Source organism: Ferrigenium sp. UT5, assembly GCF_045866295.1.
Lineage (GTDB): Bacteria > Pseudomonadota > Gammaproteobacteria > Burkholderiales > Gallionellaceae > Sideroxyarcus.
The window spans coordinates 1-56920 of record NZ_BAAFRY010000014.1 but is presented as its reverse complement, the minus strand read 5'-3'; the positions used below and the strand labels follow the sequence as shown (position 1 = coordinate 56920).

51 protein-coding genes and 4 pseudogenes (1 of these 55 cut by a window edge) are annotated in these 56920 nt (G+C 59.3%); 17 read left to right on the top strand and 38 right to left on the bottom strand.

What is annotated here, in order from left to right; all coding sequences use genetic code 11:
* A pseudogene (gene merA, locus ACKTSJ_RS06920) lies at positions 1 to 1027 on the top strand (mercury(II) reductase) (its annotated part extends 383 nt beyond the left edge of the window); the annotation flags it as partial.
* 11 nt (positions 1028 to 1038) lie between these two features.
* On the opposite strand, the gene ACKTSJ_RS06915 reads toward merA (ACKTSJ_RS06920), so the two are convergent.
* From ACKTSJ_RS06915 to ACKTSJ_RS06860, 12 genes and pseudogenes are all read right to left on the bottom strand, one after another.
* Positions 1039 to 3261, bottom strand: coding sequence for a primosomal protein N' (locus tag ACKTSJ_RS06915; protein WP_407898702.1), 2223 nt, complete (start codon positions 3259 to 3261; stop codon positions 1039 to 1041).
* A 270-nt stretch (positions 3262 to 3531) separates the two neighbouring features.
* On the bottom strand, positions 3532 to 4596 hold the full coding sequence (gene hemE / locus ACKTSJ_RS06910; RefSeq protein WP_407898700.1) for a uroporphyrinogen decarboxylase: 1065 nt from the start codon (positions 4594 to 4596) through the stop codon (positions 3532 to 3534).
* 12 nt (positions 4597 to 4608) lie between these two features.
* A complete protein-coding gene (locus tag ACKTSJ_RS06905) occupies positions 4609 to 6072 on the bottom strand; it encodes a glutamate synthase subunit beta (protein WP_407898698.1) in 1464 nt (487 codons plus the stop codon).
* Complete coding sequence (gene gltB / locus ACKTSJ_RS06900; RefSeq protein ID WP_407898696.1) at positions 6072 to 10736, bottom strand: glutamate synthase large subunit; 4665 nt, start codon at positions 10734 to 10736, stop codon at positions 6072 to 6074. The genes ACKTSJ_RS06905 and gltB overlap by 1 nt, the downstream gene beginning before the upstream one ends.
* Before the next feature lie 121 nt (positions 10737 to 10857).
* The gene (locus ACKTSJ_RS06895) at positions 10858 to 11982 is read right to left on the bottom strand and encodes a deoxyguanosinetriphosphate triphosphohydrolase (RefSeq protein ID WP_407898695.1); all 1125 of its coding nucleotides are present in this window, start codon (positions 11980 to 11982) and stop codon (positions 10858 to 10860) included.
* Positions 11975 to 13060: a 3-dehydroquinate synthase gene (gene aroB / locus ACKTSJ_RS06890; protein WP_407898721.1), complete on the bottom strand. Its 1086-nt coding sequence runs from the start codon at positions 13058 to 13060 to the stop codon at positions 11975 to 11977. The genes ACKTSJ_RS06895 and aroB overlap by 8 nt, the downstream gene beginning before the upstream one ends.
* A gap of 54 nt (positions 13061 to 13114) precedes the next feature.
* Positions 13115 to 13576, bottom strand: a pseudogene (locus tag ACKTSJ_RS06885) (shikimate kinase); the annotation flags it as partial.
* Between the two features lie 137 nt (positions 13577 to 13713).
* Entirely contained in the window at positions 13714 to 15786 is a 2073-nt protein-coding gene (pilQ, locus tag ACKTSJ_RS06880) for a type IV pilus secretin PilQ (RefSeq protein WP_407898693.1), read from the bottom strand.
* Between the two features lie 14 nt (positions 15787 to 15800).
* Complete coding sequence (locus ACKTSJ_RS06875; RefSeq protein WP_407898691.1) at positions 15801 to 16313, bottom strand: pilus assembly protein PilP; 513 nt, start codon at positions 16311 to 16313, stop codon at positions 15801 to 15803.
* Entirely contained in the window at positions 16313 to 16942 is a 630-nt protein-coding gene (locus tag ACKTSJ_RS06870; protein WP_407898689.1) for a type 4a pilus biogenesis protein PilO, read from the bottom strand. The genes ACKTSJ_RS06875 and ACKTSJ_RS06870 overlap by 1 nt, the downstream gene beginning before the upstream one ends.
* Positions 16943 to 16951: 9 nt before the next feature.
* Positions 16952 to 17539 (bottom strand): PilN domain-containing protein, encoded by a 588-nt coding sequence (locus ACKTSJ_RS06865; RefSeq protein WP_407898687.1) that lies wholly within the window; start codon positions 17537 to 17539, stop codon positions 16952 to 16954.
* The gene (locus ACKTSJ_RS06860) at positions 17536 to 18636 is read right to left on the bottom strand and encodes a pilus assembly protein PilM (RefSeq protein WP_407898685.1); all 1101 of its coding nucleotides are present in this window, start codon (positions 18634 to 18636) and stop codon (positions 17536 to 17538) included. Before ACKTSJ_RS06860 ends, ACKTSJ_RS06865 begins: the two co-directional genes overlap by 4 nt.
* 140 nt (positions 18637 to 18776) lie before the next feature.
* Here ACKTSJ_RS06860 and ACKTSJ_RS06855 point away from each other — a divergent pair, with 140 nt between their 5' ends.
* Together ACKTSJ_RS06855 and ACKTSJ_RS06850 are read left to right on the top strand one after the other, a co-directional pair.
* Positions 18777 to 21083, top strand: coding sequence for a penicillin-binding protein 1A (locus ACKTSJ_RS06855; RefSeq protein WP_407898683.1), 2307 nt, complete (start codon positions 18777 to 18779; stop codon positions 21081 to 21083).
* Between the two features lie 32 nt (positions 21084 to 21115).
* Positions 21116 to 21673: a hypothetical protein gene (locus tag ACKTSJ_RS06850; protein WP_407898681.1), complete on the top strand. Its 558-nt coding sequence runs from the start codon at positions 21116 to 21118 to the stop codon at positions 21671 to 21673.
* A 131-nt stretch (positions 21674 to 21804) separates the two neighbouring features.
* Here the strand turns inward: ACKTSJ_RS06850 and hemB are convergent, their stop codons facing one another.
* The 9 genes from hemB to ACKTSJ_RS06805 all read right to left on the bottom strand — a co-directional run bounded on the left by hemB (position 21805) and on the right by ACKTSJ_RS06805 (position 31940).
* Entirely contained in the window at positions 21805 to 22812 is a 1008-nt protein-coding gene (hemB, locus tag ACKTSJ_RS06845) for a porphobilinogen synthase (protein WP_407898679.1), read from the bottom strand.
* A 151-nt stretch (positions 22813 to 22963) separates the two neighbouring features.
* A complete protein-coding gene (gene yihA, locus ACKTSJ_RS06840; RefSeq protein WP_407898677.1) occupies positions 22964 to 23632 on the bottom strand; it encodes a ribosome biogenesis GTP-binding protein YihA/YsxC in 669 nt (222 codons plus the stop codon).
* Positions 23632 to 24915 carry a glutamate-1-semialdehyde 2,1-aminomutase gene (gene hemL / locus ACKTSJ_RS06835; RefSeq protein WP_407898675.1) on the bottom strand — a complete coding sequence of 428 codons (1284 nt, stop codon included), beginning with the start codon at positions 24913 to 24915 and terminating at the stop codon, positions 23632 to 23634. The genes yihA and hemL overlap by 1 nt, the downstream gene beginning before the upstream one ends.
* Positions 24912 to 25550 carry a thiamine phosphate synthase gene (thiE, locus tag ACKTSJ_RS06830; RefSeq protein ID WP_407898673.1) on the bottom strand — a complete coding sequence of 213 codons (639 nt, stop codon included), beginning with the start codon at positions 25548 to 25550 and terminating at the stop codon, positions 24912 to 24914. Before thiE ends, hemL begins: the two co-directional genes overlap by 4 nt.
* 21 nt (positions 25551 to 25571) lie before the next feature.
* A complete protein-coding gene (gene thiD, locus ACKTSJ_RS06825; protein ID WP_407898671.1) occupies positions 25572 to 26411 on the bottom strand; it encodes a bifunctional hydroxymethylpyrimidine kinase/phosphomethylpyrimidine kinase in 840 nt (279 codons plus the stop codon).
* A gap of 48 nt (positions 26412 to 26459) precedes the next feature.
* The gene (gene rsmA, locus ACKTSJ_RS06820; RefSeq protein WP_407898669.1) at positions 26460 to 27239 is read right to left on the bottom strand and encodes a 16S rRNA (adenine(1518)-N(6)/adenine(1519)-N(6))-dimethyltransferase RsmA; all 780 of its coding nucleotides are present in this window, start codon (positions 27237 to 27239) and stop codon (positions 26460 to 26462) included.
* Between the two features lie 177 nt (positions 27240 to 27416).
* Positions 27417 to 28412 (bottom strand): 4-hydroxythreonine-4-phosphate dehydrogenase PdxA, encoded by a 996-nt coding sequence (gene pdxA / locus ACKTSJ_RS06815; RefSeq protein WP_407898667.1) that lies wholly within the window; start codon positions 28410 to 28412, stop codon positions 27417 to 27419.
* Entirely contained in the window at positions 28412 to 29707 is a 1296-nt protein-coding gene (locus ACKTSJ_RS06810; protein ID WP_407898665.1) for a peptidylprolyl isomerase, read from the bottom strand. The genes pdxA and ACKTSJ_RS06810 overlap by 1 nt, the downstream gene beginning before the upstream one ends.
* A gap of 22 nt (positions 29708 to 29729) precedes the next feature.
* Positions 29730 to 31940, bottom strand: a complete 2211-nt coding sequence (locus tag ACKTSJ_RS06805) for an LPS-assembly protein LptD (protein WP_407898663.1) — start codon at positions 31938 to 31940, stop codon at positions 29730 to 29732.
* Positions 31941 to 31999: 59 nt separating this feature from the next.
* Here ACKTSJ_RS06805 and ACKTSJ_RS06800 point away from each other — a divergent pair, with 59 nt between their 5' ends.
* The 5 genes from ACKTSJ_RS06800 (at position 32000) to ACKTSJ_RS06780 (ending at position 37512) form a co-directional block, all read left to right on the top strand.
* On the top strand, positions 32000 to 33055 hold the full coding sequence (locus ACKTSJ_RS06800) for an aminoglycoside phosphotransferase family protein (RefSeq protein WP_407898661.1): 1056 nt from the start codon (positions 32000 to 32002) through the stop codon (positions 33053 to 33055).
* A 130-nt stretch (positions 33056 to 33185) separates the two neighbouring features.
* Positions 33186 to 33884, top strand: coding sequence for an N-acetylmuramate alpha-1-phosphate uridylyltransferase MurU (gene murU, locus ACKTSJ_RS06795; RefSeq protein ID WP_407898659.1), 699 nt, complete (start codon positions 33186 to 33188; stop codon positions 33882 to 33884).
* The gene (gene pepP, locus ACKTSJ_RS06790) at positions 33877 to 35181 is read left to right on the top strand and encodes a Xaa-Pro aminopeptidase (RefSeq protein ID WP_407898658.1); all 1305 of its coding nucleotides are present in this window, start codon (positions 33877 to 33879) and stop codon (positions 35179 to 35181) included. Before murU ends, pepP begins: the two co-directional genes overlap by 8 nt.
* On the top strand, positions 35174 to 36331 hold the full coding sequence (locus tag ACKTSJ_RS06785) for an FAD-dependent monooxygenase (RefSeq protein ID WP_407898656.1): 1158 nt from the start codon (positions 35174 to 35176) through the stop codon (positions 36329 to 36331). The genes pepP and ACKTSJ_RS06785 overlap by 8 nt, the downstream gene beginning before the upstream one ends.
* A gap of 5 nt (positions 36332 to 36336) precedes the next feature.
* Entirely contained in the window at positions 36337 to 37512 is a 1176-nt protein-coding gene (locus ACKTSJ_RS06780; RefSeq protein ID WP_407898654.1) for a MalY/PatB family protein, read from the top strand.
* Position 37513: 1 nt separating this feature from the next.
* Here ACKTSJ_RS06780 and ACKTSJ_RS06775 read toward each other — a convergent pair whose 3' ends face one another.
* The 6 genes from ACKTSJ_RS06775 to ACKTSJ_RS06750 form a co-directional block, all read right to left on the bottom strand.
* Positions 37514 to 38353 (bottom strand): DMT family transporter, encoded by an 840-nt coding sequence (locus ACKTSJ_RS06775; protein WP_407898652.1) that lies wholly within the window; start codon positions 38351 to 38353, stop codon positions 37514 to 37516.
* Positions 38354 to 38363: 10 nt separating this feature from the next.
* Positions 38364 to 39353 carry an L-histidine N(alpha)-methyltransferase gene (gene egtD, locus ACKTSJ_RS06770; RefSeq protein ID WP_407898650.1) on the bottom strand — a complete coding sequence of 330 codons (990 nt, stop codon included), beginning with the start codon at positions 39351 to 39353 and terminating at the stop codon, positions 38364 to 38366.
* Positions 39350 to 40594, bottom strand: coding sequence for an ergothioneine biosynthesis protein EgtB (egtB, locus tag ACKTSJ_RS06765; protein ID WP_407898648.1), 1245 nt, complete (start codon positions 40592 to 40594; stop codon positions 39350 to 39352). Before egtB ends, egtD begins: the two co-directional genes overlap by 4 nt.
* Positions 40595 to 40601: 7 nt before the next feature.
* Positions 40602 to 40892: a DUF427 domain-containing protein gene (locus tag ACKTSJ_RS06760; RefSeq protein WP_407898646.1), complete on the bottom strand. Its 291-nt coding sequence runs from the start codon at positions 40890 to 40892 to the stop codon at positions 40602 to 40604.
* A gap of 336 nt (positions 40893 to 41228) precedes the next feature.
* The gene (locus tag ACKTSJ_RS06755) at positions 41229 to 41810 is read right to left on the bottom strand and encodes a carboxymuconolactone decarboxylase family protein (RefSeq protein ID WP_407898644.1); all 582 of its coding nucleotides are present in this window, start codon (positions 41808 to 41810) and stop codon (positions 41229 to 41231) included.
* Positions 41811 to 41949: 139 nt separating this feature from the next.
* Positions 41950 to 42288 carry a winged helix-turn-helix transcriptional regulator gene (locus ACKTSJ_RS06750; protein WP_407898642.1) on the bottom strand — a complete coding sequence of 113 codons (339 nt, stop codon included), beginning with the start codon at positions 42286 to 42288 and terminating at the stop codon, positions 41950 to 41952.
* 111 nt (positions 42289 to 42399) lie between these two features.
* Here ACKTSJ_RS06750 and ACKTSJ_RS06745 point away from each other — a divergent pair, with 111 nt between their 5' ends.
* Positions 42400 to 42879 (top strand): cytochrome P460 family protein, encoded by a 480-nt coding sequence (locus tag ACKTSJ_RS06745; RefSeq protein ID WP_407898640.1) that lies wholly within the window; start codon positions 42400 to 42402, stop codon positions 42877 to 42879.
* Positions 42880 to 42966: 87 nt separating this feature from the next.
* Complete coding sequence (locus tag ACKTSJ_RS06740) at positions 42967 to 43914, top strand: multicopper oxidase domain-containing protein (protein WP_407898638.1); 948 nt, start codon at positions 42967 to 42969, stop codon at positions 43912 to 43914.
* Between the two features lie 253 nt (positions 43915 to 44167).
* Here ACKTSJ_RS06740 and ACKTSJ_RS06735 read toward each other — a convergent pair whose 3' ends face one another.
* Positions 44168 to 45073, bottom strand: a complete 906-nt coding sequence (locus ACKTSJ_RS06735; protein ID WP_407898636.1) for an AraC family transcriptional regulator — start codon at positions 45071 to 45073, stop codon at positions 44168 to 44170.
* A gap of 203 nt (positions 45074 to 45276) precedes the next feature.
* On the opposite strand from ACKTSJ_RS06735, the gene ACKTSJ_RS06730 reads away from it, so the two are divergent.
* From ACKTSJ_RS06730 to ACKTSJ_RS06715, 4 genes are read left to right on the top strand one after another with little or no spacing between them, the layout of a single operon-like run.
* Positions 45277 to 46392, top strand: coding sequence for an FAD-dependent oxidoreductase (locus ACKTSJ_RS06730; protein ID WP_407898634.1), 1116 nt, complete (start codon positions 45277 to 45279; stop codon positions 46390 to 46392).
* Positions 46320 to 46655: a nitrate/nitrite transporter NrtS gene (gene nrtS / locus ACKTSJ_RS06725; RefSeq protein WP_407898632.1), complete on the top strand. Its 336-nt coding sequence runs from the start codon at positions 46320 to 46322 to the stop codon at positions 46653 to 46655. The genes ACKTSJ_RS06730 and nrtS overlap by 73 nt, the downstream gene beginning before the upstream one ends.
* Positions 46609 to 47229 carry an RNA polymerase factor sigma-70 gene (locus ACKTSJ_RS06720; protein WP_407898630.1) on the top strand — a complete coding sequence of 207 codons (621 nt, stop codon included), beginning with the start codon at positions 46609 to 46611 and terminating at the stop codon, positions 47227 to 47229. Before nrtS ends, ACKTSJ_RS06720 begins: the two co-directional genes overlap by 47 nt.
* The gene (locus ACKTSJ_RS06715; protein ID WP_407898629.1) at positions 47226 to 47435 is read left to right on the top strand and encodes a zf-HC2 domain-containing protein; all 210 of its coding nucleotides are present in this window, start codon (positions 47226 to 47228) and stop codon (positions 47433 to 47435) included. Before ACKTSJ_RS06720 ends, ACKTSJ_RS06715 begins: the two co-directional genes overlap by 4 nt.
* A gap of 29 nt (positions 47436 to 47464) precedes the next feature.
* Here the strand turns inward: ACKTSJ_RS06715 and ACKTSJ_RS06710 are convergent, their stop codons facing one another.
* Positions 47465 to 48250: a YiiX/YebB-like N1pC/P60 family cysteine hydrolase gene (locus tag ACKTSJ_RS06710; protein WP_407898628.1), complete on the bottom strand. Its 786-nt coding sequence runs from the start codon at positions 48248 to 48250 to the stop codon at positions 47465 to 47467.
* A gap of 162 nt (positions 48251 to 48412) precedes the next feature.
* Between ACKTSJ_RS06710 and msrB the strand changes: the two genes are divergently transcribed.
* Positions 48413 to 48913 carry a peptide-methionine (R)-S-oxide reductase MsrB gene (msrB, locus tag ACKTSJ_RS06705; protein WP_407898719.1) on the top strand — a complete coding sequence of 167 codons (501 nt, stop codon included), beginning with the start codon at positions 48413 to 48415 and terminating at the stop codon, positions 48911 to 48913.
* Positions 48910 to 49494 (top strand): peptide-methionine (S)-S-oxide reductase MsrA, encoded by a 585-nt coding sequence (gene msrA, locus ACKTSJ_RS06700; protein WP_407898626.1) that lies wholly within the window; start codon positions 48910 to 48912, stop codon positions 49492 to 49494. The genes msrB and msrA overlap by 4 nt, the downstream gene beginning before the upstream one ends.
* A 436-nt stretch (positions 49495 to 49930) precedes the next feature.
* Here the strand turns inward: msrA and ACKTSJ_RS06695 are convergent.
* From ACKTSJ_RS06695 to merT, 8 genes and pseudogenes are all read right to left on the bottom strand, one after another.
* Positions 49931 to 50168 (bottom strand): annotated as a pseudogene (locus ACKTSJ_RS06695) (mercuric reductase); the annotation flags it as partial.
* Between the two features lie 7 nt (positions 50169 to 50175).
* Positions 50176 to 51030, bottom strand: coding sequence for a formylglycine-generating enzyme family protein (locus tag ACKTSJ_RS06690; protein ID WP_407898624.1), 855 nt, complete (start codon positions 51028 to 51030; stop codon positions 50176 to 50178).
* Positions 51031 to 51033: 3 nt separating this feature from the next.
* The gene (locus ACKTSJ_RS06685) at positions 51034 to 51267 is read right to left on the bottom strand and encodes an SHOCT domain-containing protein (protein WP_407898622.1); all 234 of its coding nucleotides are present in this window, start codon (positions 51265 to 51267) and stop codon (positions 51034 to 51036) included.
* Between the two features lie 109 nt (positions 51268 to 51376).
* Positions 51377 to 52531, bottom strand: a complete 1155-nt coding sequence (locus tag ACKTSJ_RS06680; RefSeq protein ID WP_407898620.1) for a multiheme c-type cytochrome — start codon at positions 52529 to 52531, stop codon at positions 51377 to 51379.
* 137 nt (positions 52532 to 52668) lie between these two features.
* Positions 52669 to 54075: pseudogene (merA, locus tag ACKTSJ_RS06675) on the bottom strand (mercury(II) reductase); the annotation flags it as partial.
* 54 nt (positions 54076 to 54129) lie between these two features.
* Complete coding sequence (gene merF, locus ACKTSJ_RS06670; RefSeq protein WP_407898717.1) at positions 54130 to 54354, bottom strand: mercury resistance system transport protein MerF; 225 nt, start codon at positions 54352 to 54354, stop codon at positions 54130 to 54132.
* Positions 54355 to 54362: 8 nt separating this feature from the next.
* Positions 54363 to 54638, bottom strand: coding sequence for a mercury resistance system periplasmic binding protein MerP (merP, locus tag ACKTSJ_RS06665; RefSeq protein ID WP_407898618.1), 276 nt, complete (start codon positions 54636 to 54638; stop codon positions 54363 to 54365).
* Between the two features lie 13 nt (positions 54639 to 54651).
* Complete coding sequence (gene merT, locus ACKTSJ_RS06660) at positions 54652 to 55002, bottom strand: mercuric ion transporter MerT (RefSeq protein WP_407898616.1); 351 nt, start codon at positions 55000 to 55002, stop codon at positions 54652 to 54654.
* Positions 55003 to 55072: 70 nt separating this feature from the next.
* On the opposite strand from merT, the gene merR reads away from it, so the two are divergent.
* Positions 55073 to 55480: an Hg(II)-responsive transcriptional regulator gene (merR, locus tag ACKTSJ_RS06655; protein WP_407898614.1), complete on the top strand. Its 408-nt coding sequence runs from the start codon at positions 55073 to 55075 to the stop codon at positions 55478 to 55480.
* Between the two features lie 166 nt (positions 55481 to 55646).
* Here merR and ACKTSJ_RS06650 read toward each other — a convergent pair whose 3' ends face one another.
* Positions 55647 to 56687 (bottom strand): methyltransferase domain-containing protein, encoded by a 1041-nt coding sequence (locus ACKTSJ_RS06650; RefSeq protein ID WP_407898612.1) that lies wholly within the window; start codon positions 56685 to 56687, stop codon positions 55647 to 55649.
* Between the last annotated feature and the right edge of the window lie 233 nt (positions 56688 to 56920).

The following is a 56920-nucleotide window of genomic DNA, read 5'->3' as shown; positions in this document are numbered from 1 at the left end:
CGACGACAGCCGCAAAGTATCGTTTCGCAAAGTGCCGTTTGACCGTTGTCTGGTTGCCACCGGGGCAATGGCCGCACTGCCGCAGATAGCGGGGTTGGGCGACACCCCGTACTGGACTTCAACCGAGGCTCTTGCCTGCGGCAGCATCCCGCCACGGCTCATCGTGATCGGTTCTTCCATCATCGCGGTGGAGTTGGCGCAGGCATTCGCGCGCCTGGGCAGCAAGGTCACCCTCGTGGCGCGTCATTCCCTGATGTCCCGCGCAGATCCAGCAATAGGGGCAACCCTGTTTGAGGTATTTCACGCCGAGGGCATCAGCATCCTGTCCAACACGCTTGCCCATGAAGTCAGCCATGAAAATGGCGAGTTTGTATTACTCACGGATCAGGGCGAAGTGCGCGCCGAACGCTTGCTGATTGCCACAGGGCGCGTCCCCAATACCCATAGTTTATGTTTGGATGGCGTGGGCGTGGCACTGAATGAGCAGGGGCGCATCACCGTTGACGACCACCTGCGCACCAGCGCGCCCGACATCTACGCGGCGGGCGATTGCACCGACCAGCCGCAATATGTGTATGTGGCGGCCGCGGCGGGAAAGCACGCCGCCATCAACATGCTGGGCGGCGATGCCGCGCTGGATCTGTCGGCAATGCCCGCCGTGACATTCACCGATCCGCAGGTGGCAACCGTGGGCTTGAGCGAAGCAGAAGCCCAAGCACGCGGGATGGCGACGATCAGCCGCACCCTCCCGCTCGACAACGTACCGCGCGCACTGGTCAACTTCGACACACGCGGCTTCATCAAGATTGTGGCAGAGGCGGGTAGCCTACGCTTGCTGGGAGTGCAGGCAGTTACCGCAGAAGCGGGTGAACTCATCCAGACAGCAGCAATCGCCATCCATGCGCGCTTGACGGTCCACGATTTAGCCGACCAATTGTTTCCTTATCTGACGATGGTCGAAGGTCTGAAATTGTGCGCGCAGACTTTTAGCCGAGACGTCAAGCAGCTTTCCTGCTGCGCGGGCTGACAGGTCGGGCCTCAAAACTCAAGCGGATCGATGTCCAGCGCCCAACGCAGCTTTTGCGAAGGAAGTCCATCCAGCATGGGTTTCCAGACACGCAGGAATTCCTGCAATGATTTTCGTTGCGTACTCTGCACCAGCAGTTGCGCGCGGAAGTGGTTGGCGCGCTTCGGCATGGCGGCGGGCACGACACCGTAGATTTCGACGGGCAGGTTCAGCGCCAGCGCCCTGCCGCGCGCGCGTTGCAGAAAATCGTAGCTAACGCTTTCCTCTTTGGCTTCCGCACTCAACAGCGCCTGATGCACAAAAGGCGGGAAACCGGCCATCTTTCGTTCGTTCAACAGCGTCTGTGCCCAGCTTACAAAGTCGTGCGTGCGCAATGCCTGAAACAAGGGATGGTTGGGGAATGCCGTCTGCACGATCACCTCGCCCGCCTTGTCGGCACGCCCGGCGCGGCCGCCGACTTGCGCGAGTTGCGCGAACAGTTTTTCCGAAGCGCGGAAATCGGCGCTGTACAACGCGCTGTCGGGACTGACCACGCCGACCAGGGTCAGATTGGGAAAATCGTGTCCCTTTGCCAGCATCTGCGTGCCCACAAGAATGTCGGCCTCACCGTCGTGGATCTGTTTGCGCATGGCATTCCACGCGCCTTTGTTGCGCGTGCTGTCGCGGTCCACGCGCAGGATGCGCGCTGCCGGAAAGCGTGCCTGCAGCGCCTCTTCCATGCGCTGCGTGCCCAGGCCGACCGGTTTCAGGTCGGCATCGCCGCAGGTCGGACACGCAGCGGGGACGCGCTGTTGGAACCCGCAGTGGTGGCAGCGCAGGCTGCGGTCCCTGAGATGCAGCACCAGTTTCCCCGCGCAGTGCTTGCACTCGGACAGCCAGCCGCAGGCGGTGCACATCAGTACCGGGGCATAGCCGCGCCGATTGAGAAAAATCAGACTCTGTTCCTTGCGCTGCAGGCGCGTTTCGATCGCGGCAAGCAAGGGCTCGCTCAAGCCTTCCTGCAACGGCAATTGGGTGATATCGAGACAGCGCACGACGGGCAAGGTCGCCGGCTGCACCGCGCGCTGCGTCAGTTGCAGCAACCGATAACGCCCGCTCTGGGCGTTGTGCCAACTCTCCAGCGACGGCGTGGCCGAGCCGAGCACGATGGGCACACCGCGCTGGCTGGCACGGAAGATGGCCACGTCGCGTGCCGAGTAACGCAGGCCATCTTGCTGCTTGAACGAGGCATCGTGCTCCTCGTCCACCAGAATCAGGCTCAATTGCGGCAGCGGCGTGAACACGGCCAGGCGCGTCCCGAGCACGATGCGCGCCTGGCCGGATTGTGCCTTGAGCCAGTTTTGTGCGCGTTCGCCTTCTGCCAGTCCGCTGTGCAGGCTGACCAACTCCACGTTGGGGAAACGGCTGCGAAAGTAGTTTTCCAGTTGCGGTGTCAGATTGATTTCGGGTACCAGCAACAATACCTGGCCGCCGCCCATTCGACCTCGCTCAGGACAAGACTGCAACATTTCGTGCATCAGATGCACATAGACCTCTGTCTTGCCGCTGCCGGTGATGCCGTGCAGCAGGAAACAGCCGTAGCCCTGCTGCCGCGCGACGACATCCACGGCCTGCTGCTGCTCGTCCGTGAGCCGGTGCGCGTTCTCGAAATCATGCGTGGTGTGCGGCAGCGGCATCCCTGCCTCGACCCAGCCCGCCTCCAGCAATCCTTTCAATGCAGCGGGGGCACTGGCCGACAGTTCGCGCAATTGCGCCCCCTTCAGGGGGCCGCGTCGCAATGCCTGCAGGATGCGTTGTTGCACCACGCGGCGCTTGGGTAGCATCGACAACTCCAGCGCTGCGCCCGCTTCGCTCAGGCGGTAAGTCAGCGCCTGCTTCGGCGTGAACGGCGCGGCAGCGCGCAAACGCGCAGGCAATGCGGACAGAGCGACCATGCCCAGCGGATAGTGGTAATAGTCGCTGCAAAAACGCAGCAGGGCGAGCAACTCTTGCGGCAGCGGCGGCACATCATGCAGCACGCGCAGCACCGGCTTGATGCGTGCAGCGGCCAATTCGGACTGCGCCGTCCGCTCCATTACGATGCCGATCACTTCCTTGCGCCCGAAAGGCACGACGACGCGCGCGCCGATTTCGAGCTGCAAGCCCTCATTGGCGCTGTAGTCGAAAAGCGTTGACAACGGCACGTCCAGCGCGACGCGAACAAGCGACAGTTTAGTGAGAGTTTCTTCAGTCATTTCTGCAAAGTTTAGCCAATCACCTTGAACCCTATAGGCTTTTTTTCTTATGCACATTTGCTGTGGATAAAGTTGTGGAAAGATTGTCCAGATCGGCGCTAACTGCACACGAAATATAGGCTTTCATTTCCGCGCCCATTTATTGCCCATCCAATTCAATCATGAATAAACAATGAGTTACACAACAAAAAGCAAAAGCCACGGGGAAGTGGGCCCGTGGCTTCTGTGGTCGTGCCCGTCCTGTTCATAACCGACAGGACTTGCCTTGATTTAATGATACTTTTTGCTGAGCTCGTGGACTGCCTGGACCAGCGCGGCGACATTTTCCGGATCGGTGTGCTGGGAAATGCCGTGACCAAGATTAAACACGTGGCCACTCCCGTAGCCATAACTGCTCAACACCTTCTCGACTTCGTTGCGGATGACCTCCGGCGTGGCGAACAAAACGGCCGGATCGAGATTGCCCTGCAGCGCAACCTTGTGTCCCACCTTCTGCCGCGCCACCCCGATGTCCATGGTCCAGTCCAGACCGACCGCGTCGCAACCGCTGTCGGCGATGCTTTCGATCCACAGGCCGCCGCCCTTGGTGAACACGATGGACGGGATGCGCACCCCCTCTTTTTCCTTGATCAGCCCGGCGATGATGCGTTGGGTGTAGGCCAGCGAAAACTCGTGGAAAGCGGCATGCGACAGTGCGCCGCCCCAAGAATCAAAGATCATCACGGCCTGCGCGCCGGCTTCGATCTGTGCATTGAGGTAAGCGGTCACTGCCTGCGCCGTCACGTCAAGCACGTGGTGCATCAGCTTCGGCTCTTTGTACAGCAAGGTCTTTACCTTGGCGTAGTCGTCGCTGCTTCCGCCCTCCACCATGTAGCAGGACAGTGTCCACGGGCTGCCGGAGAAACCGATCAGGGGAATGCGCCCATCCAGCGTCTTGCGGATTTGCGCCACGGCATCGGTCACATATTTCAGATCCTTGCCGACGTCCGGCACGTGCAGCGCCTTGATGTCCGCTTCGGTTTGCAGCGGACGTTCGAACTTGGGACCTTCCCCGTCGGCAAAATACAAACCCAGCCCCATTGCATCCGGCACGGTCAGGATGTCGGAAAACAGAATCGCGGCATCCAGCGGAAAACGCTCGACCGGTTGCAGGGTGACTTCAGTCGCCAGATCGGTGTTCTTGCACAAGCCCATGAAGCTGCCCGCCTTGCGCCTGGTGGCGCGGTATTCCGGCAAAAAGCGGCCGGCCTGACGCATCATCCACAGCGGGGTGTAGTCGGTTGGCTGGCGCAACAGCGCGCGCAGGAAGGTGTCGTTCTTGACTTTGAAATTCATTTTTCTCTTTTCTTATCGGGGCAAAAGGCTGCTGCCCATCAGGAACTCGTCCACCGCACGCGCGCACTGCCGCCCTTCGCGGATCGCCCACACCACGAGCGACTGCCCGCGGCGCATGTCGCCCGCCGCAAAAACTTTTTTCACGCTGGTGTGATAGCCGTTGTCGCCGTCGGTGGTCGCCTTGGCGTTGCCGCGCGCATCCTTTTCCACGCCGAAGGCATCCAACACTTGCGCCAACGGGTTGGTGAAGCCCATCGCAAGGAAAACAAAATCCGCTTGCAGGGTAAATTCGCTGCCCGCGATCTCGACCATCTTGCCGTCCTTGAACTCGACGCGCACCGCGCTGATCGATTTGAGCACACCGTTCTCGCCGTTGAAGGCCTGGGTGGCAATCGCCCAGTCCCGCTCGCATCCTTCGTCGTGCGAACTCGAAGTGCGCAATTTCATCGGCCAGTAGGGCCAGGTCAACGGTTTGTTTTCCTGATCCGGAGCGCGCGGCATCACTTCGATCTGGGTAATCGAGGCAGCCCCCTGGCGGTTGGAAGTGCCGACGCAGTCGGAGCCGGTATCGCCCCCGCCGATGACCACCACATGCTTGCCCTGCACGTTGATCGGATTCTTCGCGTCGCCCGCGTTCTCCTTGTTCTGTGGAATCAGGAATTCAAGCGCGAAGTGCACCCCCTTGAGTTGCCGACCCAGCACCGGCAGGTCACGCGGCTGTTCGGATCCGCCGGAGAGGATCACCGCATCGAATTCCTTTTGCAGTTGGTTCGGGCTGATGGTTTTCTGCGCATCGTTGGCGATCGCTTTGCCCGGCGCCTCCTTGCCGATGAACGTATGGGTCTGGAACTGCACCCCTTCCGCGGCCAGTTGCGCCATGCGCCAGTCGAGCAGGCGCTTGTCCAGCTTGAAGTCCGGAATGCCGTAACGCATCAGGCCGCCGATGCGGCTGTTTTTCTCGAACACGGTGACCGCGTGACCGGCCCGCGCCAGTTGCTGCGCGGCGGCCAGACCGGCGGGGCCGGAGCCGACCACGGCGACTTTCTTGCCGGTTTTCTTTTGTGCCGGTTGCGGCACGACCCAGCCGTTCTCGCCGCCCTTGTCGATGATCGCGTGCTCGATGGATTTGATCCCGACCGCGTCGTTGTTGATATTCAGCGTGCAGGCCGCTTCGCACGGCGCGGGACAGATGCGGCCGGTCACTTCGGGGAAATTATTGGTGGAGTGCAAAACATCCAGTGCCTGCCGCCACTTGCCGCGGTACACCAGATCGTTCCAGTCTGGGATGATGTTGTTGACCGGGCAACCGTTGTTGCAGAACGGGATGCCGCAATCCATGCAACGTGCGCCTTGCTGCTGCGCCTCCGCATCGGTCAGGTGGGCGACGAACTCGCGGTAGTTTTTTACCCGCTGTTCGACCGGCGCGTAACTTTCGCTGACCCGCTTGAATTCCATGAATCCGGTTGGCTTGCCCATTATGCGGCCTCCTTTTGTTGCGCTTGTTGCGCCGCAATCTCCAGCAACGCGCGCCGGTATTCGGTCGGCATCACCTTCACGAACCTGGGCAGATAAGTTCCCCAGTTGTCCAAAATCAGCCGGGCGCGGGCGCTGCCGGTGTAGCGCAGATGTTTTTCGATCTTGCCGCGCAGCACGGCTTCATCGGCTTTGTTCAGATGATTGAAATGGACGCGGCCATGCCCTTCGACTTCTCCGGTCTCGCTCTGTGCCGCTTCTTCCGGAACGCCTTCGAGTTGCACCATGGCCAGGTTGCAGCGGCTCCTGAAACTGCCGTCTTCGTCCAGGACATATGCGACGCCGCCGGACATGCCGGCCGCGAAGTTGCGTCCGGTCTGCCCCAGCACCACCACCAGGCCGCCGGTCATATATTCACAGCCGTGGTCGCCAACCCCTTCCACGACCGCGATGGCGCCGGAGTTGCGCACGGCAAAACGCTCGCCGGCGACTCCGCGGAAGAACACCTCGCCGGCCGTTGCCCCGTACAACACGGTGTTGCCGACGATGATGTTGTCTTCGGCCACCAGCCTGCTTGCGTCCGCCGGTTTGACGATGATGCGCCCGCCGCACAGGCCCTTGCCCACGTAATCGTTGCCTTCGCCTTCCAGCTGGAAAGTGATGCCGTGCGCCAGGAAGGCGCCAAAACTCTGGCCGGCGGTGCCGCGCAGCTTGACGCGAATGGTGTCGTCGGGCAGTCCCGCATTACCATGGCGCTTCGCCACTTCATACGACAGCATGGCGCCGACGCTGCGGTTCACGTTGCGGATCGGCGTCTCGATGGCCACCACGCGCTGGGCGTCGAGCGCTTCCTTTGCCTGGGCGATCAGTTCGTTGTCGAGCGCCTTGTCCAGACCGTGATCCTGCGCTTCGGCATGGCGGCGCGCGACATTCGCCGCAACCTGCGGTTGATGGAATATTTTGCCGAAGTCGAGGCCCTTGGCTTTCCAGTGCTCGATGCCGGCGCGCATGTCGAGCAGGTCGCTGCGGCCGATCAGGTCTTCGAACTTGCGGATGCCCATTTGTGCCATCAGTTCGCGCACTTCTTCGGCGACAAAGAAGAAATAGTTCACCACGTGTTCAGGCTGCCCGGTGAATTTGCGGCGCAGCGCCGGGTCCTGGGTGGCGACACCGACCGGACAGGTGTTGAGGTGGCACTTGCGCATCATGATGCAACCTTCCACCACCAGCGGCGCGGTGGCAAAGCCGAATTCGTCCGCGCCCAGCAGTGCGCCGATCAGCACATCGCGTCCCGTCTTCAACTGGCCATCGACCTGCAGGCCGATGCGGCCGCGCAGCTTGTTCAGCACCAGCGTCTGTTGCGCTTCCGACAAACCGAGTTCCCACGGCGTCCCGGCGTGCTTGATCGAGGACAGCGGCGAGGCACCGGTGCCGCCGTCGAAGCCGGAGATCACGATATGGTCGGCCTTGGCTTTGGACACGCCCGCCGCCACCGTGCCGACGCCCACCTCGGATACCAGCTTGACCGAAATGGAAGCCGACGGGTTCGCGTTCTTCAGATCATGGATGAGCTGCGCCAAGTCTTCGATTGAATAGATGTCATGGTGCGGCGGTGGCGAAATGAGACCGACACCGGGCACGGAGTGGCGCAGTTGGCCGATGTATTCGGAAACTTTTCCGCCTGGCAACTGGCCGCCCTCGCCGGGCTTCGCGCCCTGCGCCATCTTGATCTGGATCTGGTCGGCGCTGGCCAGATATTCTGCCGTCACGCCAAAGCGGCCGGAGGCCACCTGCTTGATGCGCGAGCGCAGCGAGTCCCCTGGCTGCAAGGTCTTGTCGGCTTCGATCCGGTTCTTGCCGATGATCTCGGACAATTTCTCCCCGCCGTGCAACAGCCTGAAGCGGTTGGCATCTTCGCCGCCCTCGCCGGTATTCGACTTGCCGCCGAGACGGTTCATCGCGATGGCCAGGGTGGTGTGCGCCTCGGTCGAGATCGAGCCGAGCGACATCGCGCCGGTGGCAAAGCGCTTGACAATTTCCTGTGCCGGCTCGACTTCGGCCAGCGGTATCGGGCCGCCCGCAGACTTGATCTCGAACAGACCGCGCAGCGTCATCTGGCGCCGGGTCTGGTCATTGATCAGCTTGGCATATTCCTTATAGGTCGAAAAATTGTTGGCGCGCGTGGCGTGTTGCAGCTTGGCGATGGAATCCGGCGTCCAGGTGTGGTCTTCGCCGCGCGTGCGCCAGGCATATTCGCCGCCCGCGTCCAGCATGCCCGCCAGTAGCGGATCGTTGCCGAATGCGGCCGCGTGCATGCGCATGGCTTCTTCGGCGACTTGCTGCAGGCCGATACCCTCGATCTGCGTGGCAGTGCCGGGAAAGTAGCGCTCGATGAACGCGCTGTTGAGTCCGACCGCTTCGAAAATTTGCGAGCCGCAATAGGATTGATAGGTGGAAATGCCCATCTTGGACATCACCTTGAGCAGTCCCTTGTTGATCGCCTTGATGAAGCGCTTGTGCGCGTCTTTGGCACTCACACCGGCCGGCAGCTCCATCGCCGCCAGCGTATCGAACGCCAGCCACGGATAAACCGCCTCTGCACCGTAGCCAGCAAGCAGAGCGAAATGATGCACTTCGCGCGCGGAACCGGTTTCAACCACGAGGCCGGTGCTGGTACGCGAGCCCGCCTTGACCAGATGATGATGCACTGCCGCTGTCGCCAGCAAGGCCGGAATCGCCACCCGCGCGGCGGAAACCGCGCGATCGGACAGAATCAGCACGTTGTAACCGCCGGCCACCGCCTGGTTCGCCGCCCGGTGCAATGCTTCGATGGCCGCTTCGCATCCGGCCGCGCCATTCCGTGCCGGATAGGTGATATCCAGCACTTTGGCTTTGTATTTGCCCTTGGTGAGTTTGTCGATTTGGTGCAGCTTGGCCGCGTCTTCATGCGACAACACCGGTTGGTGCGCCTCCAGGCGCGGCGCGGGTCTGGTTTCGTCCACGCCGAGCAGGTTGGGCTTGGAGCCGATGAACGACGTGAGCGACATCACGATCTCTTCGCGGATCGGGTCGATCGGCGGATTGGTCACCTGTGCGAACAGTTGCTTGAAATAGTTGTACAGCACCTTGTTGCGGCTGGACAACACCGGCAGCGCGCTGTCACTCCCCATGGAACCGGTCGCTTCTTCCCCCGCGTTGGCCATCGGCAACAGGATGAACTTGAGGTCTTCCTGCGTATAACCGAACGCCTGCTGTGCATCCAGCAAGGAGGTCCCTGCGTCAACTTTGGCCGCCACGTCCGGCAGGTCATCCAGGTAATAGCGCGACTGTTCGATCCATTTGCGATAGGGCTTGGCGGTGGCGATCTGCTGTTTCAGTTCGGCATCGTCCACGATGCGCCCGGCCTGCATGTCGATGAGAAACATCTTGCCCGGCTGCAGACGCCATTTCTTGACGATCTTTTGCTCGGCAAAATCCAGCACGCCCATCTCGGAGGCCATCAGCACCACATCGTCTTCGGTGATCAGATAGCGCGCCGGGCGCAAACCGTTGCGGTCCAGGGTTGCGCCGATCATGCGGCCGTCGGTAAAGGCCACGGCGGCCGGACCGTCCCACGGCTCCATCAGCGCAGCGTGGTATTCATAGAAGGCACGGCGTTCTTCGTCCATCAGCGGATTGCCCGCCCAGGCTTCCGGAATCAGCAGCATCATGGCGTGCGGCAGCGAGTAACCGCCGGCCACCAGCAATTCCAGCGCGTTGTCGAAACAGGCGGAATCGGACTGACCTTCGGAAATCAGCGGCCACAATTTATCGAGGTCTTCGCCCAGAATTCTGGACGACATCGCGGCGTGCCGCGCCGCCATCCAGTTCACGTTGCCGCGCAGGGTGTTGATCTCGCCGTTGTGCGCGATCATGCGGAACGGGTGCGCCAGATTCCAGGTCGGGAACGTGTTGGTGGAGAAGCGCTGGTGCACCAGGGCAAACGCGCTCACGACGCGCTCGTCCTGCAAATCACGGAAATACTTGCCGACCTGGTCGGCCAGCAGCATGCCCTTGTACACGATGGTGCGCGACGACAGGGACGGCACGTAAAAGCCTTTGCCCCGGCCTTTGCCTAGTTTGCTGATGGCGTGCTCCGCCGTTTTGCGAATCACAAACAGCTTGCGTTCGAAGGCATCCTGATCCGGCGTATTCTTTCCGCGCCCGATGAACACCTGGCGCACCAGCGGTTCGACAGCCTTGACGCTTTGTCCCAGGGTGCTGTTATCGACCGGCACATCGCGCCACGCCAGCAAGTTCTGGCCCTCGTCTTTGATCTTGTCGGCGATGACCGTTTCGCAGGCTGCGCGCGCCTCGGGATCGCGCGGCAGGAACAGCATGCCGACCCCGTACGCGCCCGCCGGCGGCAACTGGATGTTGCCCCAGCCCATTTCGTCGCGCAGGAATCGGTCCGGAATCTGGATCAGTATCCCGGCCCCGTCACCCGCCAGCGGATCGGCGCCCACCGCGCCGCGGTGCGTCAGATTCTCCAGAATTCGCAAGCCCTGACTGACTCTGTCGTGACTGGCCTGCCCTTTGATATGTGCGACGAAACCGACCCCACATGCATCATGTTCATGGCGCGGGTCATACAAACCCTGCCGCGCCGGCAATGAAGAATTGTTCACCTTGCTCTCACCCCAATCATTCAACTAAACGGCGGCAGACACCCGCACCAAACTCTAGAATTCATCCAAAAGGGCGGGAATGCTACCCTAAACCTCGCCCTAAGGGCAACCCGGGCTCCGGTCAAATCTCCTCGATCGCGAAAATGCGGCGGTGCTCGCGGATCGCATAACGATCGGTCATCCCCGCAATGTAGTCGGCCACCACACGGGCGAGATCATCCGCACTCTGCATTCTGGAGGTCGGCGGGAGCAGGCGCGGGTCGTTGGTGAACGCGGTAAATAGATCGCGGATCGCGCGGCGTGCCTTGGTACTCATGCGCATCACGCGATAATGCCGGTACAAATTGGCGTGCAAGAACGATTTCAGTTCGCTGTTGGCTTCCTTCATCTCCGGGCTGAATGCGACCAAAACCGGCGCCGCGCGGACATCGGACACCCCTTCCGGCCGCTCGCGCAAAATGTTCTGTTCTGTCTGCCCGATCAGGTCGGTGATCAGCGCATTGATCATGCGCCGTACGGTTTCATGTACCAGGCGGCGCTCCGCGAGTTCGGGATAGCTGGCGCGCACTTGGCGCAGATGGTCGGCAAACAGGCCCACTTCTTCGAGCTGTTCCAGCGTAATCAGCCCGGAACGCAGCCCGTCGTCCACATCATGGTTGTTGTACGCGATCTCGTCCGCCAGATTGGCAATCTGCGCCTCCAGCGAGGGGCGTCGATTCTCGAGAAAGCGCGCGCCCACGTCCCCCAGTTGCGCTGCATGCGCGCGCGAACAGTGCTTGAGGATGCCCTCGCGGGTTTCAAAACACAGGTTAAGCCCGTCAAAGGCGGCGTAACGCTCCTCCAGCACATCCACGACGCGCAGCGATTGCAGGTTGTGCTCGAATCCGCCGTGCTCTTTCATGCACGCGTTGAGTGCCTCCTGTCCGGCATGGCCGAACGGCGTGTGGCCAAGATCATGCGCCAGCGAAATCGCCTCGACCAGGTCCTCGTTCAGGCGCAGGTGGCGCGCGATTGACCGACCGATTTGCGCCACTTCGATGCTGTGGGTGAGACGGGTTCTGAACAGGTCGCCTTCGTGGTTGACGAAGACTTGCGTTTTGTATTCCAGCCGGCGAAAAGCGGCCGAATGGATGATGCGGTCGCGGTCACGCTGAAATTCACTGCGCCCCGCAGGGGCCGGCTCGCCCACCCGGCGACCGCGCTCGCTGGTGCCTACCGCATAGGATACCAGTGCCCGATCAGTCACTGCACGCCTCCAGCGTTTCCCGCAACCGCATTTCCGGCACCTCATCCGCAATCACGCCGCGCCCCAAGGATTGCAACAGGACAAAGCGCATCTTTCCGGCGACGACCTTCTTGTCGAGCCCCATGAGCTGCACGTATTTGTCCGCGCCCAATGCCGGTGAGCGGACCGGCAGTCCCGCGCGCTGCAACACGGTGCGAACCCTTTGCACGTCCGCTTCGTTCAGCCAACCCAGACGGCGTGACAAGTCCGCTGCCATGACAGTACCCGCCGCCACCGCCTCGCCGTGCAGCCATACGCCGTAGCCCATGCCATTTTCGATCGCGTGCCCGAACGTGTGCCCCAGATTGAGCAGGGCGCGCTCACCACTCTCGTGCTCGTCCGCCGCCACGACTTCCGCCTTGTTCTGACAACTGCGCGCAATGGCATATTGCAGCGATGCCTTGTCGCGCGCGCGCAATTTGTCCATGTTCTCTTCCAGCCATGCCAGAAAGGACAAGTCACGGATCAGACCGTACTTGATCACCTCGGCCAGGCCCGCGCTCAATTCCTTGTCGGGCAGGGTATCCAGCGTGTCGGTATCCGCCAGCACCACCTTCGGTTGGTGGAAAGCGCCAATCATGTTCTTGCCGAGCGGATGATTGATGCCGGTCTTGCCGCCGACCGAAGAATCCACTTGCGCCAGCAAAGTCGTGGGAATCTGGATGAAGGGGACACCGCGCAGATAGGTTGCGGCGGCAAAACCCGTCATGTCACCGATGACACCGCCGCCCAGCGCGATGAGCGGCGTGCCGCGCTCGCTGCGGGATGTCAGCAGCTCGTTGTAGATCGCATTGAGGGAATCGCCATTCTTGTATTGTTCGCCATCGGCCAGCACGATCCGGTTGCAGCGTATGCCCTGCCGTTCCAGGTTCGACTGGAGCCGGTCCAGATACAAGGGGGCCACCGTCGTGTTGCTCACGATCACGGTTCGCTTGCCCGGCAGATAGGGCAGCAACAACTCTGCGGTTCGTTGCAGCAACCCGCTGCCAATATGAATGGGGTAACTGCGTTCGGCCAAGCCGACTGTCAGCGTCTGCATTTCGTCTGCCTCCTGATTTCCGCTTGATTTCTGCAATCCGGCCAACCTGTCCAGCAGTCTTTCCAGCAGCATGTGCACACTCTGTTTGCCGGTGTGCATCACAATATCGGCGATCTCCAGGTAACACGGGTCGCGTTCTTCATACAGGGCGTGCAGCTTGGCATACGGATCGGCTGTTTGCAGCAGCGGCCGGTTGTGGTCGTGCCGGGTGCGATGCCACAGATCATGCACGCTGCTTTTCAGATACACGACCGTGCCGCATTGTTTGAGCAACGCCCGATTTGCAGCACTCAATGGCGCGCCGCCGCCGGTAGCCAATACCATATTGGTGCGCTTTGACAAATCCTCCAGGGTGGCGCTTTCGCGCTGGCGAAAACCTGCCTCGCCCTCCACGTCAAATATGTGGGGAATCGTCACACCGGTGCGGTGCTGTATTTCCTCGTCGCTGTCCACAAAGGTCTTCTGCAGTTTTTTTGCGAGCAGCCTGCCGACCGTCGTCTTGCCGCTACCGGGCATGCCAACGAGAACAATATTGCCTGATACGCGATGATTGGATGAAGGATCTGGTGCCATTGCCAAAATTGTAGCGGAATTGATTGCAATAAAACAAAGCCCGGCTCGCGCCGGGCTCGATGTCTGGATAACAGGCTAACCTAGTTTGATCCCAGGGTATCTTTGAGAATCTTCGGCGTGATGAATACCAGCAATTCTTTCTTGCTCTTGGTCCGCGTATTATTTTTGAATAGCCAGCCCAGAATCGGGATGTCGCCCAAACCCGGGACTTTCGAGGTCGAGTCCGACTCGTCCTGAGTATAAACGCCGCCAATCACTACGGTTCCACCGTTATCGACCAAGACCTGCGTGTCAACCTTCTTGGTGTTGATACTGGGCACGCCAGCAAAAATGTTCCCGACCGAGTCCTGGCTGACGCTGATTTGCATGGTCACGCTATCGTCCGGCGTAATTTGCGGCGTCACCGTCAGCCCTAAAACGGCTTTTTTGAAGGCCACATTGGTCGCACCGCTACTGCTGGCTTGCTGGTAGGGCACTTCGACCCCAGACTCGATGGTTGCCGCCGTTTTATCGCTGGTCACCACGCGTGGACTGGCGATGTTTTTGGTCGTGCCATCGATTGCGGAAGCATTCAATTCCAGTGCCAACGTTCTTGTTGCCGCCGCATTGAACAAAGTCATGGTCAACCCGCCCAGACCGGAAGCCGCGCCCGGCAAGTTCAGACTGCCGCCCGATATGCTCCCTCTGCCGAGCCCGCCACCCAATGAACCGCCCCCTTGAGCCTGGGTTGGACCGCTGTAGCTTAATCTGCCGCCCAATGTCTGGTTGAACGTTTCACCGGCTTCAACAAAGCGCGCCTCGATCAGCACCTGACGTACAGGAACATCCACCATTTTAATCATCTTGCGAACTTCTTCCAGGCTCGATGGCACATCCTTGACAAACAACATATTGGTGCGCAAATCAAAGTTTGCGCTACCCCGCTTGGACAGGATTTTCTGCTTGTCATCGGAAATCAATTTCACCATATCCGCTGCTTTGGCATATGAAAGCTGGAAGTTTTCAGTGCGCAACGGCTCCAGTTGAGTGATTTCTTCCCGGGAAGAGAATTCGATTTTTTCCTTGGCGGCGATCTCTTCGCGTGGCGCAACCTGGATCACATTCCCGTTGACCCGCTTATCCAGTCCCTTGCTCTGCAAAATAATCTCAAAGGCCTGATCCCATGGCACATCCTTCAGGCGCAACGTCATGCTACCTGACACGGAATCACTGATCACCATATTCAATCCGGTGAAATCGGCGATGACGCTCAAGGCCTCACGCGTCGAAATATTCTGGAAATTGAGGGTCAGTTTGTCGCCTTCGTAACGCGAGGCCGGCAGCACAACCTTGTTCGGATCGGCAACCACCGTCCTCACCTCGATGATGAATTTGTTGTCGGTCTGATAGGCCGAGTACTCCCACAACCCTTTCGGCTCGATTGCCAGGCGCGCATTACCGCCTTGCGCAAAGGCATCAATCGTCTGCACCGGCGTGGCAAAATCAGTCACATCAAGCTTGCGCTGCAGATTGCGCGGCAAACTGGCCCCGTGGAAATCAACCATCAGCGCTTTGCCCTGTTGATTGATATCGATGCCGATGTTGGAATCCGACAAATCAATCTGCACCCGCCCTTCGCCGTTGGAACCCCGTTTAAAATCAATATCGCGCAGGCTATGGCTCTGCGCGCTGGCCGTGCTATCGGCAAAATGTGCCGCCACAGATGTAGTGTCAGGCCCGCCCACCAAACCTTTGGGTTGCAACGTAATCAAGACATCATTCCCCTCGGTGCGCGTGTCATAACCCACCATCTGGGCGAGATTGATCACCACGCGCGTACGGCTTCCCGCCTGAACAATGTTGGCACTGCGCAAATCGCCATCACCAAAGGTTTGCAGCGAAGTCCCCAACCCGTTTTCGGTATTCGGGAAATCAAACGCGATGCGCGGCGGCGTATTAATCGTGAAGGCGGCAGGCTGCCCTTTGGGGGGCAGTTTAAGCCCGACCTTGAGGGTCAGCTTGCCATCCTGCTCGGTACTCACAGAGAGCGATTGTATGCTGTTGGTACCGGCAACTTCCCCCTCTTGTTGTGCATATGCACCGAAGGCGCATAACGCGGGCACCATCAATAACAATTGTAGAAATCTTCGCACCCTTATTTTGAGCTGTTTCATATTTTCACTCCCGTTCATTCGGCCAATTGCAGACTGCTTTCACGTTCCGTCCAGTCACCCGCACTGTCTTGCACCATTTCCTTTATCTTGAGCTCAGTCTCGCTCACCGAGATAATCTGGCCAAAATTGAGCCCCATGTAATTCCCTGTCCTAACCCGGTAAATCTTGCCTTCCGCCGAGCGAATGACTGCATACCCAACGCCCTTCCGGTAGAGATACCCCACCATTTTCAAACTCTCCAGAGGGTAATCTTCCAGTTCTTCCTTGGGACGGTTAAAGTCGGGCTGATTCTGCCCGGATCCACCTTTGCCCCGCGCTTCCGCTTTCCGTGGTTTGAAAGGGTCCGGCAACGCGGTCGAATTGTCGTAGGCAAAAGGTTCATAAGGCTTGATGTCGGGCGGCGGCTCGACCTTTCCGCGCATGTCGGCACCCGCGTTATTCACAAAGTCGCGCAGGTCCTGAAATTCCTCCCCACCGCAAGCCGAGAGTAACAACGCAGCCAGAACTAATGTTGATAGACCTTTCATTATTTCTTCCTCGCCGCCCGTGCAGCTCGTTTCTGCGCAGCCAATTCGGCCTCATCAAGATAGCGATAGGTCTTTGCAGTCGCTTCCAGGCTTAAGCCCACCCCGCCGGCGAGTGGTGATATCTTGATGTCATTGAGCGTAACGATGCGGGGTAATTGTGAAACATCACTGGCAAAATTGCCGAGATCGTCATAGTTGCCCGTCACTTTGAGCGCAATCGGCTGCTCGGTGAATACGCCGGTTGCCACTTCGACACCCGGACGAAACAACTCGAATTGCAAACCCCGACCCAGCCCAGCCTGATTGATGTCCGTCAGTAGCGCATCCATCTCAGACTTGCTGGGCAACTGCTTCAGCAAGGCGCCAAAAGATTGTTGTGTGTCGAGCAACTGTTTTTTTATGATGTCCAGATTGATTGCCTCGCGCTTCTTCTCCAGATAGCTTTCCTTCAAAGTCACTTCTTCACGCTCGACCTGTTTCAGGTTTTCGTATTGATCCTGCCAGTCCAGGAAAGCACCGCTTACCACAACCACAAGAAACATGGCCGAAAATGCGGCCAGCTTGACCAACCAAGGCCAGCCGCCCGGCTTGTTCGGGTCGATATTTTTCAGTTCTTCAAGAAAGTCCATTGACGCACCTCAACCTTTCTTGGCCTTATTGACCGATTTTTGAGAGGGCGCAGCACTCTTGCGAATCAGATCAAAGTTAAGCGAGAACTCACTCAATCTCGTCCCGCCGACATTTACCGCATGAATCTCCACCAGAACCGGCGCGTTCAGCCAAGGAGAGTCTTCAATTGAGCGCATCAAAGTTGACACCCTTGCGCTCGATTGGGCATAGCCGATCAAACTGATTTTCAGGCCGGTTTGTCGAATCGATTTGAGGTACACGCCCTCCGGAAGGATGCGCAGCATCTGATCCAGTAAATGCACCACATCGGAACGCGTCGATTGCAGATTCTCGACCACGTTCTTGCGCGCCAGCAGCGACTGCGTCTGCTCGCGCAGCTTCCTGATTTCGGCAATTTGTTTATCCAACACTGCCGTTTCCTGCTTCAGATACGAATTGCGGCGCTCCTGATAGGCTATCTGCGTACCGATGGCGATGTGCACCAGGCCCACCAGCAGCGCTCCAAGAACCAGCGATAACACGCTCAACACGATAAACTGCAACTGCCTTGCACGGCGTTTTTCCGCCCGGTGCGGCAATAAATTAATGCGTATCATGATGGGTCAAACCTCCGCATCGCCAAACCGCAGGCAATCATGAGTGCCGGTGCATCCGCCTGCAATTGGCGCGGCTTGATTCGATTGGACAAGGACATCAACTGGAACGGATTGGCTACCAGCGAGCTGACCTGGGTACGCGTAGCGACTGCTTCGTCAAGCCCGGCCAAAGCGGCGCACCCACCGGCCAACACAATATAGCCGACCTCGTTGTATTGGGTGGACGTGAAGAAGAACTGCAATGCGCGCGCAACCTCCATCGCCAGATTCTCGCGGAACGGCGCCAGCACATCACTTTCGTAATTTTCCGGCAACCCACCATTGCGCTTGCCCACTTCTGCTTCTTCAGCGGTCAGGTCGTACGCCGCCTGGATTTGCTGGGTCAGCTGGAGGCCGCCCACTTGCTGATCCCGTGAATAGACCGACTGGCCGTTGCGCAACACGTTTACATTCATGACGCTTGCACCGATGTCGACGACAGCGATGCATTGGTCCTCGGCGCCGCCCGGGAGCTGCGCGCGAATCTGCTCGAAGGCGGCTTCGGCCGCATAGGGTTCGACATCCATCACGACTGTGCGCAGCCCTGCAGCCTGGGCAGCAGCAACGCGATCCTCTACATTGACCTTGCGCGATGCTGCCAGCAGAACTTCAACCTCTTCCGGATTGTTGGGCGACGGGCCAAGCACCTGAAAATCGAGATTCACTTCATCCAGCGCAAAGGGGATGTACTGGTTGGCTTCGGTTTCAACCTGATATTCCAGGTCATCTTCCCGCATCCCCGCTGGCAACATGATTTTCTTGCTGATCACCGTGGCGGCAGGCAAGGCGAGACTGACGTTGCGAATACGCGTACCCATGCGCTTCCACGCCCGCCGCAACGCTTCAGACACTGCGTCCAGATTGTTGATATTACCGTCAGTGACGGCATTGGCAGGGAGCGCCTCAATCGCGTAACGCTCCACGATCAAGCCGCCTTTCTTTGGCGCTTGACTCAACTCCAGCAGTTTGACGGAAGACGAGCTGATATCCACCCCAATCATGGGCGGGGTGGAAGTTTGCAGAAAATCTAACGGGATGTCGAAATTTCCTTTAATCATAGGATAGTTAGCGCACTTCCGTATAAACTGGTTTAAATCCTAGCAATAACTCTCATGAGTGTAAAGTTTTTTCTGGGCGCCTGTTTTGCGGGTCAGGGAAGTTATAATCCCCGCCTAAATCAATTCCTGAAATCGTTGCCATGACTTCTCGCTGGTGGTTCTACCCTGCGCTCGGCTTGCTGCTGTTGCCTGTCCTGCCATTGCTGCTTCTGATATTTGCGGCCATTCTGACCTATCCCACCCTGCCTTCGCTGGATGCGCTGACCAATTATCACCCGAAAATGCCGTTGCGCATCTACAGCGCGGAAAAGATTCTGATTGGCGAATTTGGCGAAGAACGGCGGGAGTTGGTCAGCATCGATGCGGTGCCGGAATTGATGAAATTGGCCATCCTGGCGGCCGAAGATGATCGTTTTTACGAACATGGCGGCGTTGACTATATCGGCGTGATGCGAGCCGCCTACTCCAACTTCACCTCAGGGGGCGTCAAACAGGGGGCCAGCACAATCACGATGCAGGTCGCGCGCAATTTTTTTCTTTCCAGGGAAAAGACATTCTCGCGAAAACTTAACGAGATGCTGCTTGCCTTCAAGATCGAGCACAATTTAACCAAGGACCAGATCCTCGAACTTTATATCAATCACATTTATCTCGGGCAGCGCGCCTACGGTTTTGGCGCTGCTGCACAAGCCTATTTTTCCAAGCCTATCGCCCAGCTCTCTCTCGCCGAGATGGCCATGCTGGCCGGACTGCCCAAGGCGCCGGGCGCCTACAATCCTGTGGTCAACCCTGCGCGCGCCAAAGTCAGACAGGAGTACATCCTGCGACGCATGCTCGAGCTCCGGTACATCCAGCAGGATCAATTCGATTTGGCCTTGCATGAACCCCTCCAGACCAAACAGACTACATACCATCAGGAGTTTGCGGTCAATGCCAATTTCGTTGCCGAAATGGTACGCCAGGAGATGTATGACCGCTTTCAGGAAGAGGCCTATACACAGGGATACAGCGTTTACACCACGATTCGTGTTGCCGACCAGGCAGAGGCTTATGCCGCGTTGCGCAAGGGCGTCCTCGACTATGACCGCCGCCATGAATATCGCGGACCGGAAGGCTATGTCGATCTCCAGAAAAACGACAGTGAGGCCTTGCTGGACGCGGCATTGCGGGATGTACAGAACGATGGGGAGCTGATCCCGGCCATTGTATTGTCAGCCAACCGCAAGGGTATTTCCGCCTACCTCAAGGGCGGCGAGCATATCGAAATCACGGGCAACGGTTTGCGCTACGCCTTGATCGGCGAGAAGCAGGTACTGCACCGACGCATTCGCAAAGGTGCGCTGATTCGCGTCGGCAGAGTTGGGGCGGGTGCGTGGGAAATTACCCAACTGCCGCAGGTCGAAGCCGCTTTTGTCTCGGCCGATCCGCGCACGGGAGCCGTCTATGCGCTGGTGGGTGGCTTTGACTTCAACCGCACCCAGTATAACCACGTCACGCAAGCCTGGCGCCAACCCGGTTCCAGCTTCAAACCTTTCATCTATTCGGCTGCGCTGGAAAAAGGCTTCACGCCGGCTTCCGTTGTCAACGACGCACCCATTGTGGTCAATTTGGTCGACACCGGCGGCGAGCCTTGGGAACCCAAAAACTACGAGGGCAAATTCGAGGGTCCGATGCGCTTGCGGCAAGGGCTCATCAAGTCAAAGAATCTGGTTTCGATCCGCATCCTACAATCCATCGGTCTGGAGTATGCGCAGGACTACGTTACAAAATTCGGGTTCGATCGGGACAAGGTTGGACCCTATTTGACCATGGCACTCGGCGCGGTTTCGGTCACACCTTGGCAGATGCTGGGCGGCTATTCAGTTTTCGCCAATGGCGGATACCGTGTAACGCCTTACCTGATCCAGCGCATCGAAGATGGAAATGGCACGCTCGTAAGCGAAACGACGCCCGTCGTGGCCGGGAAGGATGCGGAAAAAGTGCTGGACACCCGCAACGTCTTCACCATGGTCAACATGATGCAGGACGTGGTCAAACACGGCACGGCGATCAGGGCAATGGAGCTTGGGCGGCATGATCTGGCCGGCAAGACCGGCACCACCAGCGAATCGATGGACGCCTGGTTCTGCGGTTTCCACCCCACCCTGGTTGCCATTACCTGGGTCGGTTACGACAACCCGCGCAGTCTGGGAGAAAAAGAAACCGGCGGCGGCGCCGCCTTGCCGATCTGGATGGACTACATGGGCAAGATGCTCAAGGATCAACCGGAGATCGAATATGTTGTCCCGCCAGGCATTGTCACCGCGCGCATTAACGATGAAGGCATGCGCGATCCCGCCGGCGAAAGAATCGAGTATTTCTACGAGGAATTTTTGCCGCCGGAAAGCAGCAGTTTCATGCCCGAACTTTTCAAACCCACCGAAAAAGATAGCGACCAGCTCTTCTGATGCGCAAATCGTCCCTGCCCCATCGCGACCTGATGCGCGAACAACTCGCCCAGCACGCTGCCCGCCTGATCGCCGAGAGCGGCATCACGGACTATGCGTTTGCCAAGCGCAAAGCGGCAAGGCAGCTCGGTGCGGCCGAAACCCAGCATTTGCCCAGCAATGATGAGGTCGAAGCGGCCCTGCACAGCTATCGCGCGCTTTTCCCGCAACCTGAACAGCGGCAAAACCTGCCCCAGCTTCGCCAGGAGGCGCTTGCCGCCATGCGGCAACTCGGACCGTTCCACCCTTATCTGACGGGATCGGTTTTGAGCGGAAGCGCCGGCCCCGACTCCGATATCAATTTGATCCTGTTCAGCGACGATACCAAAGCCGTGCTGTTATTCCTGCTCAAGCACAATCTTGAGTTCGAAGACGGAGAGTGGCGGTTAAGAATCGGGGGGCGAGAAGAAACTGTGCCGAGCTACACCTTGACCAGTGAAACCGGCACCCCGATTCACCTTGTCGTCCTGCCGGAGAACGCCCGTTACAGTGGCATCCGACACCATGAGACGCACGCGGATATCGCTGCGGTGGAAGCGCTGCTAGTGTAGTGTTGCACGCTATCTGGAGCTTATGCCAAGGTGCGGGAAACCCTTGTGGGTCGGGTTTTAACCCGACATGTCGGACTGAAGTCCGACCCACAAAGGTTCGCAATAAGTATCGTTAAGAGTGCGGCACTACACTAGGTGCCTGACTTCAGCCAGCGCGCCGCATCCAGCGCAAAGTAAGTCAGTATCCCGTCTGCACCGGCGCGCTTGAACGCCAGCAATGATTCCAGCACGCACGCTTCTTCATTCAGCCAGCCGTTCTGCGCGGCGACCTTCAGCATCGCATATTCGCCGCTCACCTGATAGACGAAGGTCGGCGCCTTAAACTCGTCCTTCACGCGCCGCACGATGTCGAGGTAAGGCATGCCAGGCTTGACCATCACCATGTCCGCGCCTTCCTGCAGATCAAGACCGACTTCCCACAGAGCTTCGTCGGAGTTGGCCGGATCCATCTGATAGGTGTATTTGTTGCCGGCGCCCAGATTGCCGCTGGAACCGACCGCATCGCGGAACGGGCCGTAGAAGCTGGAGGCGTATTTGGCAGAGTAGGCCATGATACGCGTGTAGATGTGCTTATGCTCATCCAGCGCGGCGCGCACTTCGCCGATGCGGCCATCCATCATATCGGAGGGTGCAACGATGTCGGCACCTGCTTCGGCATGACATTGCGCCTGCTTGCGCAGCACGGCGATGGTCTCGTCGTTGAGCACATAGCCGCCTGCGTCGATCAGCCCGTCCTGGCCGTGGCTGGTGTAGGGATCAAGCGCGACGTCGGTCATCACGCCCAGTTCCGGGAAATTCTTTTTCAGTTCAGCCACCACGCGCGGCACCAGCCCTTGCGGGTTGTAAGCCTCTTCCGCCCCCAGGCTTTTCTGCGCGGCATCGATCACCGGGAAGATCGCCATCACCGGCACCCCCAGCTTCACGCACTGCTCGGCATCTTTCAGGAGCACGTCCAAAGTTTTGCGCTGCACCCCAGGCATGGACTTTACATCCTCGGACTTGTTGCTGCCCTCCAGCACGAACACCGGGTAGATGAAATCTTTAGAAGTAAGTACATGCTCTCGCATCAAGGCCCGCGAAAAGGCGTCCTTGCGCATGCGGCGCATTCTGGTTTGTGGATACTGACCCAGTATTTTCATGGCGATTCCCAATAATTTACTAAAGTAATGGAACTATTCTCGCACAGCCCCGTCAGAGCATGCGAGTAGCGAAAGCTGCTTCCCGTTTCTCCTCCCTGAGCGGGCGTCTTTACCCTGTAAAGACTTTGCCCCTGAATCTTTCCCCTTTGATTCAGGGGCATTTTTTTGCCTGTCCGTCCTGAAACCATCCGCCAATTACAGCTTCCGCCTCGTCCCTGCCGGTTTTCTTCAGGCTGGAGAACAGTTGCACCGAACATTGCGGAAAACGAGGTTTCGGAGAAGACTCATCCCCACTTGCGGGCGTGATGTCGGAACTAAAATGTGCGCCCAGGAATTCCTTCACTTCGCGCAGGGTCTTGGTCGCCTGTTGACGGCTCAACTTGTCCGCTTTAGTGAGCAGGATGTGCACCGGCTTACCGGTCGGCGCGAACCAGTCCAGCATGACCTGATCGCGCTCGGTCAGAGGATGGCGCGCATCCATGATAATCACCAGACCACATAGTTCGGCACGCGTTTGCAAGTACTGGCCCAACAGAAATTCCCAGTGTGCCTGCACGTCCGGCGGCACCTTTGCATAGCCGTAGCCGGGCAAATCCACCACATAGCAGTTGTCGCCCAGATCGAAAAAATTGAGATGTTGCGTGCGCCCCGGGGTCTTGCTGGTGAACGCCAGCCGCACATGATTGGCCAGGGTGTTGATGGCGCTCGACTTGCCCGCATTGGAACGGCCGACGAAGGCCACCTCTTTGCCACCATGCAGCGGCAGATCCTTGAGGTGGTTGACCGTGGTGAAGAAGGTCGCTTTGGAAAACAGCCCCATTACTTCCAGGCCGCGAAAATTGCATCGGCTGCAGCGATGGTTGCGGCAATGTCCGCTTCCGTATGTGCAGCGGAGACAAAACCCGCCTCGAACGCCGAAGGCGCGAAATAATGGCCCGCCTCCAGCATGGCATGGAAGAAACGGTTGAATGCCTCTTTGTCGCAAGTCATCACTTCCGCATAACTGCTCGGCGGCGTCGCCCTGAAATACAAGCCGAACATGCCGCCCACGGATTGGGCGCAGAACGCGATGCCGTGTTTCTGTGCACTCGCGGTCAATCCTGTGGTGAGTTGTTGCGCCAATTGCGCCAGGCGTTCGTAGAAACCCGTTTCCTGCACCAGCTTGAGCGTGGTCAACCCCGCCGCCACCGCCACCGGATTACCGGACAAGGTGCCGGCCTGATACACCGCCCCCTCCGGCGCGAGGCAGTTCATGATGTCGCGGCGGCCCCCAAACGCCGCCGCGGGCAAGCCGCCGCCCATCACCTTGCCCAGCGTGACAAGATCGGGTTTGAGGCCGTAATACCCTTGCGCGCCCTGCAGGCTGACGCGGAAGCCGGTCATCACTTCGTCGAGGATCAGCACCGCGCCGTGCCGGGTGCACAGCGTGCGCATGGCATCGAGAAATTCGCGCTTGGGCGTGACCAGATTCATGTTGCCGGCCACCACTTCGACGATCACCGCCGCGATCTCATGGCCCATCTCGGCAAAACATTTTTCCAGGCCGGCGGCATCGTTGTAATCCAGCACCGTGGTCAGCGCCGCAATCTCGGCGGGCACGCCGGACGAACTCGGCTGGCCGAACGTCAGCGCACCGGAGCCGGCCTTCACCAGCAAACCGTCCGAGTGACCGTGATAGCACCCTTCGAATTTGACGATGCGCGAACGCCCGGTGAATCCGCGGGCGAGACGGATCGCGCTCATGGTCGCTTCGGTGCCGGAACTGACTAGGCGCACCATCTCCAGATTCGGCATGAGTTTGCATAACACGTTCGCCAGATCCAGTTCTCCTGCGGTTGGCGCGCCGAAACCGAGTCCCTGAGCGGCGGCTTCCTGTACCGCCTTGACCACATCCGGATGGCAGTGGCCCACGATCATCGGCCCCCACGAACCAACATAGTCGGTATATTTCTTGCCGTCCGCATCCCACACAAACGCGCCCTGGCCGCGCTGGAAGAACAGCGGGGTGCCGCCCACCGAGCGGAACGCGCGCACCGGCGAGTTGACCCCGCCGGGAATGACTTTTTGCGATGCGGTAAAGAGCTCTTCGTTGTGTGAGGTCATGAGGATGCCTTGCTGAATAATGTTGAAAATTTCCGTGCTGTCCGTTCAATATCCGGCGCATTCCACAGCGCCGAGATGACCGCCAGTGCGTCTGCGCCCGCCTCGATCAGCGCCGCGCCATTCTGTAAGGTGATGCCGCCGATGGCGACGATGGGCACGTTTAATCCTGTTCGCGCCGCCCGCAACATCGGCACCTCCGCCTGAAGCGCACCGGGTTTGACCGCAGACGCAAAAAAAGCGCCGAATGCCACATAGTCCGCGCCTTGTTGCGCCGCCGCAAATGCCAGCGGGGCGCGATTATAGCAAGACACGCCAACGATTCCCGCCTCCCCCAACAAGGCACGTGCGGCTGGCACACTGCCGTCGTCCCCGCCCAGATGCACGCCGTCCGCATCTGCCGCCGCCGCCAAGCCAGGGTCGTCATTCACGATGAAGGTAGCGTTGAATTCCCGCGTCAGTTGGCGCAGCGCCTGCGCCTGCCGGGTTTGCAGTCCGGCATCCGCGGTTTTGTTGCGGTATTGCAGGATTTGCGCACCGCCTTGCAAGGCCAGCCTGGCTTTGCGCAACAATACTGCCGTGTCCGGCTCGTCCGGCGTGATGGCGTACAAACCATGAACGGCACGCCGGGCTAGCAAAAAATACTCCGCATCACGCTTTCAATGACGGGTTTCTTCACTGTTCTCTTCTTCGTCACCGCGCCCCCAGAACAGGCGATCAGGGATGTGCTGGCCCATGCCGGGACGGAAGCCGTATTTCAGCGCTTCCCACGTATATTCCTGCGCTTCGCGTACCGCATCCTCCATCGACAATCCGTTGGCCAGCAAGGCGGCAATCGCCGAAGACAAGGTGCAGCCCGAACCATGATAGATGCCGGGCAGGCGCGGCCAGGTATCGCTGCGCAACAGACCGCCCTCGCCGTAGAGCGTGTTGATGACCTTGGGCGTGTTCTCGTGCGTGCCGGTGATCAGCACATACTCGCAGCCGAGTTGCAGGATGCGCTTGGCGCTTTCGGCCAGATCCGGGTCGTCCGCTTCGTTGTTTTCGTCCAGAATCAGACGGCGCGCTTCCATGCTGTTTGGCGTGAGCAGCGTGGTCTGCGGCAACAGCAGCTCGCGCAAAGCATCCAGCATATCCTCGTTCGCCAGCTCGTCGCCGCGACCGGAAGCCAGCACCGGATCAAACACCAGCGGCACATCGGGATAATCGGAAATCACTTCGGCAATGGCGGCGATGTTCTCCACACTACCCAGCAAGCCGATCTTGAACGCGGCGACCGGCATATCTTCCAGCACGGTGCGCGCCTGATCGGCCACCCAGTCCGCATCGATCGCCTGTACATCCTCCACGCCGCTGGTGTCCTGCACCGTGATCGCCGTCACCACCGACAAGGGATGGCAGCCCATGCTGGCAATGGTCAGCACATCGGCCTGTATGCCGGCGCCGCCACTGGGATCGGTTGCCGCGAAAGTTAAAACAATGGGTGGAATGTCAGACATGATGAATTGCCGCAGCAGGTGGTGAATGGGGTGTGATTCTAACCGAAACTAAATGCCCACGCGTTCGTTCAGAAAGTTGGCAATGCGCGTGAATTCTGCCACGCCGAGATTTTCCGCACGCAACTGTGCATCGATCCCGAGCCGGTCAAAATCGGCGTCAACCAAACGGGCTTTGAGTGTGTTGCGCAGCGTCTTGCGGCGTTGCCCAAAAGCCTCTGCCACGATGCGCGCAAACAGCATTTCGTTGCCGACTTCGATTTCAGCCTTGGGCAGCGGGATCATGCGCACGATGGCGGAATCCACCTTGGGTGCGGGGCGGAAGGATTGCGGCGGCACGTCCAGCAACTTCTCCATGTAGAAGCGGTATTGCAACATCACGGATAAACGTCCGTAGGCGGGTGTGGAAGGTTCGGCCACCATGCGTTCCACCACTTCGTTCTGCAACATGAAATGCATGTCGGTGATGCGCGCGGCGTATTGCGCGAAGTGGAACAAGAGCGGCGACGAAATGTTATAGGGGAGATTGCCAACAATGCGCAAAGGCGGGTCCAGCGCGGCAAAGTCGAATTGCAGCGCATCGCCTTCATGGATGACAATCTTCTCCTGCGGATAGTCGGTCTTCAGGCGCGCAATGATATCGCGGTCGATCTCGACCACATGCAGCAGGTGCAAATGCTGCAACAACGGACGCGTCAGCGCGCCGAGTCCCGGCCCGATTTCCACCATGTTGTCGTTCGCCTCGGGGCGGATGGCACGCACGATGTCGGCGATGATGGCTTGGTCAACCAGGAAATTCTGGCCAAAACGCTTTTTGGCTTCGTGATTCATTTGCACATCTCCAGAAAGCGTTTCAGAGAAGGCTCATGCGCGTAGCGCGTGATGCCGGAACTAAACTGCTTTTTGGCTTTATGCATGGAAAAACAGTCCGCCACAGAGACGCGGAGGAAAAGCGGGGAAAGAGGGTGGAAACGTTTTTCATTTCGAAGGATTCTGAATCTGCTTTTCTCAGTGTCTCTGTGTCTCTGTGGTGAAAGCCTTTTCAGCCCCGACCATTTCCACCGCGACCTTGATCGCCTCCAGCAGGCTGCCGATTTCGGCCTTGCCCGTCCCCGCCAGATCGAGCGCCGTACCATGATCGACAGAGGTACGGATGATGGGCAAACCGAGCGTGATGTTGACCCCTGTTCCGAAACTGGCGTGCTTCAGCACCGGCAGACCCTGGTCGTGGTACATCGTCAGCACGGCATCGCACCCGCGCAGACGATGTGCGGCAAACAACGTATCGGCAGGCAACGGCCGGCTGACATCGAATCCCTCGTTGCGCAGCTTGTCCAGCACCGGGATCATCACCTCGATCTCTTCCCGTCCAAGATGCCCGCCCTCGCCCGCATGCGGATTCAACCCCGCCACCAGGATATGCGGATTGCCAAGCGCAAAGCGACGCTGCAGGTCATGCCGCAGGATGCGCAGGGTGCTTTCCAGCAAGGGCGCAGTAATCGCGTCCGCCACCTCGCGCAAAGGCAGGTGCGTGGTCGCCAGCGCGACGCGCAACCCGCCCCCGGCCAGCATCATCACCACTTGCGGCGTCTGCGTCAGTTCGGCCAGGAATTCGGTATGTCCGGTGAACGGAACGCCGGCATCGTTGATGATGCCCTTGTGCACGGGGGCGGTGACCATGCCGGAGAATTCGCCGGAAACACAGCCCGCCACGGCGCGGCGCAGGGTGTCCAGGACATAGGGCGCATTGGCCGCTTCCAACTTGCCCGCTGCCGCGGCTTGCGCCAGCGGAACGTGCAACACGCTCAACTTTCCCATGAAATGCGGCGCGTTCGCCGTGTAATCATGGAACTGGAGGCTGATGCCGAGTTGCGCGGCGCGCTGCTGCAACAGTGACTTGTCGGCAATGATCACCAACGGCAAGGCCAGACGCACCAGTTGCAGGCAAAGCTCCGGGCCGATGCCTGCCGGTTCGCCTGCGGTGATGGCCAGCGGTCGCTGCATTAACTTTGCGGTTCGCGGTAGTCGATGAAGGCGCGGTCGCGCAACTGGCGCAGCCAATCCTGCCAGGCTTCATCCGCCCGATAGGTGCGGATAGCCTCGCGCGCCTGTTGTTTCTTTTGCTGCTCGCTGACGTCCGCATTGCGCCGCTCCAGCACCTGGATCAGATGCCAGCCGAAACCGGATTTCACCAGGCCGCTGATCTGTTTTTCTTTCAGGGCGTTCATGGCATTCTCGAATGCCGGCACCGTCTCCCCCGGTGAAATCCAGCCCAGTTCGCCGCCCTGCGCCGCACTGCCGTCTTCCGAATACAGGCGCGCCTGATCAGCAAAAGCCGCACCGGCGGCAATCCGTTGCTGGATCTCCTGCAAGCGATCACGCGCCTCGTTCTCGGACACCAGCTCGCTGGTCTTGATCAGGATATGGCGGGCATGGGTCTGGGTGATGAACACCGGCGCATCGGCGTTGCGCCGGTCGAGCAGCTTGAGAATGTGAAACCCGCTCGGGCTCCGCAGAATTCCGCTCAATTGTCCGGGTTGCAGAGTCGCCAGGACATCCGAAAAGAACTTCGGTAATTCATTGCTCGGTCGCCAGCCGATCAGGCCACCCTGCAAAGCATCCCCGGCATCGGAATAGCCCGCCGCGATCTGTGCAAACGGCGCGCCCGCGTTTAATTTTTGCAGCGCCTCTTGCGCGCGCTGTTGCAGGCCGCGCAAATTTTCCGCAGTCGCCTGTTCCGGCACGACGACCAGGATGTGCGCCAGTTGCAGTTGCTCGCCTCGCTTGCCTTGTTTGGCCTGGTTTTCAAGATAGGCCTCAATGTCACTGTCGCTGATGAACAGCTTGCTGTCCACTTCGCGTTCGCGCAGGCGCACCGACAGGATTTCGCCACGAATTTCCTCGCGGAAGCGGGGGAAATCAATGCCGTCTTTCTCAAGCCTGGCGCGGAACGTCGCCAGCGAGTCGAACTTATTTTGCTGCGCGATACGCAGCAAGGCGCTTTCCAGCTGCGCGTCATCCACTCGTACCCCGGTCTCCGTTGCAAACTGTGCCTGCAGCTTTTCCTGAATCATGCGTTCAAGCAGCTGTTTTTCGAGAATACCGCGCTCGGGCAACGGCGTACCTCGGCTTTGCAATTGGCGGATCACCGTTTGCATGCGTTCGGCCAGTTCCAGCCGGGTAATGACATCCGCGTTGACGACGACGCGCACGGCATCAATCAACGTGGCGGCCGTTTCCGCCTGCACAGGGACCATCCAGGTCAGGCACATCAACAGTATTAAAATTCGCTTGTTCATTGCTTCCTTCAATCCGTGAGATTCAACGCAACCCTTCAACCGGTGCGGGGCGGGGTTCGCTGCCCAGCGTGGAGTATCCCGGCACACTTTTTCGCAGGGCATCGAGCGGATCGGAACCGATCCGCACAAAATCGTTCAGTTCGAGCTGCACAAAAACACCGGTGGTACGCTCGATCGTTGCGGTGGCAAAGCTCTGCGCCACCAGGCGCACCGCCCAGCACGCGGCATTATACTCAAGCCCGGCCAGCTCCTCCAAAATACGGTTGTCGCGCAGAGAAAAGTTGAACCGCCCCACACCGTACCATCTTCCCCCCAGCGGCCATTGAGTGGAGACATCCATCTGGCGCAACGCATCGCGGGTGTAGCGATAGCCCAGATTAAGCACTTTGCCGGCCTCGGGATGATAGTGGGCGGCAAAATTGTAATTCTGGGTATAGCCCAGATTCGGGTTGTAGCGCATCTGGCCATCCATCTGCCACGCCTTGTTCACTTGACCGGACAAGGTCGCCAAAATATCGGAACGGAAGTTGCTGTCCCCGGGCGTCACCAGATTCACCCGTGGCGGCGTGAAAAAGAAGCGTTCTGCGACCGCAATACGCAATCTTTCCGCGCCATCCCCGTTGGCAATGATGCGGGAAGTGAGCGCCAAGGTTCCCATGTTGGCATCACCCACCCGGTCGTTGCCCAAAAATCGGTTCTCGGTGAACATCTGGCTGAAGGTAAATGGGGCTTCGGCCGAATCAAAATTGGGGAGCTGCGTCTGATTGCGATACGGAATGCGCACATAGTAAGCGCGCGGTTCAAGCGTCTGCGTAAAGTCCCCCCCGGACAGCGCATCGTTCCGTTCTAGAATCAACCCGCTGTCCAGGCTGAAGATGGGAACTGTGCGCGAATGATCCGACTGTGCGGACACATTATTTTTCCCGAGCGCGTAGTCGGTGTAATGCACCTCCAGTTTCGGGGTCAGAAAATAACCGGGTTCGCTCAACAGCGCATAGGCAAGCGACGGGCGCAGCACCAGGCGCTGTGCGTTAACCAGGGTGGGATGTCGATAATCCACATATTCTCCGGCCAGCGCCACATTCGCTGCGGCAAAGGTTTGCCGGGCGTTTAGGTTCAGTTGCGGTAACCGCCGGTAGGGAACCGCCACAATGGCTTCCGGGTCCTGCAACGTTTGATACCGCTGTACCCGCGCCGAAGCATTCCACCAGCCGCCCGTGTAATCCAGAACGCCTTCGCGCAACAGATTGGCCTGCGAACTGTCTTTCACATCGCTGGCTAAATCACGGTAGTACGCATCGTCCGAAACGCCATTAAAGTTGACTGCCGCCGAAAATCCGCGCCCCAGATCCTGTTTGTGGCGCAACGCAAAGCGCACCCGGTCCCGTTTGGCCAACCGGTCCGGCGTCAGAATATCGACGTTAATCTCGCCACTGAATTTTCGCTGCAGATAGCGGAACTCATTGTTGAGCTGAACCCCGCGCTTGCTGATGATGCGCGGCGCAAAAGTCGCATCAAGATTGGGGGCGATCGCCCAGAAATAGGGCACCGTGATTTCGGCACCGCCGGAGGTGGTACTGCCAAAAATCGGGCCGAGGAAACCCGACCGCTTGTCATTGTTCAACGCAAAGTCCATCCACGGCGTATAGAGCAAGGGAACGCCCTTGAATTCCACCCAGGCATGGTGGGCGACGCCCACCTCGGTCGTGCGATCAAGCTCGAGTCGGCTGACGTTGAGCAGCCAGTCGTCGTTACCCGCCGGACAGGTGGTGTACGCCGCCGAATGGAAGGTGTAACGATTTTCTCCCGCCATCTCCATCTGCTCGGCATGACCCCGGGCGGCGTGGTCACCCAGCACAAATTGCGGCTGTTCCATTACGCCCGTGTCCTGTTCCAGATCCATCTGCAGGGAGGGTCCACTCACTTCCGTGCTCGCCTGTTCCAGTCGCACGTGTCCCCGGGCAAATACCTGCTGCCGTTTTTGCGCGTAGGTGATTTGATCCGCATTGACCACACGTCCATCCTGGCGCAGCTCGACGTCCCCGCTGGCCTCGATCAGATCGCCCTGCCGCGCTTCTATCCGCTGTGCGCTGACAAAAGCCGCCCCCGGCTCGACCGGGGGCGGCAACCGCTTGAACGTACGATCCAGCCGCAGCTGCAAACTCTCGGCAGCGGCCTGCACGGGCACCATCAACAGCAGGGAACAGGCGATTGCTCGCGAACGGGAAAGCATGGGCAGGCCAAATAAATTAAGGTGCTAAAATCGCACAAAACCCCGATCAAGGCAATCCGATGCAGCGCGAAAAACAGCTTTCCGAATGGCTCTCCAGCCTGTACCCGGGCCAGACCTTCACCCTTGCCCCCGCTTCCGCCGATGCCAGCTTCCGCCGTTATTTCCGCGCGACCTTCGCCGATGGATCAACGCGCATCGTCATGGACGCCCCGCCGGAGCACGAAGACTGCAAACCTTTCCTGCACGTTGGCACGTTGTTCGAGCAGGCCGGAGTCAATGTGCCGCATGTGTATGCGCAGAACCTGGAACACGGATTCCTGCTGCTGTCCGACCTCGGCGATACCACTTACTTGCAAGCGTTGACGGCGGACAATGCGCGGCAACTCTATGGTGCGGCCACCGATGCGCTGCTCAAGATCCAGCTCGCCTCACAACCGGATGAATTGCCGCCCTACGACGAGGCGCTGCTGCGCCGCGAATTGAACCTGTTTCCCGAATGGTACCTCGCCAAACACCTCGGGGTGACGCTCGACCAGAAACAGCAGGTCAAACTGGAGCAAGTATTCGGGCGCATCCTCGCCAACAACCTGGCGCAGCCCTGCGTGTACGTGCACCGCGACTACCATTCCCGCAACCTGATGACTGGCGAGGACCCTCTTCGCAACCCTCTCACCAAAGGAGAGGAAGCAAACGCGGGCAGCAATTTTCAATCCCTGCCCGGCATCCTCGATTTTCAGGATGCGGTGTATGGCCCCATCACCTACGATCTCGCCTCGCTGTTCAAGGATGCGTACATCAAATGGGAAGAAGCAGAAATTATCGACTGGCTGGTGCGTTACTGGGAAAAGGCGCGCCAGGCCGGATTGCCGGTGCGCGCCGATTTTGGCGAGTTCTACCGCGACTACGAGATGATGGGCGTGCAGCGCCATCTCAAGGTGCTCGGCATCTTCGCGCGGCTCTACCATCGCGACGGCAAGGACGGTTACCTGCAGGACATGCCGCGGGTGATGGCGTATCTGGTCAAGGCCTGCGAACGCTACATTGATCTCAAGCCCTTGCTTAATCTGCTGGTTGAACTGCATCCAGCGGCGATTCAAGAAGGCTACTCTATTTAGAACATGCTATACACTTCCTCCACCTGTGCGTGGCTGTTGTCGCTTCAGCGACTTTACAGCCGCGGCCTACCCCATGCGGGTGCAACCCTCCCCCGCAGGGAGAGGGGGCAATCGTGAAAGGCATTCTTAAATGCTGGCCATGATCCTGGCCGCCGGGCGCGGCGAACGCATGCGCCCGCTCACCGACCACACCCCCAAACCGTTGTTGCAAGCGGGTGGCAAGCCGCTCATCGTGTGGCATATCGAGCGCCTGGTACGCGCCGGCATCACCGACCTGGTCATCAATCACGCCCATCTTGGCCAACAGATCGAGCAGACCCTGGGTGACGGTCATCCGTTCGGCGCGCACCTCCGCTATTCCGACGAAGGCAGCGCGCTGGAAACGGCAGGCGGCATTGCCTTTGCCTTGCCGCTGCTGGGGGATGCGCCGTTCGCCGTGGTCAACGGCGACATCTGGTGCGATTACGATTTCACCCGCCTGCACGCCCGCGCCGCCGCGCTGGCAAACAGCGGGGACGTGGCGCACCTGGTGCTGGTGGACAATCCCGCACACAACCGCACGGGCGATTTCGGCTTGCAGGGCCAGCGCGTGACCGATACGGGACCCCGGCTCACGTTCAGCGGGATCGGGCTGTACCGGCCGCAATTGTTTGAGGGCATTACCCGCGGCGCCAAGGCACCGCTCGCCCCGCTGCTGCGCGCGCAGATCGCCGCAGGCAAGGTGGGCGGCGAGCATCATCGCGGGCAGTGGCTGGACATCGGCACGCCGCAGCGACTGGACGAACTCGACAAGCAACTGAGCGCGACGCAGAATGCCCGCCATGCCTGATTTCTCCACTTACCCGCAACGACGCGCCCGGCTGCTCGACCAGATGCAGCGCGGCATCGCCGTCCTCCCCACGGCACCCGAGAAGGTACGCAACGGCGACGCCCATTACGACTACCGCCATGACAGTGATTTCTATTATCTGACCGGCTTCGCCGAACCGGATGCGGTGCTGGTGCTGGTCGCCGGCGAGCAGCCGCAATCCATCCTGTTTTGTCGCGAGAAAAATCCCGAACGGGAAATCTGGGACGGCTTTCGCTATGGCCCCGATGCCGCATGCGAAAAATTCGGCTTCGATGCGGCCCATGCCATCGCACAACTCGATGAAAAACTCATTGAACTGATGGGCAACCAGCCGACGCTGTTCTATCCGGTCGGCGCCAATGCCGATTGGGATGCCCGCCTTTTCAGGGTGCGCGAGGCCGTGAAAGAAAAAGCGCGCAGCGGCATCCGCGCGCCGAACGAAATACGCGATGTGCGCGAACTCCTGAACGAGATGCGCCTGATAAAAGACGCGCACGAACAGGACATCATGCGCCGCGCCGCCCGGGTGTCATGCGGGGCGCACCGCCGCGCCATGCAGTTCGCCCGACCTGGCCGGTTCGAATACGAAGTGGAAGCCGAGTTGCTACACGAATTCTGCCGCCACGGCGCGCGCCATGCGGCCTATACCAGCATCGTTGCCGGGGGCGCGAATGCCTGCACACTGCACTATGTCGGCAACAACGCGCGCCTGCTTGACGGCGATCTGCTGCTCATTGATGCGGGTTGCGAACTGGAAGGTTATGCCTCCGACATCACGCGCACGTTCCCGGTGAACGGCAAGTTCAGCTCGGCACAAAAAGAGGTTTATGAACTCGTGCTCGCCGCACAAATGGCCGCAATTGCCGCTGCCAGGCCCGGCAATTCCTGGAACGCGCCGCACGAAGCAGCGTTGCGTGTGCTGGCCCAGGGCTTCATTGACCTCAGGCTGTGCCAGGGTTCGGTCGATGCGGTGCTGGAATCGGAAAGTTACAAGCAGTTCTATATGCACCGCACCGGCCACTGGCTGGGCATGGACGTGCACGATGTCGGCGAATACAAGACCGGCGACCAGTGGCGTCCGCTGCAACCCGGCATGATACTCACCGTCGAGCCCGGGTGTTACATTCGCCCTTCCGACCGCGTGCCACGTGAACTTTGGAATATCGGCATCCGCATCGAAGATGACGTGCTGATCACGCCACAGGGGAACGAGGTGCTGACGGTCGATGCGCCGAAAACCGTGAACGAGATCGAGGAGGTAATGCGACATGCCTGAAAAATTCGATATCGCCATCGTCGGCGGCGGCCCGGTGGGCGTGGCGCTGGCGCTGGCGCTGCGCGATAACGACCTCAAGGTGGTGTTGCTGGAGGCGAGCGAGGCCGCGATCAACACCACCGACCCACGCGCGCTGGCCCTGTCCCAGGGGTCACGCCTGGTGTTGCAGCGGTTGGGCGCGTGGCAGGCGCTGCCCGATGTCAGCGCCATCCAGACCATCGAAGTCACGCAGAAGGGATCGGCCGGACACACCACCTTGCGCGCCGAAGAGTTGCAGGTGCCCGCCATGGGCTACGTGCTGCCCTACACTGCGCTGCACGCCGCCTTGCAACACGGGTTGCAGCAGGCTGACATCACCTGCCTTTATGGAGCGGCGGCTTCCAATCTGAATATCGCCGACGGTTGCGCCACGCTCACCTACCAGCACCAGGGCAACATCCATACTCTGCAGGCAAAGCTGGCCGTCATCGCCGACGGCGGAAAATTGCTCGAATCCAGCCACCCGCCGACCGTGACCGAATACGGCCAAAGCGGATTGATTACTCATCTAACCTGCAGTGCGCCTCGTCCTGGCGTGGCGTTCGAACACTTCACCTCGCAAGGGCCGATGGCCTTGTTGCCGTACCGGGAAGGTTATGAGTTGGTGCTGACCGCGCCGCATGCGGCAGCGGAAGAAATGCTGGCTTGGGACGATGCCCGCATGCTGGATTATGTGCAATCGCACTTTGGCGAGCGCGTGGGCACCTTCGAGCACATCGGCAAGCGCAGTTGCTTCCCGCTGCGCCTGAAGCGCGCGCCGGACATCACCCTGCCGCATACCGTGCTGATCGGCAACGCCGCGCAAACCCTGCATCCGGTTGCCGGCCAGGGGTTCAACCTCGGCCTGCGCGATGCCTGGGAACTGGCGCAAGTCATCCTCGACCACGCTCCCGACAACATCGGCACCGCGGCCATGTGTGCCGCCTACCGCGCCGCGCGCCGCCTCGACCGCAATGCTGGCATCCGCTTCACCGACGGCCTGGTGCGCCTGTTCTCCAACGATCTGCCACTGCTGCGCCCGGCGCGCGCCGCCGCACTCACCCTGCTCGATCATTTGCCGCCGGTAAAAGCATTCGTGGCGCGCCGCATGATGTTCGGCGCCAACGGCTGAGTTGCATGAACGCTGCAACTGACTTCAATTTCGACCCGATTATCAACCGGGCAGGTACAGCCAGCCTCAAGTACGACGCGCGCGAACCGGTGTTCGGTTCTGCAAACGTCATCCCGCTGTGGGTAGCCGACATGGATTTTGCCGTGCCTGCGGCGGTGCAACGCGCGCTGCTTGAGCGTGCGGCGCATCCTGTTTTCGGTTACACCCTTTATCCCGAGTCGCTGTATGCGTCGCTGATCCATTGGCTGGCAACGCGCCACCCATGGAAGATCACGCGCGATTCCATCCTGTTCTGTCCCGGCGTCGTGCCCTCGCTGCACGCCTGCATCATGGCCTTGAGCCGGCCCGGCGACGGCGTGATCGTGCAGCCGCCGGTGTATGCGCCGTTCCTTTCCGCGCCGGAAACCTGCGGACGCAAATTGCTGCTCAATCCGCTCATGCTGAAGGAGGGTCGGTACTTCTTCGATCTGGACGACTTTGAACGCTGCGCAAAGCAGGGCGGACGCCTGCTGATCCTGTGCTCGCCGCACAACCCGGTCGGGCGCGTGTGGCAACAGGATGAATTGCAGGCGCTGCTGGCGGTATGCGAGAGGCACGCCATCACCGTGGTGTCGGACGAGATCCATGCCGACTTGATCTATCCCGGCCACCGACATGTGCCGCTCGCCACCTTGACCGACAAGGTGAAGATCGTCACCGCCGTCGCGCCCAGCAAGACCTTCAATATCCCCGGCCTCGGGCTGTCCGCACTCGTCGTGCCGGAGGCCGCAGATCGAAAGGCCATCACCCAGGCGTTTGACACCCTGCATGTCAGTGCCAATAATCCGTTCAGCATCGTGGCGTTCGAAGCGGCTTATCGCGAAGGCGCGCCGTGGCTGGATGATCTGATGGCGTATCTGGCAGGCACGCGCGACAGGGTGCGCGACTTTCTGCAACAGCATCTGCCGCAGATCAGGATGACTGAACCGGAAGGAACGTATCTGTTGTGGCTGGATTGCCGCGCGATGGGATTGAACGACAAACAGCTAAAAGATTTCTTCGTGCAGAAAGCAGGCGTGGGCATGAGTCCGGGCGCGCTGTTCGGGGAAGGCGGCAGCGGCCATATGCGCATGAACATCGGCGCGCCGCGCAGCGTGATCCAGCAGGCGCTGGAGAATATCTCGGCCGCGTTGCGCGCCTGATTCAGCGCTTGCCGAAGCGCAACACCAGCCAGATTCCCCCGAGTATCAATATCGACGCGATCAGCAAGTCTGGCGTGAGTGCTTCGCCCAGCAGCAGGATGCCGCCGATGGCGGCAATTACCGGGGCAGAAAGTTGTACCGTTGAAGCGGTCATTGCGCGCATCTGTTGCAGCACGCGATACCACAGCACATAGCCCAGCGCCGACGTCACCGCGCCGGAGAGCACGGCATACCACACGCCTTGCGCATCGAGTTGCAGCCAGGGCAAGGCGAGCAGCGAGAGCGCGACCGTCAGCGGCGCGGCACGCAGAAAGTTGCCGGCGGTCGCGGCGGCGGGATCGGACAGGTTGCGCCCGAGCATGGAATACACGCCCCAGGCGACGCCGCTCGCCAGCATCAAGATCGAATCCAGCACCGAGGGCGCTTCCACACCGGGCGACACCAGGATCACCAGACCGACCACGGCCGCGACGAAGCCCGCAGTCTGGGTAAACGTCATGCGCTCGCCCGCGATGAATCCGGCGATGAGCATGGTGGCCTGCACCGCGCCGAACAGCATCAGCGCCCCCGCGCCGGTGTCGATGCTGCGATAGGCGAATGAGAGCGCGACCGCATAGATGAACAAGGCCGTCGCGCTGCGCCAGCTGCCATGCGCGAGCGGCGCCTGCCGTTGCCAACGCATCAACAGCCACAACATCGCCGCACCGGACAGCAGGCGCACGCTGGTGAAGGTGGCGGCGTCGATGGCGGTCTCCTTGAGCGCCATGCGGCACAACACCGAATTTGCCGCGAAGGCGATCATGGTCAGGGTGGTCAGGATGGCGAGGCGGAGTCGGGTCACGATTGTTTGATTAACGTGCCAGCTTCAGCGGTTCTGCGGCGGACAGGGTGAAGTAATGCACGTTGAACAATTCATCCTCGTCGTGCCAGGTCGATTGCAGGTGCCAGCCCGCCTTGCGCGCCAGGTGTTTGAATTCCTGCGTGCTGTATTTGTAAGAGTTCTCGGTGTGGATGCTTTCACCTTGTTCGAACTCGAACGATTCACCGTTCATCCCTATCGTCTGCCTGCACTGGCTGACCAGATGCATCTCGATGCGTCCGTGCATCTCGTTGTAAAACGCATGGTGAGCAAACTGCGCTGCATCGAGCTGCGCGCCGAGTTCGCGTTGCATGCGTGTCAGCAGGTTGAGGTTGAAGGCGGCGGTGTGGCCGGCGGCATCGTTGTAGGCGGCATTCAATATCGCGCTCGATTTCTTCGCGTCCACCCCGATCAGCAGGCCGCCGCCGGGGCCGACCAGCTTGGCCACGCTTTTCAAGAGCGTCACGGCGCCATCGGGTGTGCAGTTGCCGATGGTGGAGCCGGGGAAGAACACCACTTGCCGTCGCCCTGCACGGTGTCTGATCACACGTTCGGGTAACTGATGGTAATCGGCGCACAGCGGCTGCATCTTCATGGCCGGGAACATCGCCTGCAGGCGCTGCGTGCTGTTGCGCAGGTGCGGCGCGCAGATGTCGATGGGCACATACACGGCATCGTCAGAGAGGTGGCGCAGGAGCAGCGGCGTCTTGGTCGCGCTGCCGCTGCCCAGTTCGATCAGGGTGCAGGCGCTGCCGGTCATTTCGGCCATTTCCGCGCCGTGGCGTTCGAGGATGGCGGTCTCGGTGCGCGTGGGGTAATACTCCGGCGTGGTGCAGATCAGATCGAACAGCTGCGAGCCGTGCGCATCGTAGAAATATTTGGGCGGGATGGATTTGGGATGCTGGCGCAGCCCCGCGCGCACGCTGGCTAGAAAATCGTCCTCGTCGATAGACTGTGACGGAATGGGGGATTCTTGTCTCATCGGAGGTCCTCTGCCAGACGCAGACCGGAAAACATCCAGCGGTCAGCCGCCCGGAAAAAATTGCGGTAGCTGGCGCGGATATGGTCCTGTGCCGTGACGCAGCATCCGCCGCGCAACACCATCTGGTCGCACATGAACTTGCCGTTGTATTCGCCCAGCGTGCCGGGCAAAGGCTTGAAGCCGGGATAAGGCAGATAGGCGCTCTGCGTCCATTGCCACAACTCGCCATACATCTGGGTCAGCCCCTCGGCAACGGCCGGTTGCGGCACATACAGACCACGCTCGAGAAACTGGCCGGCAACGGCGCATGTGGCGGCCGCATATTCCCATTCAAACTCGGTTGGCAGGCGCTTGTCCGCCCAGCGCGCATAGGCGTCCGCTTCGTAATAGCTCAAATGCGCCACCGGCGCATCTTCGCACAGCGGATGAGCCCCCGTCAGATTGAAATGCCACCAGGCATCATCACGGCGAAACCAGTACAGCGGGGCTTGCCAGCCCCGTTCATTAAGCATGCGCCAGCCGTCGGACAACCACAGCTCGACCCGGCGATAGCCGTCATCCTCGATGAACGCAAGATATTCGGCATTGCTGATCAGACGGGTGGCAAGACGAAACGGAGGCAGACACACCGGGTGCCGCGGGCGTTCGTTGTCATATGAGAAGGTAGTTCCGGCGTGCCCGATCTCGACCAATCCTCCCGGCAATCGTTGCCAGTCCAACGCCGGCAGCGGAGGGGTTTCTGCAAGGCTCGGCGTGTGATAGGCAGGCAACAGCGGATTGACTGAGAAGTTGTACAGGATGTCCATCAGCAACAATTCCTGATGCTGAATCTCGTGTTCGAGGCCCAGTTGCACCCGCGCCAAAACCGTTTCGGCGGCGTGTCCGGGCAGATTCCCAAGCAATTCCAATAGCGCGCCATCAACGTGGCGACGATAGCGATAAACCTCGGCCACCGTCGGACGCGACAACAGGCCTCGTTGCGGGCGCGGAAAAAAAGTCCCTGCGGTCTCGTAATAGGAATTGAACAGGTGCGCGTACGCATCGTTCAGCATGCGGTAGTGCCTGGCATACGGCACGAGGATGAATGTCTCGAAGAACCAGGTGGTATGCGCCAGGTGCCACTTCGGCGGACTCACGCTTTCCATGGCCTGAATGCCATAGTCTTCGATTTCCAGTGGCGCACAGAGTGCCTCTGTGCGCGCACGCACGGTGTTGAACCGTTCGATCAGTGCGGTCACCATCACCCGCTCATTCCGTGATCTGTACACCGCGCCAAAAAGCCACGTGATCCTTGATACGTGCGGCCATGGCAGACGGATCCGGGTAATACCATGCCGCATCCTCGTTCATTGCTCCGTCAACGACCACGCTGAAATAGCTCGCCTCACCCTTCCATGCGCAACGGGTGTGGGTATCGCTGGAACGGAGAAATTCGCGTTTCACTGCGCTCGGCGGAAAATAGACATTGCCTTCCACGCGCTGGATATCGCGCTCCAGGGCTTCGGCAATGACCTGATTGTTCCAGATCGCTTTAGGCATGTACAACTCCTTTGGAGGGTGGGTCAATGGGTGCGATGAAAGGTCGGCTGGCACACCGGTTTCTTACATCCGCGCGCGGGAACGATATGGAAGATTTTACCCGCCCCCGGCTTGGGGTTGCACGGATGCCAATGTGCAGTAAAGCCCGGCAGGTCGGACTGACACCCGCAAGGGATAGGCCGTGGCTGTACGGGGCTTACGCCACCACACCCCATGCACAGTCCGGCCCACACAACCTCTGCCGCTCCCTGTGGGTCGGGTTTTAACCCGACATGTCGGACTGAAGTCCGACCCACAATAGTTCGCAATAAGCGCCACCAAGCATCAACCACTACGCTAGTTTTTGCAGCACGCGTAATCGTCCGGCGCCTGCCATGCCTCGTTGGCAAAGGCGGCATCCAGCGGCGTGTCAGTCAGATGGTTGGTGTAGTTGCTGATGGTTTTCATTGCCACGCCGAGAACAACTTCCAGCGCCTGCTGTCGGGTGTAGCCGGCTGCAAAAAATGCCTTCAGTTCCGGGCTGTCCGCAACCCATCCGCGCTCGCGCACCACGGCGCGGACAAAATCGGCCAGGGCATTCTGCTTGCCATCCGGCAATGCCCCGCCGCTGCGAAGCGCGGCGATGGTGGCATCCTCCACTTTGGCCATGTTGCGCGCGATGAAGGAGTGTGCCGCAACGCAATACGTGCAACGGTTGTACTGGCTCACAGCCAGCAGAATGATCTGCTGCTCCTGCGGGGTGAATGCGCTTTGTTCCAGCAACGCGCCGAGCTGCTTGTAGGCTTGCAGCGTGGCAGGTGACTCAGCCAGATGCGCGTACAGATTGGGGATGAACCCCAGCCCCTTTTGGGCAGCGTCCAGAATAGGCAGCGATCCGGCGGGCGCGGTGTCCAGTGTGTGCAGCGTAAATGTGCTCATGCTATTTTCTCCTTGAAGGTTCGGCAACGGTCTGTTGTCGACCCGGATTCTCGGCGGTTACGAACCAGTTCGCCATGCCTGTATGCACGGGTTTTGTGCCTGATCATCCAGAGATTGTTTGGCCGGCGCTGACGCGGCACTACGCTGCCGTGCGCTCAACCGAGTCCTGCAAGGCCTTGATCGAATCAAGGATGTCGGCAAAACCCTGACCAAATTCAGTCAGGGTATACTCGACACGCGGCGGGGTTTCCGCGAAAACATGTTTCTCGATCACGCCGAAGTGTTGCAGTTTGCGCAACCGTTCGTTGAGCACCTTGGCGGACAGTCCCTCGATGGCATGTTCCATCTTGCCCGGACGATTCACCCCCCGGCGGATCAGGTCGACTACGGTCAGCGACCATTTGCAGCCGACCACGCTTTCCACCATCTGGCCGACCGTGGGGTGCGCCACATCCAGAATATTTATTTCATTCGCCATCAGCAAGATAAACCGGAAAGTGGGTGAAGTACCGTTTGGTGCCCGCTTGTTTCGGGCAGTGCGGCAAGGTTACCGTGTGCTCCCGTTAATTACAACTTCAAGGAGTGCATCATGAAAACAACTTATAAAACAGTTCTGTTCAGCGGCCTGCTGGCGATTTCGTTCGGCGCCGTGGCGACAGACGTGCCCTACCCGAATGGCTACCGCGATTGGCATCACGTCAAGAGCATGGTGATCAGTCCGGGACATGCTCTGCATGAATCCTTCGGCGGCATCCATCATCTGTATGCCAACAAGAAAGCATTGAAAGGCTATGCAAAGGGCAAATTCCCGAATGGCTCGGTGATCGTGTTCGATCTGCTGGAAGCGAACGATGCCGGCAACGCCATTACCGAAGGCAAGCGCAAGGTGGTGGGGGTGATGCTGAAAGACAGCAAACGCCACGCCAGCACCGGCGGTTGGGGCTTTGAAGGCTTCAAGGGTGATTCGAAAACGGAGCGTGCCGTAGGAAAGAATGCTGCAACAGCCTGCTTTGGTTGTCATGAACCGCAGGCCGCGCACGACTATGTGTTCAGCACTACGCGCCGGTGACATCAAGTCGTACCTAACCGGTCGCGCCCGTAGCGCGGAATGAATGCTCGATCAGGGCATGGCGAGCGACAATTGTGGAGGTGTGTGATGCGTATCAAACTTGTGATTGCAACACTGTTCCTGGCCGTGCTGCTGCCCGCACAACCCGCACAACAGGCACTGGCCAAAGAAGTCAAGGTGACCATGACCGTGCTGGAAACCGAATTGCCGGTGGACAACGCGGGCAGGCAGATGAGGACGGCGTGGACCTTCGGCGGCACCGTGCCGGGCAAGGTGGTGCGGGTACGCGAGGGCGACACGATTGATTTTACTCTGGTCAACCCGAGCAGCAGTTCAATGTCCCATTCGATGGATTTTCACATCGCCGAAGTGGATGTGCTGAATGAGTTCGGTTCGATTGCGCCGGGAGAAACCAAGCATTTCAAGTTCAATGCGCGATTGCCCGGCGTGTACATGTATCACTGCGGCACCATGCCGATGCCGCAGCATATCGCCAACGGTATGTACGGTGCGATCATCGTCGATCCGAAAAACAGCAAAAACTACCCGAAAGCGGATCGCGAGTATGTTCTGGTGCAACAGCAATTGTTTCCGGACACCAGCGACACCACGGCCTTGCTTGAAAACAAGGGCTGGACCGGTTCGCTGATCAACGGAAAAATGTTCCACTACGACCCGGTGCATGACGGCAATGCGACCCAGGTGCTGGAGGCCAAACCCGGCGAGCGGGTACGCATCTACTTCGTGAATGCCAACATCAACAACCCGGTGGCGTTCCATCCGATCGCCGGGCTGTGGGACCGCGTTTATATCGGCGGCAACCCGAACAACACCCTGTATGGCATTGCCACTTATAACGTGGCCGTGTCGGAAGGCAGCACGTTCGACCTGGTAACACCGGCGGGACGGGCGACCAACGTTGCCATCGTGGATCATGCGATGGGGGCGGCGATGCGCGGCGCGATTACCGTGCTGATGAGCAAGCCGGATGCGGATCCGAACAAGGGGCGCGGTGATCAGATCATTCTCAGGTAAGTGCCGCGCAAGGGGGTTGCGAATGGCCCGCTTGGAGGCGGGCCATTTCTTTGTGCTGCGCATCCTGTGCGTTACGCGGATCACCGTAGGGACAATGCGTTCCAATTAACCTAAAAACCGCAGTTGTGGGAGCCCGATTCATCGGGCTCCCACCAAAATCCTCACCTGAAAGGTAAGTTGCAGCAAAAACACAACAACCAGATAACACCCGGACTTTCACCGTACTGCAAGTATTCAACTGCCGTTTTCAGGATCAACTTGCCTGGCGGCTTTTGCCGGGTGTTATGCCGATGACGCGTTTGAATGCCTTGCGGAAAGCTGCCTCTGACTGGTAACCGCATTGCTGGGCGATGTCCGGTATGTTCCTGTTTTGAGCGACCAGGAGTCTGGCCGCCCGTTGCATGCGCCAAAGGGTGACGAATTCCATCGGCGCCATCGCGGTTACCTGTGCAAAGTGCTGGGAAAAAGCAGAGCGCGACTGGCAGGCGAGTCGGGCCATGCGATCCACCGTCCAAATTTCGGCGGGCGCATCAATAAATGCGCACACCGCGAGGCGTAACCGATCGTCCGCCAGGGCTGCCAACAATGGCGACAGTCGGGGATCGCGATGCAGGGCGTGGCGAATGACATGCAGAAACAGTGCATCCGACAGACGGTCAAGGATGGCCGTTACCCCAAAGTCGTTCAGCGTCGCCTCCTCGATCATCATCTCGATCAGCGCGCGCATCGGGTGTCCCGTCGGGCTGTCATCCGGGCGGATCAACATGAACTCCGGGAACGAGGCAAGCAGCAGGCGGCGAATATGGGCGGGGAGTTTCAGGTGACCGCACAGCAGCCCGGCACCGGGCGCCTGTTTATCCAGGGGCGCGGGGCGCGAATGATCGAAGGGCTGTTGCGGAATAACCGGCTGCGCGCTGAAAGTATGCGCCGCATCATGCTGAAAGAACGCAATGTCCCCCGGACGCATGGGCGTTGCTGCGGTGCCGCCCGGCAGGTGGATCCACGCCTCGCCATGACAGAGCACATGAAAGGTGGTGGCATCGCTGCCGCCCGGCGTTGACATGTGCCAGGCATCGCACAACTGGCCGACGTAATACACCTCGGAACCGAGATGCAGGCGGCGCAGGAACTCATCGATACGGGGCAGTTGGCCGGGCATGCATTGATTGTCGCGGATCGGGACGAGGCAAGCAAGCCGCGCACGCCATAACCGTCCCTTCGGCCTCGCCCCAATCGGAACATCCGCCCGCAACGGGTACGGTCCTGCATAGCTCCCGCGGAACCACCTATACAGGCGCGCCCTGTAAGATTCCATCGCTTCGCTACGACTGCATGCGAACCAACCTGGGAGCCCACAACATCATGAAAAAACTGGTACTGGCCGGAGGCGGCCATGCACAACTGAGCGTGTTGCACGCACTCGCACAATACCCGGGGGAACTAAAAACGATATTGGTCACCCCCAGCCGCTATCAGATGTATTCCGGCATGTTGCCCGGCTGGATGGCCGGACACTACACCCTGGAAGAGTGCCGCATCGATCTGCTGCCGCTGGCAGACAAGGCCGGGGTGGAGGTGAAATTGATGCGCCTGACCGGCATCATTGCAGCGCAGCAGCGCGTCCACCTTTCGGATGGCAGCCAACTTGAATACGACCTGCTCTCACTCGATGTCGGCAGCGAAATCAACACCGCGCGCCTGCAAGCGGCCGGCGAGCGCTTGCTGCCGGTCAAACCGCTGGAAACGTTCGTCCAGCAATGGCCGCACATCTGCGAGGCTGCCGCACAACGGGATGGCTACCGCTTGGTGATCGTGGGGGGCGGCGCTGCCGGTGTCGAACTGGCGTTTGCCGCGCACCATGCATTTCGTGCGCGCGGTTTGAAAGCCGAGGTCGCCTTGGTCGCCTCGGCCGAAGGCTTGTTGCCCGGACACGCCAACGGTGTAAGGAACCGGGTTCTCACCCTGCTGCAACAGCGCGGGATTACCTTTCATAAGGCCACAGCCCTCGGCGAAGAGGGCGGTCTCTATTTATCAACCGGCGCACACCTTGCCACCGACTCCATCATTGCCGCCACCGGCGCGCGCCCGGCGAGTTGGCTGGCGCAAACCGATCTGATGCGGGACGAGCAGGGGTATGTATTGGTGGACGCACAACACCGCAGCGTATCCCACCCCAACGTACTTGCGGCGGGTGATGCGTGCATCCGCACCGATGTGCGCCTGCCGCGTTCCGGGGTGCACGCGGTGTTTGCGGGGCCGGTGCTGGCGCACAATCTGCTCGCCGATCTCGGCGGCAGAACACTGCAACGCTACTGCCCCCGCAGAAAGTCGCTCTACCTGCTGGCCACCGGCCCGCAGCACGCCATCGCTTCCTGGGGCGCATTCAGCGCACAGGGGCATTGGGTGTGGCGCTGGAAGAACTGGATCGATCGCCGTTTCATGCGCAAGCATGGCGTGCTCGCAAAGGGTACAAATTGAGGCGCTTTATCAAAATTGCGCTATCGCGGCGTATTGTGACCGATTCAATCAAGATTGCACTGGTCGTTGGCACCGCACTGAATCTGGTGAATCAGGGGGAAAACCTGCTCCACGGCGGTACAATCTCCCTGCTTCATATGCTATTGAATTATCTGGTGCCGTACTGTGTAGCCAGCTACAGCGCGGCAAAAAACGAGATTGAGCTAAGGGACCGCGATGAATGTGAATGCACACCACCCGAACATAACCGACCAGGCCAATAACCTCCTGGCCGACACCGGATTCCTGGCCGATATTCGAAGTCAGATGATCAAGTTCGCCACGTTGCAATTAAGCGATAGCCACCAGGCGGAAGATGCCGTTCAGGAGGCGCTGATCGGCGCAATGAAGAATGCCGGCTCGTTTGGCGGACGCTCCGCGTTCAAAACATGGCTCTTTGCCATTCTGAAAAACAAGATCGCCGACGTCCTCCGCCACAAGCAGCGCATGGTGAACATCGGCAGTTTTGCACGCGACGAAGACGAAGAAGACATGTCGGAGTTGTTCGATCGCAAAGGCTTCTGGCAGGAAGACGAACGGCCCGTTGCCTGGGGTAATCCCGAAGCCTCTCTTCGCGAAAGTCAGTTCTGGGGCGTCTTCGAGACGTGTCTGGACAACCTGCCCCCCAAACAGGCGCGGGTATTCATGATGCGCGAGTTTTTCGAGCTTGAGGCAGGTGAAATTTGTGTCACATTGGGCCTGACCACCAGCAACCTGCACGTCCTGCTGCACCGTGCGCGCCTGCGTCTGCGCGAATGCATCGAAGACAAATGGTATCTGCAAGGAGAGAAAAAATGATGAATTGCCGCGAAGCGACCGAACTCATGTCCGAAGCGCAAGAGCGCGAACTGGCATTGAAGGAACGCATGGCGTTGGGCGTGCACACCCTGATGTGCAAAGGCTGCCACAACTACAAACAACAGATGACCGTGCTGCGCAAAATCACGCGCGCGTATGCCAAAGGCGCGAACGAGGTAGAAGAAAAGCAGGGCGGGCGAAAATAACAAATCAGTGATTGCACTGCAAAGCAACCTTACCTTGCGCTTGACACCGTTCCATCTGCATCGCCCCATTGCAGGGACTTGTAGTCGAAGCCGCTGTCCTGCATGGGTTTGACGATCTGGAAGTAGGGCGACACGTCGAAGTCGCGCGGGGTGAACAGGCTGTGGTGGCGCAGGCGATAGAACTCTTCCACACAGTCGGGACATTCGGTGCGCTGGGCGGAGTGGCGGACGACCTGCGGCAGGATGGGATAGCGAATGGACTGAAAAGCTTGCGCGATCAGGGTGGAACAAATGGCGCGGGTCGGGTCGCCACTCCCCAACGCCAACAGATGGCTGCGCATTCGTCCGGAAATTGAAGGGACCGGGAGCAGATAGCGCAGCAGGTCGAAAATGTTGCGCAGATCATACTGTTGCCCAATACGCGCCACCGCATAACGCGCAACGGTCAGGCACTCTGCCTCATTCAGGCCAAATGGACGGCAGATCCGCGTGTGCAACCCGGTAAAGGCTTCAAGGCAAACAGCGCGCACACCTTCAACCATGTCGGCCTCGATCATGCACGCACCGGGGGCAAGACCGGGAACTCGTGCCGCTTCGTCACCCACATAAAGCGCCGCGTGCGACCAGTTGGATTGGGTGAGAAACTTGATGACACTGCTGGCGCGGCTGCTGCCTTCAACCAACAGCACATCGCCCGGTTTCAGATTGGCGCGCAATTGCGCTGCAGAGGTTGGGATGAGAAAACTCAAACGCGGCCGCTCGCGCGACAAAAAACGCGCCAGCCGCTTGCCTGTCCATTGCAAAGTTATTCCCATATTCGCCTCGATAATCCGTTTGGTTCAGTCGACATGCCGGTTATTATCCTTACACACGCTTGCCACACGCGGAACTATTTTGCAGCACATCTGCCCCACCCCGGAGTAGATCGGTTGATCATCGACCGTAATAATTCCTGCAACCAGATACGGGGGGCCACAATGCACCGGCGCACATTTCTTAAATACGCTGCAGGATCGGCACTGGTTGTAGCGTTCCCGATTCTTGCACAAGGAAGGTCCAGCGTGGAAAAACTGCATAAAAGCCTGGCGGAATGGCGGGCATTGTTGCCTCGCGAACGCTATGAAATTCTGTTCGAGGAAGCTACCGAGCATGCCGGAAGCAGCCCACTCAACCATGAGAAACGCAACGGTGTCTTCATCTGTGCGGCGTGCAATCTGCCGTTGTTCTCATCCAAGCAGAAATACGAAAGCGGCACGGGCTGGCCGAGCTTCTGGCAACCACTGCCGGATGCGGTCGCCACCCAAACCGATTTCAAGCTGATCTATCCGCGCACCGAATACCATTGCGCCCGTTGCGGCGGGCATCAGGGGCATGTGTTCGACGACGGCCCGAAGCCGACAGGTTTGCGCTATTGCAACAATGGGCTGGCACTGCAATTCGTGGCGGAAGGTGAACAGTTGCCGGCGCTGCGCACATGAGCGCGCTGCGGATTTTATTGCTGTGGGTGTGTTTGCTGCCTGCGGCACGGGCGGCGGACACACCGGTGGCGACGGCGCTCTTTGCGGGCGGGTGCTTCTGGTGCATCGAGGCGGATTTTGAAAAGCTGCCCGGTGTGCTCGCCGTGGAATCGGGTTATACCGGCGGTCGCGTGGCGAATCCTACTTACGAGCAGGTGAGCGCGGGCGGCACGGGGCATGCAGAGGCGGTGCGCGTGCACTACGACCCCAGGCAAGTCAGCTATGCGCAACTGCTGAATTATTTCTGGCATCACATCGACCCCACCGTGAAAGACCGCCAGTTCTGCGACGTCGGCACGCAATATCGCAGTGCGATCTTTTACCAGAACGAGGTGGAACGGCAATCGGCGGAGGGGAGCAAACAGCTTCTGTTACGGCGCTTCAACGTCATCCACACCGAGATCGTCCCCGCCACCGCCTTCTACCTTGCCGAGGAATACCATCAGGACTACTACCAGAAAAATCCCCTTCGCTACCGCTATTACCGTTCCGGCTGCGGGCGCGATGCGCGGGTCAAAAGCGTGTGGGGCGGGGCGCACTAGGGTAGTGCTGCATTCTTTGGCGCTTATTGCGAACGCTTGTGGGTCGGACTTCAGTCAGACATTGCCGCGTGGGATGCCTCGAACGCGTCGGGCTGAAGCCCGACCCACAAGACGCAGTGTTGTCTGTAGTTTGCTGTAAGAATCTGCCCACTGGCACGACTCATCCACCAAACCAACCTGACACCCGATGCGGTGTACGCAACGGCCAGTGGCGGCGGTGCGAGGATAGTGGATAGATTCAGCAGGAATGGGGCAGCGCCAAGCCGCTGCGAGAAGGACGGACACACCAGCTTAAACTAGACGCATTTGTGTCTTGACGGATGGGTCCACTGTAGATCGCCGCATGAAGTATTATTCGGAGTGGAAATGCGCTACACCAAACCGCCATTAGCTGTTGCACTTCAGAGTTGAATCCGCCAACAACTTCGACAGAAGACTATCCCGCACAGCAGGAAAGTTGTTTCACATCCTTGGTGAATGTTTGCGCGCACAGCTTCATGCCCTCCACCATCGTCAGGTACGGAAATAGTTGGTCGGCCAAATCGTGCACGGCCATCTGTGCGTGGATGGCGATGGCCGCCGTCTGGATGATCTCGCCCGCCTCCCCTGTTACGGCCTGCACATCCAGCAGGGCAGTATCCAGCCTCGGTGACCAGTTTGATGAAGCCGCGTGTTTATTTTTTATTCGCGCACCAGCCGGAAGCCGATAAGAATATGTTTAAGGCCGGGTGGGCGGCTGTGTCTGGCGGCCGGTCGGCATACCCCGCAGCCCTTGTCGTCCCACGAGCCGCCTTTGACCACGATGCTACCGTTTGCATTGGTAGTGGCCGTCCATTCGAATACCTGTCCTGCCGCATCAAGTATGCCGAATGGGCTTGCTCCCGCAGCGTAACTTCCTGACGGTGTGGTGTCGAAAGACCCGCGATCCGCACTGTTGAGGCGTGCCGGATCGTATTTATTGCCCCATGGAAAATAACGACCATCCGTGCCGCGTGCGGCTTTTTCCCATTCCTCCCCGGTGGGCAGCCGCCAGGTGTGGCCGGTGAGCTTGCTCAACCACCGCGCATATGCTTTGGCATCGGCAGCACTCACCAATACCACGGGATGATCTTCGCGCCCCTGCGGCGGCTTGCCCTTACTCCAGGCGAAGCGGCGGGTTTCGGCATAGTCGTGCCGCAAGCCGTAGCTCTCCCAGGTGCGGCGATCCACGTCGGGAACGCGATGCCCCGTGTCCCGCACGAACGCCGCATATTGCATGATGGTGACGGGCGTGGTCATGATGGCGTAAGCCCCGGTTTCAGCAACGCCGCGCGGCGGCTCACTTTCATACCATTGCTGCGTGCGCGTGATGGGGCTGCCGTAGGCCGCTTCGTCCAGCGCGTAGGCGTAATCGCGCTCGGCGCGGTCCGAACCCGACACGTATGATCCGGCAGGGATTTCGATCGTGTCCGGCAGAGGTGGCTGGCCCGCCCAAGCCGCAGGCAATGCGGCCACCAGACACAGCCATATCAAAGTCGTGCCAAAAGGACGCAGCAACGGTCACTCCCCCAGATCGCGCTTTTTCTGGTCGAACTCTGACTTGTCTATTTCACCTTTCGCATAGCGCGTTTTCAGGATGTCGAGAGGAGATTCCGCAGGCGAAACTTTTCCCTGCCCATTGCGCGCCGTCAGCCAGCGGACGATCAGCACCACGCCGACGATGGTCAATATCCAGAACAAAACCGATAACAGCCCCATACCGCCCATCATCCAGCCGCCAGCCCCGTTGTTCATCATATTTCGCCTCCCGTTGATACGTTAGTGAAAAAATATTGATGCATTGTTAAGTTTGATGCGGCAAGAAATTGGACAGTTTTTAGAGGTAACAAAAAATCAAGTGCTGCTATTGCTTTATCGAAATTGATTCACGGTAGATGTCATAAAAGATCGATTCCTTGTTCTCGTATTGGATGCGCTTGCGCCGCGCCTCATCGAGCAGATGGTAGCGTACGACAATCTCGACTAGCCTGGCCTTTCCTCCGCCGGTGGAGAAGTCCATCGTATACGTTCGCGGCTGCTGATACGGCAGGCGCGTATCCCACAGATCCACGATGAATGGCCGCCACATCACCGTGCGTTTCAGGGTCTCTTCTTGCGACTTCAGCACCTTGCCGCTGGCATCGAGGACTTGCAGCGTGACGGTAAGATACCGATCCGGCGTGCCGGTGGGCAGGAAATGGGTCGCGCCCATATTGGTGAGCGTGGCGGTTACGCGGTGACGGTCGGTGTCTATGGTTTTCTCCGAGAACTCGACCTTGAGCGCGCGTTTCACTATTTCCGGATCGTGTCCGCCGCGCCAAAGGTGCCGACGCGCGGCGCGTATCAGTCCACCTGCCACCAGCGGGCGCTGCACTGTGGGCATATGGCATTGCACGCAGTTGATTTTCTCGACAGCCGATTCGATCTCCACGACCGTGCCGCAGGGTGGCATGCGGAAAAATGTGTCCCAACGCTTGCCCTGCACCACGTGGCAATGCAGACATACCTGGTTAGGGTCTTCCATCTTCGTTATGGCGTGGGGCGCCCGGGTGTCTCCATAAGGTCCCAGGATGCGACCCTCGCGCAGGTGGCAGACATTGCAGGTTACCCCTTCATGCTGAAGGTCCGCATCAAAACGGGGGTTGGATTCGAGAATGGGTTCCCACTTATCCTTGTCACGAAAGCCCGTGACCAGATGTTCCTGCTGGTCTTCCAGCGGAATATGACAGTTCTTGCAGATCTGCCGTGAGTCGTCGAATTTCCAGTCGGTTTGAAAGTAAGGATCAGTCCAGGCACGGCTATGCATGGCCGTGCTCCACTCGCTGTATATCTCCGCGTGACATTGAGCGCAGGCCTTGGCGCTTTGGCTTGTTACGGAGGCGGGCAATTGCTTCACCGGGATGGGGCGCTCAAATGCCTCGCTCACCACGAAGATGTTCATGGGGCGCAGGAAGCGCCAGGCCAGAAACGCGGTAAAGGCGATCACAACTACGATAATCACAATGGTTTTTCGCCGCATGGCTCAGTTCCACGGAAGAAGTTGATCTGTGAGCTTCTGCACTGACATTCGCGCGTGTCGCTGCAACCGCTCAACTGTGAATCAGTTTACCCCCTAACTCAATTGAGCAACCAGCCCACTGGCAGTCACTCTTCCAACTATCCCGCGCAGCACGAAAGCTGCTTCACATCCTTGGTAAACGTCTGCGCGCACAGCTTCAACCCCTCGACCATCGTCAGATAAGGAAACAGTTGGTCGGCTAAATCATGCACGGTCATCTGCGCGCGGATAGCGATGGCCGCCGTCTGGATGATTTCGCCCGCTTCCCCCGTGACGGCCTGCACACCCAGCAGGCGCAGGCTTCCGGCTTCCGCGACCAGTTTGATGAAACCGCGTGTGTCGAAGTTGGCGAGTGCGCGCGGCACGTTATCGAGCGACAAGGTGCGGCTGATGGTTGCCATGCCCTGGTCATGCGCTTCCGCCTCGGAAAGTCCCACCGTCGCCACCTGCGGATCGGTGAATACCACGGCGGGCAGGGTGGTGAGATCGAGGGCGGCCTCGCCGCCCGTCATGTTGATCGCCGCTCGCGTACCGGCGGCTGCCGCGACATAGACGAATTGCGGCTGGTCGGTGCAATCGCCTGCTGCAAATATGTTCGGCGCACTGCTGCACATCCGGTCGTCAATCACGATATTGCCCTGTGGGCTGAGTGTCACACCGGCATTGTCCAGACCAAGGCTGGGGGTGTTGGGTGAGCGTCCCGTGGCTACCAGCAATTTATCCGCGCGTAATTCGCCTTGCGCGGTCATGAGTACGAATTCGCCATTCCCGAAACTGACCTCACTCGCTTGCGTATCGGTCAGCACTGTGATGCCCTCGCTGCGAAACGCCTCGGTCACGGCCGCGCCGATCGCCGGGTCTTCGCGGAAGAACAGGGTATGGCGCGCCAGAATCGTGACTTTGCTGCCGAGCCGCGCGTAGGCCTGCGCCAGTTCCAATGCGACCACCGACGAACCGATCACGGCGAGCCGGGGCGGAATACGGTCACTTGCCAGTGCTTCGGTCGAAGTCCAGTAGGGCGTGTCCTGCAATCCCGGAATCGGCGGAATGCTTGCGCTGGCACCGGTGGCGACGAGGCAGCGGTCGAATGACACCTCGCGCTCGCTGCCATCGTTCATATATACCAACAGCGTGTGCCCGTCCTGGAAGCGAGCCTCGCCACGCAACAGGTTGATTTCTGGTGTGCGCTCCAGTATCCCTTCGTATTTTGCATGGCGCAGTTCGTCCACCCGCGCCTGCTGCTGTGCAAGCAGTTGGCTGCGGTCAATCACCGGCGTGGCGGCGTTGATGCCGCCATCGAACGGGCTGCTCGTGCGCAAATGCGCGATGTGCGCGGCGCGAATGAAAATTTTCGAGGGTACGCAACCGATGTTGACGCAGGTGCCGCCAATCACACCGCGCTCGATCAGGGTGACGCGCGCGCCGCGCTCAACGGCTTTCAGCGCGCACGCCATCGCCGCGCCGCCGCTGCCGATAACCGCGATGTGCAGAGATGCCGTTTCACCTGTGACAGGAGAATGACACGTCGTGCAGGCATCGCTTGAAGTGTTATTCATGGCTTATTCCTTTGGGATTTGGCAGGCTGCACTACGCCGCCGAGCGGCATAAATAATCAGGGCGACGAACATCACCATGGCGGGTAGCAGCACATAATCGAGATACCCCGTCAAGGCGGCGAGTCCCAGCGCACCCAGCAGCACGACCAGCAACGGGGTGAAACAGCACAGCGCGGTCAGAATTGCGCCGATGATGCCCACGCGCAATAAAGTATTCCCGTCGGTTATTTTCATATTCATTTCCTCACCACCGATGGATACCCTGCATTGGCCGTGGCACGCATCAATTGCTCCACGTTGGTTTGGCTGTCATCGAACGTCACCTTGGCCTCGCGTTTTTCCACATTCATCTCGGTCTTGTTTACGCCAGCGGTCTTGTTCAGGATCTTCTTTACGGTGATGGGACAGGCGGAACAGGTCATGCCGGAAATTCCCAGCGTAACGCTCTGTGTTGCCGCGAACACGGGAACAGTCAAGGCAATCAGGGCAAGTATTGCAAACAGTTGTCTCATGGTGGACTCCTTTTCAATAGAACAATGGCATGACATAGGGAAAGCCGAGCGCGACGATTACCAGCACTGACACGATCCAGAAAATGAGTCTGTAGGTGGTTTGCACCTGCGGTAGCGCGCACACTTCACCAGGCTTACAGGAGGTGCTTGAACAAAAAATGCGGCGATAAGCGAAGAACATCGCCACCAACGCCGCGCCGATGAACAAAGGGCGATATGGCTCTAGCACTTTAAGATTGCCTATCAACGCACCGCTGAATCCAAAAGTGACCAAGAGTAGCGGACCCAGGCAGCAGGTCGAGGCGAGTATGGCGGACAGCCCGCCTGCAAACAGTGCGCCGCGCGGATTATTCGATTCGTCCATCAGTTTCCCTTTCCAATCAAAATGAGATGACGTAACCTTAACTCCGTAGTCAAGTACGGAGTCAAGCGATATGGAAAATGATTTTGGAAACCTCACGGTCGGCGCGTTTGCCAAGGCCGCCGGGGTGGGCGTGGAAACGATCCGTTTCTATCAGCGCAAGGGATTGCTGCCCGAACCTGAAAAGCCTTTAGGCGGCATCCGCCGTTATGGCAGTGGCGATGTGTCGCGCGTGCGCTTCATCAAGACCGCGCAACAACTGGGATTCAGCCTCGACGAGGTGGCCGAATTGCTCAAACTGGAAGACGGCACGCATTGCCGCGAGGCGAGCGCGCTCGCCAAAATCAAACTGGCCGGGGTGAGGGAGAAATTGGCGAGTTTGCGGCAGATGGAAAAAACACTGGCGCAGATGCTGGCAGCCTGCGAATCACGTCGCGGCAAGGTATGTTGCCCGATGATCGAATCGCTCAAGCGCGGTTAGGTATGTGCCGATTTATTCGGTTTTGCCGTTTCCGCACAAGCGGAAACCTTTTTTAATCAAGATACTGAATTCCGTCCCCTGCTTTCGCGGGGGCAGGCTCTGCGCCGGAATGACGGATAAACCAGCACATACCTAACATTTTTCTCATGCCCCCTTAGCGAAGCCGTCAGCAGCAGGCGCAGCTCTCGCCGCTGTTGTCTTTTGCCTCGAACGGAATGCTGCTGCCGCAGCCCTCGAACAGGCCGTAGTGCCGCTCGAAATCGCCGATGAACTCGAAGTGCGGGGCGAAGCGCGTGTCCTGCAACATGCGCCAGGTGTTGCCGCACACCGGGAACACCTTGCCGGTTTCAATGTGGTGATGCTTGTCCAGCGTGAAGGCATCAGGGTGGTCGGGGATGGTGCCTCGATAGATGACGGCCTGGCCGTAGTCTTCGCAGGCGGATTCGAGCGCGTCGAGTTTGAACAGCCGATAGGTGGCGGAATAGAACCTGATATTACCCACGCGCGGCGCGAGTTTGGCATCGGTGATGGCCAGCGGGCGGTCTTCCACCAGACGCGGGTCGGCGAAACCGTGGCGATGAGCAAGGCGCACGAAATCGTTCCAGTACAGCGCGCCGCCCAGGCATTCGCCGTACAACACAGGGTCGTTCTTCACCGCTTCCGGCACGCGGCGGTCGGCATACACATCGGAGAAATAGAATTCGCCGCCGTTCTTGAGCAGGCGATAGACACCGCGCAGCACGGCATCCTTGTCCGGCGACAGATTGACCACACAGTTGGACACGATGACGTCGAAGCTGCCGGGTTCGAGCTTGAGCGCGTCCAGTTTCTCGATATAGCCTTCGAGGAACTGCACATTGGCATAACCAAACTGTTCGGCATGATGAGCACGGTATTTTTCCGCCACCGCGAGTTGCTCCGCCGTCATGTCCACGCCGATCACTTCGCCGGTCTTGCCCACCAGTTGCGCCAGCGCATACACGTCGCGCCCCGAACCGCTGCCCAGATCCAGCACACGGCAGCCTTCCAGCAAGGGCGGACACACCAGCCCGCAACCGTAGTAGCGCGCCAGCACCTCGGGATGTACGCGCGCCAGCAAGGGCTTGAGCCAGGCGGGCAGGCTGCTGGCATCGCAGCAGGCACTGGTCTTCAGGTCATCTGAAGAATGCAGTTGTTTGCCGTAATAGTCCTGGACGATGTCGTGCATGATTTTCCTTATCAGGTAGACGAGTTTTAGGTTGGTCGTGCTGCCGCAGAATTCCTTACGCTTGAGCCAAAGATACGGCACCCGGATTGCCGGGGATGCGAATGATGCCACGTCAAATTGATGATTGAGTCCTTAAACTGCTGTAAATAATTTGGTGGGCAGCCACCGCTTCGATTCGGTAAATTAACGTTAACGAGACGATCAACAACCGAAGGAGAAGAAGCGATGGCTGG

What these genes read in the sequence shown, in the direction of transcription:
- ACKTSJ_RS06915 (WP_407898702.1), bottom strand. Translation starts at nt 3,261, where the DNA reads ATGACTGAAGAAACTCTCACTAAACTGTCGCTTGTTCGCGTCGCGCTG.
- hemE (WP_407898700.1), bottom strand. Translation starts at nt 4,596, where the DNA reads ATGAATTTCAAAGTCAAGAACGACACCTTCCTGCGCGCGCTGTTGCGC.
- ACKTSJ_RS06905 (WP_407898698.1), bottom strand. Translation starts at nt 6,072, where the DNA reads ATGGGCAAGCCAACCGGATTCATGGAATTCAAGCGGGTCAGCGAAAGT.
- aroB (WP_407898721.1), bottom strand. Translation starts at nt 13,060, where the DNA reads ATGCAGACGCTGACAGTCGGCTTGGCCGAACGCAGTTACCCCATTCAT.
- pilQ (WP_407898693.1), bottom strand. Translation starts at nt 15,786, where the DNA reads ATGAAACAGCTCAAAATAAGGGTGCGAAGATTTCTACAATTGTTATTG.
- ACKTSJ_RS06875 (WP_407898691.1), bottom strand. Translation starts at nt 16,313, where the DNA reads ATGAAAGGTCTATCAACATTAGTTCTGGCTGCGTTGTTACTCTCGGCT.
- ACKTSJ_RS06870 (WP_407898689.1), bottom strand. Translation starts at nt 16,942, where the DNA reads ATGGACTTTCTTGAAGAACTGAAAAATATCGACCCGAACAAGCCGGGC.
- ACKTSJ_RS06865 (WP_407898687.1), bottom strand. Translation starts at nt 17,539, where the DNA reads ATGATACGCATTAATTTATTGCCGCACCGGGCGGAAAAACGCCGTGCA.
- ACKTSJ_RS06860 (WP_407898685.1), bottom strand. Translation starts at nt 18,636, where the DNA reads ATGATTAAAGGAAATTTCGACATCCCGTTAGATTTTCTGCAAACTTCC.
- ACKTSJ_RS06855 (WP_407898683.1), top strand. Translation starts at nt 18,777, where the DNA reads ATGACTTCTCGCTGGTGGTTCTACCCTGCGCTCGGCTTGCTGCTGTTG.
- ACKTSJ_RS06850 (WP_407898681.1), top strand. Translation starts at nt 21,116, where the DNA reads ATGCGCGAACAACTCGCCCAGCACGCTGCCCGCCTGATCGCCGAGAGC.
- hemB (WP_407898679.1), bottom strand. Translation starts at nt 22,812, where the DNA reads ATGAAAATACTGGGTCAGTATCCACAAACCAGAATGCGCCGCATGCGC.
- yihA (WP_407898677.1), bottom strand. Translation starts at nt 23,632, where the DNA reads ATGGGGCTGTTTTCCAAAGCGACCTTCTTCACCACGGTCAACCACCTC.
- hemL (WP_407898675.1), bottom strand. Translation starts at nt 24,915, where the DNA reads ATGACCTCACACAACGAAGAGCTCTTTACCGCATCGCAAAAAGTCATT.
- thiD (WP_407898671.1), bottom strand. Translation starts at nt 26,411, where the DNA reads ATGTCTGACATTCCACCCATTGTTTTAACTTTCGCGGCAACCGATCCC.
- rsmA (WP_407898669.1), bottom strand. Translation starts at nt 27,239, where the DNA reads ATGAATCACGAAGCCAAAAAGCGTTTTGGCCAGAATTTCCTGGTTGAC.
- pdxA (WP_407898667.1), bottom strand. Translation starts at nt 28,412, where the DNA reads ATGCAGCGACCGCTGGCCATCACCGCAGGCGAACCGGCAGGCATCGGC.
- ACKTSJ_RS06810 (WP_407898665.1), bottom strand. Translation starts at nt 29,707, where the DNA reads ATGAACAAGCGAATTTTAATACTGTTGATGTGCCTGACCTGGATGGTC.
- ACKTSJ_RS06805 (WP_407898663.1), bottom strand. Translation starts at nt 31,940, where the DNA reads ATGCTTTCCCGTTCGCGAGCAATCGCCTGTTCCCTGCTGTTGATGGTG.
- ACKTSJ_RS06800 (WP_407898661.1), top strand. Translation starts at nt 32,000, where the DNA reads ATGCAGCGCGAAAAACAGCTTTCCGAATGGCTCTCCAGCCTGTACCCG.
- murU (WP_407898659.1), top strand. Translation starts at nt 33,186, where the DNA reads ATGCTGGCCATGATCCTGGCCGCCGGGCGCGGCGAACGCATGCGCCCG.
- pepP (WP_407898658.1), top strand. Translation starts at nt 33,877, where the DNA reads ATGCCTGATTTCTCCACTTACCCGCAACGACGCGCCCGGCTGCTCGAC.
- ACKTSJ_RS06785 (WP_407898656.1), top strand. Translation starts at nt 35,174, where the DNA reads ATGCCTGAAAAATTCGATATCGCCATCGTCGGCGGCGGCCCGGTGGGC.
- ACKTSJ_RS06780 (WP_407898654.1), top strand. Translation starts at nt 36,337, where the DNA reads ATGAACGCTGCAACTGACTTCAATTTCGACCCGATTATCAACCGGGCA.
- egtD (WP_407898650.1), bottom strand. Translation starts at nt 39,353, where the DNA reads ATGAGACAAGAATCCCCCATTCCGTCACAGTCTATCGACGAGGACGAT.
- egtB (WP_407898648.1), bottom strand. Translation starts at nt 40,594, where the DNA reads ATGGTGACCGCACTGATCGAACGGTTCAACACCGTGCGTGCGCGCACA.
- ACKTSJ_RS06760 (WP_407898646.1), bottom strand. Translation starts at nt 40,892, where the DNA reads ATGCCTAAAGCGATCTGGAACAATCAGGTCATTGCCGAAGCCCTGGAG.
- ACKTSJ_RS06755 (WP_407898644.1), bottom strand. Translation starts at nt 41,810, where the DNA reads ATGAGCACATTTACGCTGCACACACTGGACACCGCGCCCGCCGGATCG.
- ACKTSJ_RS06750 (WP_407898642.1), bottom strand. Translation starts at nt 42,288, where the DNA reads ATGGCGAATGAAATAAATATTCTGGATGTGGCGCACCCCACGGTCGGC.
- ACKTSJ_RS06745 (WP_407898640.1), top strand. Translation starts at nt 42,400, where the DNA reads ATGAAAACAACTTATAAAACAGTTCTGTTCAGCGGCCTGCTGGCGATT.
- ACKTSJ_RS06740 (WP_407898638.1), top strand. Translation starts at nt 42,967, where the DNA reads ATGCGTATCAAACTTGTGATTGCAACACTGTTCCTGGCCGTGCTGCTG.
- ACKTSJ_RS06735 (WP_407898636.1), bottom strand. Translation starts at nt 45,073, where the DNA reads ATGCCCGGCCAACTGCCCCGTATCGATGAGTTCCTGCGCCGCCTGCAT.
- ACKTSJ_RS06730 (WP_407898634.1), top strand. Translation starts at nt 45,277, where the DNA reads ATGAAAAAACTGGTACTGGCCGGAGGCGGCCATGCACAACTGAGCGTG.
- ACKTSJ_RS06720 (WP_407898630.1), top strand. Translation starts at nt 46,609, where the DNA reads ATGAATGTGAATGCACACCACCCGAACATAACCGACCAGGCCAATAAC.
- ACKTSJ_RS06715 (WP_407898629.1), top strand. Translation starts at nt 47,226, where the DNA reads ATGATGAATTGCCGCGAAGCGACCGAACTCATGTCCGAAGCGCAAGAG.
- ACKTSJ_RS06710 (WP_407898628.1), bottom strand. Translation starts at nt 48,250, where the DNA reads ATGGGAATAACTTTGCAATGGACAGGCAAGCGGCTGGCGCGTTTTTTG.
- msrB (WP_407898719.1), top strand. Translation starts at nt 48,413, where the DNA reads ATGCACCGGCGCACATTTCTTAAATACGCTGCAGGATCGGCACTGGTT.
- msrA (WP_407898626.1), top strand. Translation starts at nt 48,910, where the DNA reads ATGAGCGCGCTGCGGATTTTATTGCTGTGGGTGTGTTTGCTGCCTGCG.
- ACKTSJ_RS06685 (WP_407898622.1), bottom strand. Translation starts at nt 51,267, where the DNA reads ATGAACAACGGGGCTGGCGGCTGGATGATGGGCGGTATGGGGCTGTTA.
- ACKTSJ_RS06680 (WP_407898620.1), bottom strand. Translation starts at nt 52,531, where the DNA reads ATGCGGCGAAAAACCATTGTGATTATCGTAGTTGTGATCGCCTTTACC.
- merP (WP_407898618.1), bottom strand. Translation starts at nt 54,638, where the DNA reads ATGAGACAACTGTTTGCAATACTTGCCCTGATTGCCTTGACTGTTCCC.
- merT (WP_407898616.1), bottom strand. Translation starts at nt 55,002, where the DNA reads ATGGACGAATCGAATAATCCGCGCGGCGCACTGTTTGCAGGCGGGCTG.
- merR (WP_407898614.1), top strand. Translation starts at nt 55,073, where the DNA reads ATGGAAAATGATTTTGGAAACCTCACGGTCGGCGCGTTTGCCAAGGCC.
- ACKTSJ_RS06650 (WP_407898612.1), bottom strand. Translation starts at nt 56,687, where the DNA reads ATGCACGACATCGTCCAGGACTATTACGGCAAACAACTGCATTCTTCA.